This window comes from Olivibacter ginsenosidimutans (assembly GCF_039542865.1).
Classification (GTDB): domain Bacteria; phylum Bacteroidota; class Bacteroidia; order Sphingobacteriales; family Sphingobacteriaceae; genus Olivibacter; species Olivibacter ginsenosidimutans.
In genome coordinates this window covers 1-57671 of sequence record NZ_BAABIQ010000032.1, presented here as the reverse complement: position 1 = coordinate 57671, position 57671 = coordinate 1, and the positions used below count along the sequence as shown (strand labels likewise).

The 57671-nt window shown below is 41.0% G+C and carries 45 protein-coding genes; 30 read left to right on the top strand and 15 right to left on the bottom strand.

The genetic code is table 11. The annotated features are described in order from the left end of the window. The first annotated feature begins 11 nt into the window (after positions 1-11). The 4 genes from ABD930_RS10605 (at position 12) to ABD930_RS10590 (ending at position 5000) form a co-directional block, all read left to right on the top strand. Complete coding sequence (locus ABD930_RS10605; RefSeq protein WP_345231691.1) at positions 12-2384, top strand: endonuclease MutS2; 2373 nt, start codon at positions 12-14, stop codon at positions 2382-2384. 763 nt (positions 2385-3147) lie between these two features. Continuing rightward, positions 3148-3843, top strand: a complete 696-nt coding sequence (locus ABD930_RS10600; protein WP_345231690.1) for a CoA transferase subunit A — start codon at positions 3148-3150, stop codon at positions 3841-3843. An 80-nt stretch (positions 3844-3923) separates the two neighbouring features. Further along, positions 3924-4298: a four helix bundle protein gene (locus ABD930_RS10595; RefSeq protein WP_345231689.1), complete on the top strand. Its 375-nt coding sequence runs from the start codon at positions 3924-3926 to the stop codon at positions 4296-4298. A gap of 42 nt (positions 4299-4340) precedes the next feature. Then, positions 4341-5000 (top strand): 3-oxoacid CoA-transferase subunit B, encoded by a 660-nt coding sequence (locus ABD930_RS10590; RefSeq protein ID WP_345231688.1) that lies wholly within the window; start codon positions 4341-4343, stop codon positions 4998-5000. 87 nt (positions 5001-5087) lie between these two features. On the opposite strand, the gene ABD930_RS10585 is transcribed toward ABD930_RS10590, so the two are convergent. The 3 genes from ABD930_RS10585 to ABD930_RS10575 all read right to left on the bottom strand — a co-directional run bounded on the left by ABD930_RS10585 (position 5088) and on the right by ABD930_RS10575 (position 7551). Then, positions 5088-5726 (bottom strand): uridine kinase family protein, encoded by a 639-nt coding sequence (locus ABD930_RS10585; protein ID WP_345231687.1) that lies wholly within the window; start codon positions 5724-5726, stop codon positions 5088-5090. Between the two features lie 125 nt (positions 5727-5851). Continuing rightward, positions 5852-6790 (bottom strand): DPBB and LysM peptidoglycan-binding domain-containing protein, encoded by a 939-nt coding sequence (locus ABD930_RS10580; protein ID WP_345231686.1) that lies wholly within the window; start codon positions 6788-6790, stop codon positions 5852-5854. Positions 6791-6801: 11 nt separating this feature from the next. Then, positions 6802-7551, bottom strand: a complete 750-nt coding sequence (locus ABD930_RS10575; protein ID WP_345231685.1) for a DUF4905 domain-containing protein — start codon at positions 7549-7551, stop codon at positions 6802-6804. Between the two features lie 319 nt (positions 7552-7870). On the opposite strand from ABD930_RS10575, the gene ABD930_RS10570 reads away from it, so the two are divergent. The 7 genes from ABD930_RS10570 (at position 7871) to ABD930_RS10540 (ending at position 16534) form a co-directional block, all read left to right on the top strand. Next, positions 7871-9184 carry an NfeD family protein gene (locus ABD930_RS10570; protein WP_345231684.1) on the top strand — a complete coding sequence of 438 codons (1314 nt, stop codon included), beginning with the start codon at positions 7871-7873 and terminating at the stop codon, positions 9182-9184. A 61-nt stretch (positions 9185-9245) separates the two neighbouring features. Then, positions 9246-9725, top strand: coding sequence for a Dps family protein (locus ABD930_RS10565; RefSeq protein WP_345231683.1), 480 nt, complete (start codon positions 9246-9248; stop codon positions 9723-9725). A gap of 386 nt (positions 9726-10111) precedes the next feature. Beyond that, positions 10112-11647 (top strand): M61 family metallopeptidase, encoded by a 1536-nt coding sequence (locus tag ABD930_RS10560; protein ID WP_345231682.1) that lies wholly within the window; start codon positions 10112-10114, stop codon positions 11645-11647. A gap of 241 nt (positions 11648-11888) precedes the next feature. Beyond that, the gene (locus ABD930_RS10555; protein ID WP_345231681.1) at positions 11889-13682 is read left to right on the top strand and encodes a M1 family metallopeptidase; all 1794 of its coding nucleotides are present in this window, start codon (positions 11889-11891) and stop codon (positions 13680-13682) included. Next, complete coding sequence (locus ABD930_RS10550) at positions 13682-14254, top strand: Crp/Fnr family transcriptional regulator (protein ID WP_345231680.1); 573 nt, start codon at positions 13682-13684, stop codon at positions 14252-14254. Before ABD930_RS10555 ends, ABD930_RS10550 begins: the two co-directional genes overlap by 1 nt. 67 nt (positions 14255-14321) lie before the next feature. Then, positions 14322-15530 carry an MFS transporter gene (locus ABD930_RS10545; protein WP_345231679.1) on the top strand — a complete coding sequence of 403 codons (1209 nt, stop codon included), beginning with the start codon at positions 14322-14324 and terminating at the stop codon, positions 15528-15530. Positions 15531-15532: 2 nt separating this feature from the next. Beyond that, positions 15533-16534 (top strand): aldo/keto reductase, encoded by a 1002-nt coding sequence (locus tag ABD930_RS10540; RefSeq protein ID WP_345231678.1) that lies wholly within the window; start codon positions 15533-15535, stop codon positions 16532-16534. Between the two features lie 99 nt (positions 16535-16633). On the opposite strand, the gene ABD930_RS10535 is transcribed toward ABD930_RS10540, so the two are convergent. Then, the gene (locus ABD930_RS10535) at positions 16634-18178 is read right to left on the bottom strand and encodes an OmpP1/FadL family transporter (protein WP_345231677.1); all 1545 of its coding nucleotides are present in this window, start codon (positions 18176-18178) and stop codon (positions 16634-16636) included. A gap of 140 nt (positions 18179-18318) precedes the next feature. Beyond that, complete coding sequence (locus tag ABD930_RS10530) at positions 18319-19512, bottom strand: hypothetical protein (protein ID WP_345231676.1); 1194 nt, start codon at positions 19510-19512, stop codon at positions 18319-18321. Positions 19513-19956: 444 nt separating this feature from the next. Between ABD930_RS10530 and proS the strand changes: the two genes are divergently transcribed. The 3 genes from proS to ABD930_RS10515 all read left to right on the top strand — a co-directional run bounded on the left by proS (position 19957) and on the right by ABD930_RS10515 (position 23630). Then, entirely contained in the window at positions 19957-21429 is a 1473-nt protein-coding gene (gene proS, locus ABD930_RS10525; RefSeq protein ID WP_345231675.1) for a proline--tRNA ligase, read from the top strand. Between the two features lie 109 nt (positions 21430-21538). Then, entirely contained in the window at positions 21539-22678 is a 1140-nt protein-coding gene (locus ABD930_RS10520) for a cystathionine gamma-synthase (RefSeq protein ID WP_345231674.1), read from the top strand. A gap of 88 nt (positions 22679-22766) precedes the next feature. Next, complete coding sequence (locus ABD930_RS10515) at positions 22767-23630, top strand: TIGR02757 family protein (protein ID WP_425571127.1); 864 nt, start codon at positions 22767-22769, stop codon at positions 23628-23630. Between the two features lie 51 nt (positions 23631-23681). Here ABD930_RS10515 and mnmC2 read toward each other — a convergent pair whose 3' ends face one another. Continuing rightward, positions 23682-24353, bottom strand: coding sequence for a tRNA (5-methylaminomethyl-2-thiouridine)(34)-methyltransferase MnmC2 (mnmC2, locus tag ABD930_RS10510; RefSeq protein WP_345231673.1), 672 nt, complete (start codon positions 24351-24353; stop codon positions 23682-23684). A 28-nt stretch (positions 24354-24381) separates the two neighbouring features. Continuing rightward, positions 24382-25719 carry an MBL fold metallo-hydrolase gene (locus ABD930_RS10505; protein WP_345231672.1) on the bottom strand — a complete coding sequence of 446 codons (1338 nt, stop codon included), beginning with the start codon at positions 25717-25719 and terminating at the stop codon, positions 24382-24384. 86 nt (positions 25720-25805) lie between these two features. Here ABD930_RS10505 and ABD930_RS10500 point away from each other — a divergent pair, with 86 nt between their 5' ends. The 4 genes from ABD930_RS10500 (at position 25806) to ABD930_RS10485 (ending at position 32763) form a co-directional block, all read left to right on the top strand. Beyond that, positions 25806-26687 (top strand): hypothetical protein, encoded by an 882-nt coding sequence (locus ABD930_RS10500; RefSeq protein ID WP_345231671.1) that lies wholly within the window; start codon positions 25806-25808, stop codon positions 26685-26687. A 292-nt stretch (positions 26688-26979) separates the two neighbouring features. Then, positions 26980-29835 (top strand): TonB-dependent receptor, encoded by a 2856-nt coding sequence (locus ABD930_RS10495; protein ID WP_345231670.1) that lies wholly within the window; start codon positions 26980-26982, stop codon positions 29833-29835. 58 nt (positions 29836-29893) lie between these two features. Beyond that, positions 29894-31540: a tetratricopeptide repeat protein gene (locus tag ABD930_RS10490; RefSeq protein ID WP_345231669.1), complete on the top strand. Its 1647-nt coding sequence runs from the start codon at positions 29894-29896 to the stop codon at positions 31538-31540. A gap of 158 nt (positions 31541-31698) precedes the next feature. Beyond that, on the top strand, positions 31699-32763 hold the full coding sequence (locus ABD930_RS10485) for a phytase (RefSeq protein ID WP_345231668.1): 1065 nt from the start codon (positions 31699-31701) through the stop codon (positions 32761-32763). 110 nt (positions 32764-32873) lie between these two features. Here ABD930_RS10485 and ABD930_RS10480 read toward each other — a convergent pair whose 3' ends face one another. Both ABD930_RS10480 and ABD930_RS10475 read right to left on the bottom strand, forming a co-directional pair. Then, entirely contained in the window at positions 32874-34925 is a 2052-nt protein-coding gene (locus tag ABD930_RS10480) for a M13 family metallopeptidase (RefSeq protein WP_345231667.1), read from the bottom strand. A 171-nt stretch (positions 34926-35096) separates the two neighbouring features. Further along, entirely contained in the window at positions 35097-35528 is a 432-nt protein-coding gene (locus ABD930_RS10475) for a hypothetical protein (protein ID WP_345231666.1), read from the bottom strand. Positions 35529-35829: 301 nt separating this feature from the next. On the opposite strand from ABD930_RS10475, the gene ABD930_RS10470 reads away from it, so the two are divergent. The 8 genes from ABD930_RS10470 to ABD930_RS10435 all read left to right on the top strand — a co-directional run bounded on the left by ABD930_RS10470 (position 35830) and on the right by ABD930_RS10435 (position 47863). After that, a complete protein-coding gene (locus ABD930_RS10470; RefSeq protein ID WP_345231665.1) occupies positions 35830-36483 on the top strand; it encodes a TetR/AcrR family transcriptional regulator in 654 nt (217 codons plus the stop codon). 28 nt (positions 36484-36511) lie between these two features. Continuing rightward, on the top strand, positions 36512-37885 hold the full coding sequence (locus tag ABD930_RS10465; RefSeq protein WP_345231664.1) for a TolC family protein: 1374 nt from the start codon (positions 36512-36514) through the stop codon (positions 37883-37885). Continuing rightward, positions 37882-38928, top strand: coding sequence for an efflux RND transporter periplasmic adaptor subunit (locus ABD930_RS10460; protein WP_345231663.1), 1047 nt, complete (start codon positions 37882-37884; stop codon positions 38926-38928). Before ABD930_RS10465 ends, ABD930_RS10460 begins: the two co-directional genes overlap by 4 nt. Before the next feature lie 94 nt (positions 38929-39022). Beyond that, the gene (locus ABD930_RS10455) at positions 39023-42088 is read left to right on the top strand and encodes an efflux RND transporter permease subunit (protein WP_345231662.1); all 3066 of its coding nucleotides are present in this window, start codon (positions 39023-39025) and stop codon (positions 42086-42088) included. Positions 42089-42146: 58 nt separating this feature from the next. Further along, positions 42147-42872: a GntP family permease gene (locus ABD930_RS10450; protein ID WP_345231661.1), complete on the top strand. Its 726-nt coding sequence runs from the start codon at positions 42147-42149 to the stop codon at positions 42870-42872. A gap of 35 nt (positions 42873-42907) precedes the next feature. Then, the gene (locus ABD930_RS10445) at positions 42908-43501 is read left to right on the top strand and encodes a GntT/GntP/DsdX family permease (protein ID WP_345231660.1); all 594 of its coding nucleotides are present in this window, start codon (positions 42908-42910) and stop codon (positions 43499-43501) included. Further along, positions 43498-44649 carry a glycerate kinase gene (locus tag ABD930_RS10440; RefSeq protein ID WP_345231659.1) on the top strand — a complete coding sequence of 384 codons (1152 nt, stop codon included), beginning with the start codon at positions 43498-43500 and terminating at the stop codon, positions 44647-44649. Before ABD930_RS10445 ends, ABD930_RS10440 begins: the two co-directional genes overlap by 4 nt. Before the next feature lie 463 nt (positions 44650-45112). Beyond that, positions 45113-47863, top strand: coding sequence for a tetratricopeptide repeat protein (locus ABD930_RS10435; RefSeq protein WP_345231658.1), 2751 nt, complete (start codon positions 45113-45115; stop codon positions 47861-47863). 286 nt (positions 47864-48149) lie between these two features. On the opposite strand, the gene ABD930_RS10430 is transcribed toward ABD930_RS10435, so the two are convergent. From ABD930_RS10430 to ABD930_RS10410, 5 genes are all read right to left on the bottom strand, one after another. Further along, positions 48150-48641 (bottom strand): GNAT family N-acetyltransferase, encoded by a 492-nt coding sequence (locus ABD930_RS10430; protein ID WP_345231657.1) that lies wholly within the window; start codon positions 48639-48641, stop codon positions 48150-48152. 237 nt (positions 48642-48878) lie between these two features. Next, on the bottom strand, positions 48879-49502 hold the full coding sequence (locus ABD930_RS10425; protein ID WP_345231656.1) for a hypothetical protein: 624 nt from the start codon (positions 49500-49502) through the stop codon (positions 48879-48881). Between the two features lie 99 nt (positions 49503-49601). After that, positions 49602-49901 carry a hypothetical protein gene (locus ABD930_RS10420; RefSeq protein WP_345231655.1) on the bottom strand — a complete coding sequence of 100 codons (300 nt, stop codon included), beginning with the start codon at positions 49899-49901 and terminating at the stop codon, positions 49602-49604. 7 nt (positions 49902-49908) lie between these two features. Next, the gene (locus ABD930_RS10415; protein WP_345231654.1) at positions 49909-51042 is read right to left on the bottom strand and encodes an LpxL/LpxP family acyltransferase; all 1134 of its coding nucleotides are present in this window, start codon (positions 51040-51042) and stop codon (positions 49909-49911) included. A gap of 54 nt (positions 51043-51096) precedes the next feature. After that, entirely contained in the window at positions 51097-51225 is a 129-nt protein-coding gene (locus ABD930_RS10410; RefSeq protein ID WP_345231653.1) for a hypothetical protein, read from the bottom strand. A 303-nt stretch (positions 51226-51528) separates the two neighbouring features. Here ABD930_RS10410 and dinB point away from each other — a divergent pair, with 303 nt between their 5' ends. From dinB to ABD930_RS10395, 3 genes are all read left to right on the top strand, one after another. Continuing rightward, complete coding sequence (gene dinB / locus ABD930_RS10405) at positions 51529-52689, top strand: DNA polymerase IV (protein WP_345231652.1); 1161 nt, start codon at positions 51529-51531, stop codon at positions 52687-52689. Positions 52690-52691: 2 nt separating this feature from the next. Continuing rightward, positions 52692-55634, top strand: coding sequence for a DNA polymerase III subunit alpha (locus ABD930_RS10400; RefSeq protein ID WP_345231651.1), 2943 nt, complete (start codon positions 52692-52694; stop codon positions 55632-55634). A gap of 86 nt (positions 55635-55720) precedes the next feature. Then, a complete protein-coding gene (locus ABD930_RS10395) occupies positions 55721-56524 on the top strand; it encodes an RpnC/YadD family protein (RefSeq protein ID WP_345231650.1) in 804 nt (267 codons plus the stop codon). Positions 56525-56684: 160 nt separating this feature from the next. Here the strand turns inward: ABD930_RS10395 and ABD930_RS10390 are convergent, their stop codons facing one another. Beyond that, positions 56685-57125: a hypothetical protein gene (locus tag ABD930_RS10390; RefSeq protein ID WP_345231649.1), complete on the bottom strand. Its 441-nt coding sequence runs from the start codon at positions 57123-57125 to the stop codon at positions 56685-56687. A gap of 69 nt (positions 57126-57194) precedes the next feature. Between ABD930_RS10390 and ABD930_RS21860 the strand changes: the two genes are divergently transcribed. Continuing rightward, the gene (locus ABD930_RS21860) at positions 57195-57401 is read left to right on the top strand and encodes a DUF6965 family protein (RefSeq protein ID WP_425571126.1); all 207 of its coding nucleotides are present in this window, start codon (positions 57195-57197) and stop codon (positions 57399-57401) included. Positions 57402-57671: the final 270 nt, after the last annotated feature.

Here is a 57671-nt window from a genome sequence, read left to right as displayed (position 1 = left end):
AGGCTATTAACATGATTTACCCGGAAAATGCCGTTGATAAATTGGGTTTTACCGAAATCAAGGCACTGATAAAAACATATTGTTTGAGTGAGATGGGGCGGCAGATGGTAGACAAGATCCAGCCGATGCACCAATTTGACCAGATTAATAAATTTATGCGACAAACGCATGAGTTTAAAGAAATATTAGTAAACGATGCCCCTTTACCAATAGAACATCTATATGCTATCCGTAACTTGGCCGAAAAGGCTAGGGTAGAAGGGGCCTTTCTAACGGAGGAAGAGTTTTTTCATGTGCTGCTTTCGTTAAAAACGGTATATGCCGTAATTCGTTATTTTAATGAGCGTGCAGGACAGTATCCTAATCTCGAAGCCTTATTTGAACATTTACCGATAGAGAAATCGGTAGTCGCCGCTATAGAACGTGTAATAGATATCAAAGGCAAAATTAAATCCAATGCTTCACCTGCATTGGCAGAGATTATTATAGGTATAGCAAAGGCAGAACAGGAGGCACGAAAACGTATTGACCAGGTCTTTAAAAGCGCCCAGGGTAGTGGTTGGACTGCAGATGGCAACCTTACGGTAAGGGACGGGCGACTTTGTATTCCACTTTTGTCCGAGAATAAACGTAAGGTGAAAGGTTTTATACACGATGAATCGGCTACAGGACAAACCGTATTTATTGAACCAGAGGAAGTATTCCATTTAAACAATAAAGTGCGTGATCTGGAGTTCGATAAAAGAAGAGAAGTTATTCGGATACTCATCGCACTTACCGATACGCTTCGTCCGAATATACCTTTATTATTGGCTTATCACAGTTTATTGAGTAAGTTGGACTTTGTACGTGCGAAAGCTTTATTTGCATTGGAATTGGAGGCCGAAATGCCCCAATTAACCAAAGAGGCTGCCTTAGAATTAAGGAATGCCCGGCATCCACTGCTATTGCTTAATTTTAAAAAAGAGAAGCAAACCGTTGTGCCGTTGAATGTGAAGATTGACGAACAGCAACGGGTTATAGTGGTTTCAGGACCTAATGCCGGCGGTAAATCGGTAGCGATGAAAACAATCGGACTGCTACAGCTCATGGCACAGTCGGGCTTGCTAATTCCCGCCGACGAATCGTCTACGATTGGTATTTTTAGACAATTCTTTGCCGATATAGGAGACGATCAATCCATCGAGAGCGATTTAAGTACTTATAGTGCGCATTTGTCTAAGATGAAGTATTTTGCGGAGCATGCAAACGGTAAAACCCTAGTATTCATTGATGAATTTGGTACCGGAACGGATCCGCAGTTTGGCGGCCCTATTGCCGAGGCAGTACTCGAAGTATTAAACCGAAAAAAAATAAGAGGTGTAATCACAACACATTATTCTAACCTTAAAAATTTTGCTAATGCCACAGAAGGCTTAGAAAATGCTTCTATGTTGTTTGACAATGCTGCCATGCGCCCCTTATATATTTTGGAAACGGGAAGACCGGGTAGTTCGTATGCTTTTGAAATTGCACAAAAAATAGGTCTACCTACTGATGTGCTACAAGCAGCCAAACAGAAAATAAGTGCACAACAAAAAAAGGTAGATGCCTTATTGGTTGATTTAGAGCGAGAGAAAAAGAACATCTACGATGCCAAAAGGATATTGGAGCAACGAGCGGGAAACCTGGATAAATTGCAGCAAGAAAACGAAAGTCTACAACATTATCTGGATGAAAATAAGAAGACAATTCTAAAACAGGCCAAATTAGAAGCACAGGAAATTATTAAAAATGCCAATAAACTGGTAGAGAACACAATTGCCGAAATTAAGCAGCATCAAGCAGATAAAGAAAAGACGAAAGAACTTCGGCAAAATCTGCACCATGTACTCAAAGAACATCATGTACCGGAAGCAAAAGTAAAAGCAGCAGCTAAAGTCGCTACCGATCAGGAAATCAAAATTGGCGATTGGGTAAAGATAACCGAATCTGGAAATATAGCGCAAGTATTGGAAGTTGCTAAAGATAACCTGATTTTGGCTATGGGTGATCTCCGCTCGGTTGTTAAACGTAAAAGGGTAGAGAAGCTTGCCGATAAACAAGTGCCTAAAGAAGTGAAACGTACCAATCGTTCCATAGGCTCGGAGGAATTATCTGGTTTTTATCCGGAACTAGACGTTCGTGGTATGCGGACAGAAGATGCTATTCAAGCGATCGAAAAACACTTTGATAAAGCCGTCATGATGGGTTTTCCTAGCCTAAAAATTATTCATGGAAAAGGAGATGGTATTCTTCGCAAGATGATTCGCGATTATTTGCGGAAGTATACACAGGTAAATCGGATGGAAGATGAACATCCTGATAGAGGAGGAGACGGAATAACCTATGTGTATTTAAATTAAAAAATTAAAGCAAAAAGCTTGCTTCCTGTAGGGATGGCCCGCCTCCCGTAGGGACGGTGAAAAAATCGAAGGGCTCATTGATACCTATACGGCTGCTAGGCTTTCGGGCATTTTTTACAACGCTTGCCTTTCTTGTATTTTTTGCAGCATTTTTTAAAATCACAGCAAGAAAGATAAGGGTTAAATCCTTTATTGTTTTCAGGATCTAAAGGGTTCTCCTGGAAAAAGGTTTCCATAACGCTCAATTCGTTCATCTTCATCTGTTTGCGCTACAAACTTAGATAAATTTGGGTTTATATGCAAACTAATTATGTTTACTATAAAACCGAATTTATTGGTTTTCCTAAACTGTTCCTCACCCCCAAATTATATTATCTTCAAATTTATACCCTCCTCGCTTCGAATTCCTACCTTCTTCATACGATCTTCACTACCAAGGTATGCCCATCTAAATGCTAAGCTATAGATATAACACTAATAAATAAAATATTTAACTAATATTAATCCATATAAAGCTTCAAAATTATGGACTCATATTGGACTTATATTGGACTCACTATGGACTCATTTGCTACTTACACATAATTTGGTATCCTCTTTGTCTATCCTTGTACGGAGAAAATACGAAACTGGTAAGAAGTCAATCTGAAATGTTCTTGCAGTTTAAGCAAATATCCCAATATACTCATTAATTTTTTATAGCTGTTATAAGTGTAAATTTTGTATATTGCTATTCATACAGCCAATTTTTAAACGATAGCGCATGATTAACAAAGTAGTCGATAATGCGGAAGAAGCAATACAGGATATCCAGCATGGGATGACCTTGATGTTAGGAGGCTTTGGACTTTGCGGAATACCTGAAAATTGTATTGCAGCATTGGTAAAAAAGGGTGTTAGGGAGCTTACCTGCATTTCCAATAATGCTGGAGTCGATGATTTTGGGATTGGATTGCTTTTGCAAAAGCATCAAGTGAAAAAAATGATTGCCTCCTACGTAGGGGAGAATGCTGAATTTGAACGGCAATTGCTTTCTGGTGAGTTGGAAGTTGAATTGATACCGCAGGGTACCTTAGCTACGCGTTGCTTGGCAGCAGGTTATGGGATGCCCGCGATATTTACCCCAGCGGGTGTGGGTACAGAAGTTGCTATAGGGAAAGAAGTGAGAAATTTTAATGGAAAAGATTATTTATTGGAAATGGCGTTTGAAGCCGATTTCGCTATTGTAAAGGCTTGGCGTGGCGATACCGCTGGAAATTTAATTTTTCGATCAACTGCTCGAAATTTTAATCCTATCATGGCCATGGCGGGTAAAGTCACCATCGCCGAAGTGGAGGAGCTCGTTCCCATAGGTACACTCGATCCTGATCAAATTCATGCGCCCGGAATTTATGTACATCGGATCTTTCAAGGAAAAAATTATGAGAAAAGGATTGAGAAGAGAACGGTGCGTGAATAGTAGTTGAGTAGTGATAGTAGTTTAGTAGTTAAGTAGTGATAGTTGATAGAAGAATAAGAATTACGTTAAAATAATAATTAATGAACACTTTTGAGAATTTAGAAGTATGGAAAAGCTGCAGAGCATTAAGGAAGCGTTTGAATCATATTACTCAAGAATTTTCTAGTGATGAAAAATATAGACTAGCCGATCAAGTAAAAAGGGCCAGTCGATCTGTTACGGCCAATATAGCTGAGGGGTATGGTCGATTTCATTACCAGGAAAACATTCAATTTTGCCGACAAGCGAGAGGTTCATTGTATGAGATTTTAGATCATTTAATTTGCACTTTAGATGAGCAATACATTGACAACAATATATTTGACACATATAAGGCTGATTTAGAAAAATGCGTAGCGCTCTTAAATGGGTACATCCTTTATTTGAAAAGAAGAAAAGAAGTAGATAAGCCGTAGTAGTAACAACTCAACAACTTAACGACTCAACAATTCAACGATATGTTAACCAAAGAAGGAATTGCCAAACGGATAGCGCAGGAAATAAAAGATGGATACTATGTTAACTTGGGTATAGGAATCCCAACCTTGGTTGCCAATTATATTCCAGCAGATATCCAAGTGGTATTGCAGTCGGAAAATGGCCTATTGGGCATGGGTCCTTTTCCTTTAGCAGGGGAAGAAGATCCCGATCTAATCAATGCAGGTAAACAAACGGTTACTACCTTGCCAGGATCGGCTATTTTTGATTCGGCAATGAGCTTTGGCATGATCCGTGCTCAAAAGGTAGACTTGACTATTTTAGGGGCTATGGAAGTTTCGGAGGTAGGAGACATTGCCAACTGGAAAATCCCTGGCAAGATGGTTAAAGGGATGGGGGGAGCGATGGACTTGGTGGCGGCCGCCAAAAATATCATTGTGGCCATGCAACAAGTGAATAAAGCTGGAGAAAGCAAATTATTGACACGATGTAACCTGCCACTTACAGGTATTAGGTGCGTACGTAAAATCGTTACCGAGATGGGGGTGTTTGAAGTCGATCATAAACATGGCGGATTTCGCCTCTTAGAACGAGCCCCTGGCTTAAGTATTGATGAAATTCGAAATGCAACCGCGGGAAAATTTGTCGCTGCTGATGATACCCCCGAAATGAAAATTTAATTGAGCTATTAGATGTGAGACCGCTGTCTTTAAAGATTGCACAAAACATTAACTACTACCCAACGACTCAACAACTATACCACTCAACTAATCGCAAAAGAGCTTTTGTCTAAGTTCCGTAGAAATTTCATCCGTAACCCGGATCATCATCTGGTTATCATCGGTATTATTTTCAATGACACGATTGCAGGTGGCTTGGTAGGGAAGAAGGTATTCCGCAAAACTGGGTAAAACGTGGTTGTACCATTTGTATTTTACATCTTCCTCAAAATAACCACGTTCTACCAAGTCACGTTTTAGTCGTCGCTGTAATGCTATCCCCTCATCTGCATGTAAGAATATACGTTCATTCAATAGTTCATTGATCTCATCAAAATGGAAGATAAACAAACCTTCAACGATTAGTAGGGGAGCAGGTTTTATTTCGAGTAGTTTTGGCTTTATTGCGGGGTTGTTAAAGGTATATTCCTCTTTATAAACCGTCTCTCCATGAATTAAAGCATTAATATCATGGAAAAAAAGTTCCCTGTTAATGGCTTTAGGAACATCAAAATTATACAATTTATTTTCTTCCTGCGTTTTGGTATTTGCAGGCAGGTAATAATCATCCTGAGAAATTAAAGTAACTTCCTGTGCTTTAAAATGATTGAGAAAACACTTCAAAAAAAACGTTTTCCCTGATCCGCTACTACCAGCAATACCAATAACATAGGGTTTTTTAGACATCGTAATGCTTAACGTTTAGTGGTTGAGTAGTAAAGTAGTGATAGTTGTTGAGTAGTAATAGTTGTTAAGTAGTAATAGTAGATAGTAACTCAACCACCTCACGATTCAACTACCCCACGACTCAACTAATAACTAATATTTACCCGAAATCTCCGATCAATAACACCAATCAGTGAAGCAACCGATTTGGAGATAACAATGATGGCGTCCTTGTTGTCTGAGGTTTCATTAAATTTTCCTACTACTTTTGCGTAGGTAGTACGGTTCGTCATCGGATTGGTAATTTTAATAACTGTTCCAATAGGTGCAGCATTGTGTAACGCTAGCATTTTTCCGGACTCGCCATTTAGATCGTCCATCCAAACGCCAATGCCGCTTGCTGTTACTTGTTTAATACCATAACGGTTAGCAGGTGTACTGTCTTCTTTTGGAGTTTCGGTAGTGTCTTCTTTGTTTGTCGTTAATTCGTCAACTTTGTTTGAAGCAGTATTCAACTCATCGTCACTGATCACCTTTTTTTCTACAGCTGGATCCGTAGCGGCCTTTTCTACTGACGTGTTTGGAATTTTGATTACCTGATCAGCTTTTAACGAATTGTCGGTTAAATTATTAGCCTTTTTTATGGCATCGACACTAACGCCGAAACGTTTTGAAATCGCAAAGAGTGTTTCTTTAGCACCAACTTTGTATTCAATAGATTCTGTTGATTGTGATGACAGTGCTGTTCCCCCGTCTTTAGCTGCTTGATCGGATTTGTTTTTTACTGCAGCAATCGGTTGTTCAGATTCAAATGGTTGGCCCGTGGGAATCTTAACAATATCTCCCGCCTTAAGTGATTTATTGGTGTTGAAATCGATAATGTCTTTCGGTGTTAAATGGTATTTCCTCGCTAAAGAATAATAAGATTCTTTGGATTCCAATTTATGTAAAATGACTTTTTTGCCATTTTGATTTTCAACACCGATTGAATCTCTACTGATTAAGTTATGGGCTAAGCCGGTATGGCCAATGAATATACAGATGGCGGAAACGCCTATTTTTTTTATGATTTTATTTCTCTTCATATGGAATGCAATTATACAAAATACGAAACAATTTCCTGTTTATTATTTCGGATAAAAAACAATTGTTGGTTAACTAGGAAAAAAGTTTCTGGTAATAATTGATGCAGCTGATCGACAATGCATTCATTGAAAATGATTTTGCCTGCATCGAAGACTGATAGTAGTAAGCGGAAACCTTTTTCTTGATGTACATGATATGCCCAAAATTCGCGCGTGCCACTAGTTGCCCTAAAATAGGGACCGGCAAGTGCTGTGTGGGCTAATAGAGGGATAGTAGGCGTATCGGTCGTTGGTTGGGCTACTTGTATCGACCGCTGTAACGGGCGTAATTTTTCCAGCTTTGTGCGCGATATTCGCGTATGGCCTGTATAACTATCTAAGACACTGATGTCGTTTGCACCCATAAAGCCTTGTTTAACAGCTATTCCCTCCATTAATAGTTCTTGAAACTGTAGATTAAATCGTTCCCATAATATTTTTCCGGTATCAATTGATAGGGCAGCCAAAGCACTTGTTTGCCCTTGGTTTGGCTGTGGATAATGGTGTAGCAGCACTTGATGGGCTGTCACAGCAGCTAACGTCCACCAACGGTCGCCATAGCTAATAGCGTCTGCTAGCAACTGTCCACTCGAATAATGGATGACACTGAATCTTGGAATACCTTCCGTTGTCCTCCATTCGAGTGCGAGTAGCTCAGCTGGCTCATAAATATCCATCTTCCAGATAAGACCATCAAAGCGGTGGGAAAAAGCTTCTGTCATGATTGAACAATTAGCCAATTAGCGAATTCGCTAATTGAAAAATGCTTATCTTTATAAAGGCGTTCTACAAACACTTTTGTAGAAACGGTTGTTTCTGTTGCAAACTTATGTAAAATTTTGCATTCTCGAACACAAAATAGCAATACATGCGATCGTGCGTAATCGCTTTACACATGTAGATGGATTGTCTAAGAGTATTGAAAGCGGGTTTTTATAATTGAAGGTAAAGGATAAAATTTTTAAGTAATCAAGTGATATGATTGAAGTAATCAACTTCCTTAAGTATTTGCGTAGCCTTAGTTTAATAATGCTTTGGTCTATGGTTACTTTAGTAGCCCAAGGACAGCAGCAAAATACGTTATACCAATTCCATTTAAATGGAGAGGTAGGTCCCGCCGCTTGGAGAAGAACAGATGAAGCGTTTAAAGATGCACAGCAAAAAAAAGCAACTATTGTGCTGATTGAAATTAATACCTATGGAGGTGCATTAAACTATGCAGACTCTATCCGTACAAAAATTTTAAATGCACCTATGAAAACCATTGCTTTCATTAATCACAACGCGGCATCTGCTGGAGCCTTAATCGCTTTGGCTTGTGATAAAATATATATGATAAAAGGGGCAAGTTTAGGAGCATCAAGTGTGGTCAATCCTGAAGGCGAACTTATGCCGGAGAAATACCAATCGTATATGCGTAGTTTAATGCGGGCAACCGCTGAAGCCAAAGGACGTAACCCCAAAATAGCTGAGGCATTTGTCGACCCAGATGTGGCTCTTCCCGACATAAAAGAGGCTGGTAAAGTGCTCACTTTAACGACAGCGGAGGCGGTAAAAACCGGACTGGCTGATGGGGAAGTAGATAGTTTTGCCGAAATTTTAACTAAAGAAAATTTAGGTGATCCCTTGGTGTTACGCTATAAAACAACCTGGGTAGACCAAGTCATCGACTTCCTCATTAATCCCGCTGTGAGCGGAATTTTAATTCTATTAATTATTGGCGGCATTTATTTCGAAATGCAAAGCCCAGGTATTGGCTTTGCTTTGGTCGTAGCAATTTTAGCGGCATCATTGTTTTTTGCCCCGCTGTATATTCAGGGATTAGCAGATAATTGGGAGGTAGCGCTCTTTATTGTAGGTTTAATTTTGCTACTTCTAGAAATTTTTGTCATTCCTGGTTTTGGTGTGGCCGGCATATTGGGTATCATAGCCGTGGTATGTGGTTTAGCATTCAGTATGGTTCCAAATGAGCACTTTGATTTTATGCCGGCGGAGCCGAATCAGCTCATGACATCCTTTATCATTGTGGTAGCCTCCACCATTGGTGCGATTATTCTTTGCGTGATTTTTGGAAAAAGTATGCTTAAAACCAGCGCTTTCAAACGCTTAGTGTTAGCCGATGAACAACAATCAGATATGGGTTATGTCTCTTCTGTTAAAGATCCAGGAATGATCCATAAGGAAGGAATCGCTAAAACAGCATTGCGCCCATCAGGAAAAATTGAAATCGATGGAAAGTGGTACGATGCCATAGCTTTAGATGGATTTATTGAGAAAGATACACCGATTTATGTAGAAAAACACGAGAATTATAATCTATTCGTCAGAAAGAAAAAAGACGAGCAGGTTTATTAAACAAAATGCTTTTTGTGCTGTTCTCTTAAAAGTTATAGTAAATAAAATATACATAAAACATATGAATCCCAAAGCAATAAGTTTAGAAGAGAAAAAATTGAGACCGGTAGTTGATCATTTGAATGATTTACTAGCAAACTACCATGTGCATTACCAGAAACTTCGTGGTTGTCATTGGAATGTGCGGGGATCCCATTTCTTCACCTTGCACGCCAAATTTGAAGAACTGTATAACAATGCCATTACTACTATAGACGAATTAGCAGAACGAATATTGACTTTAGGAAAGTCGCCCTTGAGCAGATATCAAGATTATTTGGAAACTGCAGAAATTAAGGAAATCGATACTATTGGTATGTCTGATATCGATTTGGTAAAGGCAGTGGTTGACGACTTGGAAGTATTAATTGCTTTGCAACGTGATCTTTTAGAAATAACGGATGAAGCGAACGATGAAGGGTCTAATGATATGGTCAACGCCTTTATGCAATTTAACGAAAAGCAAAACTGGATGTTGAGGGCTTTTTTAAATAAGCGGTAATTAAAGGATTTGATTTAGGATAATGAAGTTCCGATCAACTTTTCTGATCGGAACTTTTATTTTGCTATTAATTTTTTACTTCATTATAAATCTTTAACCCTTAGTCTACTTCTATCTGCTTGCAAAGCGATCTCCATCCAATTTTGCTTTCCTTTTAACCTTCATCATGCTTCTTTAACCCCAATTCAGCAATAGGCTGTATGCTTTAATCTATTGGCACGGTTTGCAAGTCGATAAATCGGTAGATGCTTATTGCTTAAAGCCTACAGCGTATGCGGGTTTAAAGACATCCCGCAATGCCTCATTATTATATTGTAGACGTCAAAAATGGAACAGCTTCAAGTAATTATTATCTTTGCCTATATTACTGATAAAAAGTACCATTCATGAAGAAGATATTATTAACGTTCCTTTCTATAATTACGATCATATGCGTTTATGCACAAGAATATCATTATGCATTAGATCTCAATCATTTACAAGGTGATACACTTTCCGTTACACTGCAAACTCCTCCACAAAAAGAAAAGAAGATCCTTTTTAATCTGCCGAAAATTATTCCGGGAACTTATGCGATTAGCAACTATGGGACTTTTGTAAGTGACGTAAAAGCATTTGACAAAAAAGGAAAACTATTGCCTGTTGCGCGCCTCGATACTAACCGTTGGGAAATCAAAAAAGCAAATAAGTTAGTTAAAATCACCTATACGGTTGAAGATATCTTCGATACGGAGCAAGAACACGCCGTTTACCCGATGGCAGCGACTAACTTTGAGGCTAAAAATGTGGTGTTGCACACACCTGGTATTTTTGGATACCTTGAAGGTCAAAATCAGTTACCTTTTTCGATAACTATTGATAAACCGAGCAGCTTTTATTCGTCTACGAGTGCTATGCCTACTAGTCATACCGAAACACAGGATGTTTTTAACATGAAAAGTTTGGATGAATTGTATGATACGCCCATTATGTATGGCATACCCGATACGGCTACTGTCAAGGTTGGTAATTGCGATGTATTGGTGTCCGTTTATTCTCCTCACCAACAGGTGCATGCTAAGCAAATTGCCGGATGGTTGTCTGATCTGCTACAGGGAGCTAGAACATATTTAGGCGGTAAATTACCGGCAAATCGGTATGCTTTTCTTTATTATTTTAAGTCACCGGAAGTTAAACAGTCCTTTAAGGGAGGTATTGGCGGGGCTTTGGAACACCCAACATCTTCTTTTTATTACTTGCCAGAAATGCCTGCGGAGCAAATGAAAAAGCTTCTTGTAGACGTGTCCTCTCATGAATTTTTTCATATCATTACGCCGCTAACCATCGCCTCGAAGGAAGTGAAAGAATTTAACTACCAAGAACCCGTATTATCCGAGCACTTATGGTTGTATGAAGGCAGCACGGAATATACGGCACATCATGTGCAAGTGAAGAGTGGTTTAAATACGACACAACAGTTCTTGGATAAATTGTCTGATAAAATCCGCACCTCCCGAGAACAATATAATGATACCTTGGCCTTTACTAAATTAAGTAAATATGCAGCAAGCACTTATGCCGATCAATATGGCAATGTCTATCAAAAAGGTGCCTTAATTGCTGCTTGCCTAGATCTGTATTTGCTCCATTTATCAGAGGGAGGTTATGGACTGAAAAACTTAACGCACGATCTGGGGGTTCGTTTTGGAAAAGATAAATATTTTTTAGACGATGAGCTGTTTGATGAAATTGAGCAACTAAGTTACCCTGAGATCAAGCAGTTTCTGCTAACATATGTACAAGGAAATACGCCCATACCTTATGGCGAATTCTTTGGATTTGCAGGTATTCGTTTTGATCCTTCCGCAGAACATATGCTTACCTTAGATGCTCAAGCAGACGCTGGTCAGTTGCTTGTGCGAGAAGCTTGGTTAGGACAGTGAGCGTTTGGTTATTAATTATAGTTGCGAGTTGTGCGTTATTAGTGATGGTTTATAGCTTATGGCTAAATAGTTTACAGCCCATTTACCGCTTTTTACTTAGCACGTAATAACGTAGAGCTTTTTTTACTTTTGAATTTTTAATTTTCATTACATGAATTTTCGTTTAGTCTTATCAGTTTGCTTCATTTATTGTTGGATACCATCGTCGGCGCAAGATCTTTATCTACCTAGAAATATTAAAATGGCTTACGAACGGGGAACGCGCGATGTGAGTGGAAAGCCGGGAAAAAACTACTGGCAAAATAAGGGCGTTTATCAAATGGATTTGCAGGTAGATGATGAAACAAAGGTAGTCACCGGAACAGAGACGATTACCTATAGCAACAATAGTCCGGATACCTTAAAGTCATTAGCCATTCGTTTTGTCAATAATATCCATAAACCTCAAGCGCCTCGTAGTGGTTATGTAAGTGCCGATTTTCTTTCCGAAGGTTTAACCATAAGCCATCTTAGCATAAATGGAAAAACATACCCAATAGATGCTAGCGATTGGGGAACGGTGGGCACGATCAAGTTAAACGAAGTGATCATGCCAAAAAGCAATGCTACAATAGAAATTGCCTGGACTTATCCTTTGTCTAAGCAAAGTGGCAGGGAAGGGCAGATTGATGCGAATACCTTTTACGTGGCTTATTCTTATCCCCGCGTATCGGTATACGATGACTATAATGGATGGGATATGATTCCGCATACTGACCGTGGCGAGTTTTACAACGACTTTAATGATTATACTTTTACGGTTAAGGCACCCAAAAACTATGTCGTATGGGCTACAGGTGACTTTTTAAACCCTGACGAGGTACTGCAGGCCCCAATTGCATCGAGATTAAAAGAATCGTATAAAAGCGATCAGGTTATTCATGTAGCAACAGCTGAGGAGATGAAAGCAGGAAAAGTAACAACACAACAGTCTTGGAATATTTGGAAGTTTAAGGCCGAGCATATTCCGGATGTGTGTTTTGCTTTGAGCAACCATTATGTTTGGGATGCCTCAAGTGTGGTGGTCGATCCCAAAACCAAGCGTAGGGCAAGCACCCAAGCCGCCTATAGCGAAAGCAGTATAGATTTCGTGAACTCTGTTAAGTACAGTAGCTATGCGCTGAGCTGGTTCTCTAATCACTGGCCTGGTGTTCCTTACCCTTATAGCAAAATGACGGCAGTACAAGGCTTTGCAGATATGGAATATCCAATGATGGTGAACGATTCGGAAACCGGCAATGATGCTTTCGGACGTTTTGTGCAAGATCATGAGATTGCGCATACCTACTTCCCTTTTTATATGGGTACCAACGAAACCCGTTATGCTTATATGGATGAGGGCTGGGCAACCACGTTGGAATATTTGATCGCTTTGAGCTATAATGATAAAAAAAGCGCAGATGAAAATTATAAAAATTTCAGAATAAAAAGTTATATCAATGATCCCTCAACAGAAGAAGATCAACCTATCATTTCGATGTCAAACCAAGTGTCTGGCGTTGGTTATGGACGCAATTCATACGGTAAAGCTTCCCTATCTTATTTGGCTTTAAAAGATTTGCTGGGTGATGCACTTTTTAAAACGGCTTTGCATACGTATATGGATAACTGGAACGGTAAGCATCCTATGCCGTGGGATTTCTTTAATTCTATGAATACAGGCTCGGGTCAAGACTTAAATTGGTTTTTCCAAAACTGGTTTTTTACGAACAATTATATCGATTTGAAAGTCGGCGAAGTAAAACAGTTGACTAACAAACTTGCAATAACAGCTGAAAATATTGGGGGCTTTGCCATTCCTTTTGATGTAGTGATTAGCTATGCTGATGGGTCAGAAGAACGCCAACATTTTACACCTTCCGTTTGGAAGGATCATCCCAAAACGATTCACTTGCAGGTGCAAACCAAGAAGGGTATTGTAAAATCCGTATATTTAGATGGAGGCATATTTATGGACGCAACGCCAAAAGATAATAACTGGAAAGAAAACGGGTAATGAAAAGCCATCCATTAAGAAAGCAGATTGAAGAAATTGTCCAATTAACGGATGAAGAATTTACATTCGTTTTGGAACATTTTCGAAGCAAAAGATTCAAAAAACATCAGATCGTGCTTCACGATGGGGATTATGCAAATTATGATTTTTTTGTGATCAAAGGGCTAATGAAAGTTTCTCGATTAGATTTGGATGGTAAGGACCATATACTACAATTTGGGATGGAAAACTGGTGGATAACCGATGCTGAAGCCTTTCATCATAAAAGCAAGTCAACCCTTATGGTCACCTGTTTGGAAGATACAGAAGTAATGGCATTAACACTTGGGAATAAAGAAAAGCTGAGTAGGGAATTGCCCAAAATGCAATACTTCTTTTTAAAAAAGACCACAAATGGGTATATCGCGCTACAAAAAAGAATTTTATGTTTTCTAAGTAGCAATGCCAATGAACGGTATCATAATCTATTAACCATTTATCCTGGGCTCATCCAGCGGGTTCCGAAAGCGATGATTGCTTCTTACCTAGGGGTTACACGCGAAACCTTAAGCCGTCTCTCCAAAATGACGTGATAAACCTCACATCAAATCTTTGACAAATATCCTATAGCATGTAGTATCGGCTTCGGAGTTTTGTCAAATGAAAAATACAATAGAAATAACCAAACATAGTAACCGTCTTCCTGTCGCCTTATGGGCTTTGACGGTGAGTATTTTTGCCATTGGAACAACGGAAGTAGTGATGATCGGACTGTTGACGACAATAGCCGATGATCTATTGATCGGCGTATCGACAGCAGGGTGGATTGTAACTTCTTATGCAATTGGTGTGGCGATTGGCGGTCCATTTGTAACAGCCTTCACTAGCGGTATACCTCGAAAGAAATTATTGCTAGCCATTATGCTTTTATTTATCGTAAGTAATGCAATGGCTACATTTTCCAGTAATTTTCTGACCTTGATAATGGGTAGGGTATTATCTGGAGTAGCACATGGTGTTTTTGTAGGCATCGGAGCCAATATTGCCAGCAGTTTAGTATCGAAAGACAAACGTGCTATTGCCATTGCCATTATGTTTACAGGCTTAACCGTCGCAATGGTTACAGGAGTGCCTATAGGGACTTATATAGGGCAACATTTTGGATGGCGATACACATTTGGAGGAATTTCGATTATTGGGGTGATTTGTTTCTTTGCCAACTATCTTTTGCTACCCAGAGAAATCCAGATGGGTACTCCGATTAACATTACTTATCAACTAAAAGTATTAAAAAGCAAATCGATACTGCTTGGATTTTCATTAACCTTATTTTCTTTCGCTGCTTTATTTGGCACATTTACGTATCTATCTCCTTTATTGGAAACGATATCAGGATTTTCAGTAGATCGTATCACCCTAATCCTGTTATTATATGGTTTTTTTGTCGCATTGGGCAATATGATTGGCGGTAAATGGTCTAATACCGATCCGGCGAAGGTGCTGTTTCGTTTATTTACGCTTTTGGCAGTCATTTTTACCCTAATGTATTTTTTACTTCCTTTTAAAGTAGCCACACTTTTATTAGTTGCAGCAATGGGATTTTTAGGCTTTGCAACAGTGCCGGGCATGCAACTTTACGTTATCAGGTTAGCCGAAAAACATTTAAAAGGAGCGGAAGATGTCTGCTCGGTTTTAAATATCTCTGCATTTAACATCGGTATAGCCATCGGTTCATATCTTGGAGGAGTTATCATATCCTCTTCACTAGGATTACAGTCTATTGCCTTAATGAGTACGGCATTTGCCCTCATTGCGGTAATTTTTGCAATCATCAGTATTAAAACAGAAAATAATCATTTTAAAAATTAATCATGATGGAATACAGAAATTTAGGTAATTCAGGTTTAAAGGTGCCTGTTTTAAGTCTTGGAACGGGTACATTTGGTGGCACCAATGCGTTTTTCAAACGCTGGGGGCAAACAGATGCAAAAGAAGCCTCGCGGCTTATCGATATTTGTTTAGAAAGAGGAATTCATTTTTTTGATACGGCAAATGTATATTCTATAGGTGATTCAGAAATCGTGCTCGGCCAAGCCTTAAAAGGAAAACGGGATAAAAGTATCATCGCTACGAAAGCTTCTTTTCAGATGGGAGAGCTTCCTAATGAAAAAGGTTCATCCCGTTACCATCTTATGAATGCGTTAAATGACAGTTTGAGAAGGCTGAATACCGATTATGTAGATGTATATTTCATGCACGGATTTGATCGGTTTACACCAATAGAAGAGACTTTACGAACACTTGATGATATGGTAAGGAGTGGAAAAATACGATACATCGGTTGTTCTAATTTTGCAGCTTGGCAATTAATGAAATCGCTCTCCATTTCGGAAAAGCATAACTTGGAAAAATACATCGTATATCAAGGGTATTATTCCTTAATTGGCAGGGATTATGAACAAGAACTAATGCCACTTTTGGAAGACCAGCAGATGGGACTGATGGTTTGGAGCCCTCTTGGATGGGGTAGACTGACTGGAAAAATAAAGAGAGGGCAAGAATTAAAGGAAGGCCGAATAAAATCTGGAGGTGCTGTTGGTGCACCACCTGTTAGCGATGATTTTCTGTTCGATGTATTAGATGTTTTAGAAAAAATTGGAAAGGAAATCGGTAAGTCAATCCCACAAGTTGCCTTAAATTGGTTATTGCACAATCCAACCGTATCTACTATTGTTATTGGAGCTCGAAACGAAGAACAGCTTCTGGCAAATATAGAATCCGTTGGTTGGAATTTATCTGAAAATCAGCTGAAAGAATTAGATCATGTTTCTGCTCAACATCCAATTTATCCTCATTGGGTTGGGGATAGATAGGAGAGACCTATTTCGGCTTGGGCTTACCAAGCCGAAATAGGTCTCGAAATAATAAAGTTTTGGATAAATAAGCTATTTACGTTTCAATCGTTGTAAGGATTAAAACTTTGTACCTATCGTTAAAAACACATAATTCCTTGTATTTTTAATGCTAGCAACAGGGGTTTCAAAGCCCATTTCAGGTGTAAAACTATACGGAGAATGATTATATTCCTGTCTCCAGTTTTGGTAAGTAGCATCAACATAATAATTGCCAAATCGGAAACCTAAACCACCGCTTATTGACTGTGCCTTATAATCATTTTCTTTATAGGGATTCCCTTGATGGTTATACCCTGCACGTAATAAAAATGCTGGTGTTACGATAAACTCACCACCAACCTTAAAATTGACGGCACCTTGGTAACTATTCTTGATTTGCTCATTATATAACTCGATATCCGGATTATCGGAAGAAGAGAAATGCATACTCGCATAATCCACAAATTCAACATCGGCACTTAATAAACCACGGGAGAATACAGCAGATACGCCACCATTCAAGCGATAGGGGGTACGTAGGTTATATTCTGCATAATTACCTTGGGTGGCATCTTCTGCTGGATCGCCAATCTGAGCTCCTCCATTTGGTTCATAGTTCACGATGCCATAATAATCATCCCAACCATCTGACATCCGATACCAAGTAGGTGTTGTAGCAGAGATACCAATACGAAAGATGTCGTCAGGTCGGTAAATCATTCCTAGTTTGAGGTTCACACCGGTACCTTTGGTATGACTCCAAACTTGGTCATCATATTCAAAATCAGAGTTTAAAAGTTCTTTGTAACCCTCGTCTGTTACGAAACGGGATTCTTGCCAGTTAGGTTGCGTCTTTAGATAGGTTAAATCTTCTATAAAGCCATCTTCATAGAAATGACGATTTGCCTTATAGTCAATAGTTGCCAGCCCTATCGAAGCCCCTAAATAGAATTTATTGCTATAGTTAGCACCAAAGGATAAGTTAGTTTCCGACTGAAATCCGCTATAACTGTTCATGATTCCCTGTTCATTGTTCAGACTGGTCATGCCATAATATGGATCGCCACTTTTCCCTTGGTCAAATAGTCCGAAGTCCCAGCCAATTTTGCCGATAACAGAATTTTGGTCGAGATAAGTTTGATCCATAAAATAATCAGCTATACTGGAGTTCGGGTTATTGCCAAAATAGGTCAATTTAGAATGAAAGCTATTGGTTTTTGTGTAACCAATACCAACATTAAAATTTATCCAACCCTGATCGAGATTACTTCCCCGAGCACGCATATTAGGCAAATTGAAAACAATGCCTAGTTGATTTAGACCAAAACGATCTTTGGTATCATTGTAGGGATTGCCAAAATAAGTTGCTTTGTTTTTATCGCCAAAATAGTCTAACGAAATAGCAAAGTCAGAGCTGTTAAAAAAGCCCAATCCAGCGGGGTTACCTGAAATATTACTAATATCGCCTCCAAGTGAGGTTTGTGCGTTACCCATGGCTTTAAATCGTGCGGTAGAACCTTGGTCATATTGGGAAAAAAGTAATGCTTCGTCACTGTTTTGCGCTTTTGAAGTAACGAAAAAACCCAATAAAGCACCTAATATAGTTAATTGTTTAGTATTCATCTTGTTTCAATATTAAAGAGCAAATTCATTTACGTACTACAGAGTCAAGGCATTATAGACCAAATAAAAAACCGACTAATGTTCATTAGTTTGAATAAATCCCATAGTCGGTTTTTCAATAAAATCATTTTTTGATCTATTTATCTACCTCTAGAGCCTCCTCGGCTGCCACCACCGCCGCCACCACCACGGCTTACGCTTCCACCACCACTAAAGCCACCTGAAGAACGACTAGGTGCCGGCGTATAAGATGGTCTAGAACTTTGTGGAGCAGGCCTCGATACCGATGAACTCGGTCTCGATGTAGGCCTAGACATGCTACTCGGACGCGATGTAGGTCTGGACATACTGCTTGGTCTACTCGTAGAAGGTCTATTGACAGCAGGTCTTTCAGATCCACTTGGGCGACCGTATGAGGATCGACTTGTTGAACCATTTGGCCGTACTGCGGAAGGTCTTGTTGAACTGCCTGGACGTATAGCTTCTCTACTTCTCGAACCTGTTGGACGATAAGTTTCGCTTGTGCGTGTTGTTCCACGAGAACGACTACCAACACCCCATGTGCTTCTGGCTGAAGGTGTTCTGTTTCTGCTGCTTCCAGAAACACGGGCTAACACACCTTCTCTGCTTCTAGTAATAGAACCTCCGGAAGTATTTCGATAGCTCATGGCATAAGGTCTAGGATTATAATTTACACGGCCGGCATAACCGCCACCCCAGCCCCAGCCAGGGTAACCACCCCAGTAACCACCGTAATAACCACCCCAGCCAGCACCATAATAAGAATATGGGCCCCACCAAGGAGAGTACCATCCACCCCAGCCGCCAGCATAGTAGGGGTTACCCCAGTAACCGCCCCAGCCTAAACCACCGCCCCAGCCCCAGCCGCTGCTCCAACCAAAGCTGATACCCCAGCCGTTAAAGCCATAACCATACCAAGGGTCAAAAAATGGATCGTAATAGGTCATACCAGGGGTAGCATAGTAAAAACGGTTAATGCGGTTAGCATATTCGTAGTCGCTGTATTCGTCTGCGTAAGCGTCACCATAGCTGTCCGCATACTCATCGTTGTAATAACTTTCATTCTGATCAGCATATTGGTCTTGATCGGCATAAGCATCGGTATCTGCGTCATCCGTATAGCCGGTATCCACAGGATCTGCGTATTCGTCGTAGTAATCTGGGCTTTGATAAGCTACTTCCTGAGCTTTACCTTTCCCCCCATATACGTCATCCTGAAAAGTATGTTGTGCGTACTGGTTTGTAGCACAGGCACCTAAAGATAATGCTCCTAAAGCGAAGGCACCTTTTATCAAAATGGACTTACTTTTCATTATATTTTCCTTTCTCGTCAATTGGTTTTAATTAGACTGCAGTAAACCAAAAAGGTTTAATTAGAATTTGTCTCTAATGTCGCTTAGCTACTCATTCAAAATTGTTCATTTATCATCAGCAAACTGTGTGTTTCCTCATTTTGTGCGCCTTGCCAGATACCCTATAGCCAAGACACGGAATGATGGATAAACTTTAATCAGGTAACGGTTGTTCATTTGCGTCTGCTACAAAAATAATTTAATAATCCTTACATTCGCAAAATGGACGTAACTTTACTGATATTTTAACATTTTTAATAAAATAACATTCGTATAAATGAGGCTATCTAAAAGCCATCATTTTTACCGGGTTCCGAAAATTCGGACTTCTCGATATAATGGTGGTTGACTTTTTAATGCCTTATACATTATTTTTATTTACAAATACTATTCCAAGAACACAAAATGAGCAAAGGTATAACCGGTAGAAACGAGGATTATTCACAATGGTATAATGAATTGGTAAGTAAGGCTGATCTAGCCGAACATTCCGCTGTACGGGGATGCATGGTTATAAAGCCCTATGGCTACGCTATTTGGGAAAAAATGCAAGCGGCACTTGACCAAATGTTTAAAGATACTGGGCATAGTAATGCTTATTTTCCACTTTTCATTCCAAAGTCATTTTTTTCAAAGGAGGCTTCACATGTAGAAGGTTTTGCGACGGAATGTGCCGTTGTGACACATTATCGCTTAAAGAATGATGGCAATGGCCAAATCATTGTCGATGAAGAGGCAAAGCTAGAGGAGGAATTGATTGTACGCCCCACATCGGAAACCATTATTTGGAATACTTATAAAGGATGGATTCAGTCTTATCGTGATCTTCCTATTTTAGTGAACCAATGGGCGAACGTGGTGCGGTGGGAAATGCGTACTCGATTATTTTTGCGTACGGCAGAGTTTCTATGGCAGGAAGGACATACAGCCCACGAAACAAAAGAAGAGGCTGTGGAAGAGACTGAGCGTATGCTGGAAGTATATGCTACTTTTGCTGAGCATTGGATGGCCCTACCGGTGATCAGAGGAAAAAAAACCGAGACCGAACGTTTTGCAGGAGCTTTGGATACCTATTGTATTGAAGCATTGATGCAAGATGGTAAAGCCTTACAAGCTGGGACATCGCACTTCCTTGGTCAAAACTTTGCTAAAGCGTTCGATGTAAAATTTACATCCAAAGAAGGAAAGCTGGATTATGTTTGGGCAACCTCTTGGGGAGTGTCTACCCGCTTAATGGGCGCCTTGATTATGGCCCATTCGGATGATGCTGGCTTGGTATTACCACCTAAACTGGCACCTATACAGGTTGTCATTGTACCAATTTATAAAACTACGGAGGAAAGTCAGCAAATTGGCGCCTTGGCAGATGAATGGATTGCAGATTTAAAGGCGAAAGGGATTTCAGTAAAGTATGATGATCGGGACACACAACGTCCAGGTTTTAAATTTGCTGAATGGGAACTTAAGGGAGTACCTGTGCGTGTTGCTGTAGGTGCGCGTGATCTTCAAAACTGTACCGTAGAACTGGCTAGAAGAGATACCCAAACCAAGGAAACGGTAAACCGCCAAGGTTTGTCAGAACGGATTGTGGCATTGTTAGACGATATTCAAGAAAATATTTACAAAAAGGCCTTATCTTATCGAAACGAACACATTACGGAGGTCAATTCTTATGAAGAATTTAAACGGGTATTAGAAGGCAAAGGAGGTTTTATAGCAGCGCATTGGGATGGTACCCCCGAAACCGAAAAGCGTGTGAAGGAAGAAACAAAAGCAACCATCCGTTGTATTCCCTTAGACAATAAACAAGAAGCTGGCACGTGTATATTTACGGGTAAACCATCTGCACAAAGGGTGTTGTTTGCTAAAGCGTATTAAAGTCTAGTATCAAGTATCAAGATGTAAGTATCAAGATGTAAGTATCAGGTATCAGGACACAATGACTGAAGTCTTGCTACTTATGTCTTATGTCTAAAAATCTTAAAAAATGAAATTTGCGACAAAAGCGATACATGCGGGGCAACACCCCGATCCTACCACAGGGGCAGTTATGACTCCTATTTACCAAACATCTACCTATTGGCAAAAGTCACCTGGAGAGCATCAGGGCTATGAGTACTCGAGAGGAACTAATCCTACTCGTAAAGCATTGGAAGATTGTTTGGCTTCTTTGGAGAATGCCCAATTTGGTCTAGCTTTTTCAAGTGGGATGGCCGCTACAGATACGGTTTTACGGTTATTACGTCCAGGCGATGAGGTGATTACCGGTAATGATCTTTATGGTGGCTCTTATCGTATTTTTACGAAGGTGTTTGAGCATTATGGCATTACGTTCCACTTTGTGGATGTAACTAAGCCAGAGCATGTGGCGTCTCTTATCTCCAAAAAGACCAAGTTAATCTGGGTAGAAACACCAACGAACCCAACTATGCAGATCGTTGATATCGCAGCGATAGCTGCGGTAGCAAAAGCAGCCGATGTACTTTATGTGGTTGATAATACCTTTGCCTCTCCTTATTTGCAAAATCCTATCGACTTGGGTGCGGATATTGTCATGCATTCGGTGACCAAATATATTGCCGGTCATAGCGATGTTGTAATGGGCGCTTTGGTAACGAATAGCGAGGAGTTGTATAAACAACTTTTTTTCTATTATAATGCTTGTGGTGGAACCCCTGGCCCTCAGGATAGTTTCTTGGCGCTACGAGGGATTAAAACCTTGCATTTACGCATGAAAGCACATTGTGAAAATGGCCGGCAGGTAGCGACTTTTCTTCGTCAGCATCCTAAAATAGAAAAAGTATACTGGCCGGGCTTTGAGGATCATCCTAATCATGACGTTGCCAAGAAGCAGATGCGCGATTTTGGTGGCATGATTTCCATTGTTTTGAAAAACACTTCCTTGCAGGATACCTTTAAGATAGCTTCTTCATTTAAGATTTTTTCGCTTGCAGAGTCGTTGGGAGGAGTGGAGTCATTAATTAACCACCCCGCTACCATGACCCACGGTTCGATACCCAAAGAAGTACGCGAGAAGGTGGGTGTAGTAGATAATCTCATCCGCATCAGTGTAGGTGTGGAAGACATCGACGATTTGTTGGCAGATTTGAAGCAAGCGCTTGTTTAAGTTGTGAGTTACCAGTTGCCAGTTGCGCGTTTCGTATGGCGTCACAGATATTCTCAAGGCACACTCACAACACATAACTGATATTGACGTGTTAAACATAAAAGAATTCCTCGATCGTAAGGTTGAACAATATAATCAGCCGGGTTTCATTGAACATGATCCTGTTTGTATTCCACATCTCTTTACTATAAAGCAGGATGTCGAAATTATAGGTTTTTTTGCAGCGATACTGGCCTGGGGACAGCGGAAAACGATTATCAATAAATGTAAAGAGCTAATTGAGCGGATGGATGGAAGTCCGTATGATTTTGTTAAAAACCATCAAGAGCAGGACCTTAAAAATCTACTTGGCTTTAAACACCGGACATTTAACGATACCGATTTGCTGTATTTTATCAGCTTTTTTAAAGCACATTATGAAAGGTTCAGCTCGTTAGAACAGGCCTTTGTTCCGAACATGAAAACTGCTGCATTTAGAGAGGAATACCTGTCTTTTGAATCTGCGTTCGCGCTAGAGGTTAAATTAAGCAGTGAAACTTGCTATATAGGCGAATTGGTGCAAGATCCAATTTCGGTAGAATCTGCACTTAATCGCTTTCGCACGTACTTTTTTAGCTTACCCGATTACCCTATACGGACACGCAAACACATTAGTTCTCCTGCCCAAAAATCAACTTGTAAACGGTTGAACATGTTTTTGCGTTGGATGGTGCGTAAAGATAATCAGGGAGTCGACTTTGGCATTTGGGAGAACATGACTATGCAACAATTGATTTGTCCATGTGATGTGCATGTCGATCGGGTAGCGCGGCATTTAGGATTAATTAGCCGTAAACAGACCGATTGGCAAACAGCAATTGAGCTTACGGAAAGTTTACGCTTATTAGATCCCGAAGATCCGGTTAAATATGATTTTGCGTTATTTGGACTAGGAGTGGAGGGGGAGTTGTGAGTTGTGGAAAAAATGTTAAGGTGCGCGCAACTCGTAACGCATAACGCACAACTAATTTTTGACGGCGCGTAACATCTCTCTTTTTCCTGGCGCTCCTGGAGCCTTTTCAATAGAAAAGCCTAAACTTTTCATCGTGCGTTTGAGATTACCTGTAATGGCATAGGTAACGAATACGCCGCCTGGAATCAAAAAATTACATACATGACTGAGCGTTTCGGTGCTCCACATTTCCGGTTGATGTACGGCTGCAAAGGCATCGAAATAAAGGATGTCATATTTTTGCATCGTATTAAATTTCAGTACCAGCTGATGGGCGATTTCCCATGTGATATGTTGCAGTAGAAATCTTTTTTTTGAAAGTGCTCCTTCATATTGCTTAAGGAACGTTTCCCATAATGTCGCGTTTACTACCTGTTGGTATCCTGTTTCTTTAATCGTGTCTAATGACAGCGGATAGGCTTCTATGCCGGTGTAATGAAGATCTATTCCTTGCTGAAAACAATAATCGGCGGTTAGTAGAAAGTTTAATCCTGTTCCAAAACCAACCTCTAAGATGGATACGAGACGCTGCGGATGCTTTTGATTCTCCAAAAAATAATGAAGTCCTGATGTCAAGAAAACATGCTTGCTCTCTTGTACAGCACCATGTTTAGAATGATAATGCTCACCAACTTGTGCGTTAAAAATCGTTTTAGAGCCGTCTCCTGTTGTTACAAAATCCATTTTTAGTTAAGTGGTGTTTTGTTAGTATCTAATACCGCATATCAAACTCCTCCACCGCGGTGCCCAAATCGTATACTGGTACATGTATGTGGGAGGCAAGGATACTGGAACCAATGGCCGAACGATACCCGCCAGCACAGTGGACAACAATAGGTTTTTCTTCGGGTATCAGGTGGACGGATTCCCGTAACCGATGTAGCGGTATAGAAAGCGCTTCTTTAAATAGTTTTCCTTCCTTTAGTTCGCTGCCATTACGTAAATCGATGATTGTAAAGTTATCCTGATGCTGGTTAAAAAATGGAAGGTCCAGTAGCGGATTTTTCTGACCATTAGCTGGAGCTTCGATATATCCCTTGCAGTTTGTTTCATAACCAATTTTGGCAATTTTATGCAATAAATGAGGTGCATCTTCGACCTTTCCAACGATTAGATAAAAAGATTCGCCGGGAGCTATAATACTACCCAACCATGTCTCAAACTTTTGGCCATCTGGAATATTGATGGCATGTTCTTGATGACCTGCCTTAAATGCTTCAGCAGGACGAGCATCAATCAGCAGAACATGTTCATCAGCTAAGACGGCTTCATCCAGCTGAATGATGTGTGCTAAATTATCGGCCAGGGGCGCGGCTCCTAAGCGATTTAGGGCAACATCATGGACAAAGTATTTTGGAATAAAAGGTTGATCGGCGGTTAATAGTTGGATAAAGGTTTTTTCATCCTTGATTTGTAGGGCAGGGTTTTCTTGTCGTTCTTTACCAATGGTACTTTGCAGTTCGTTTCGCATACTCCGACCGCATAGCGATCCAGGACCATGGGCGGGATAAACCACGACATCATCAGCAAGTGGAACAATTTTATCACGCAATGAATGATACATCGCACGAGCTAGTTCGTCAGCCTTGGCTTGCATGTTGCCTACGTGCTCGCGTAAATCCGGTCGGCCAACATCGCCAACGAAGAGCGTATCACCTGTAAATAGGGCTAAATCTTTTCCATTTCCGTCGGCCAGTAGCACGCAAATGCTGTCTGGTGAATGTCCCGGCGTATTGATTGCCCCTAAGGTTTGGTGGCCAACCTTAAAGCTATCGCCATCATCAAAATTATGGTGTGGATAATCTGCTCCAACAAGCTTGCTTGTATAAATCGGAGCACCGGTACGCTGATGTAGCTCCAGGTGACTACTAACAAAATCAGCATGTGGATGCGTTTCAATGATACCAATAAGTTTGGCATGATTTTCTCTCAAAAAGGCGAGGTACGGTTCGGGATCTCTAGCTGGATCTATTAGTACAGCTTCATGGTTGCTTACCAGAGCATATGAAGCGTGTGCTAAACTAGTATCATAAAATTGTTTGATATGCATCTTTCGTGTGAATATGTACAAAGGTACTAATTTGCGGTTGGGCACAAGGTGAAAGTTTTGTCAAACTTATATAATAGAAGCTATTCATGAGATTAATCATCCTGCTGCTTTGTTTTTCTTTCTTTTTATCTATCCTCACACAAATAGACTTGGAAACTAGTCCTTTTGGCTCAGCTACTGATAAAGGGCACTTACGTTATTCAGCGATCGATGAGGCTTCTGGACTCGAGTCTGCGCTTAATAATCCGCATTGTTTTTGGACCCATAACGATAGCGGTGATAAAGCCCGTATATTTTTACTGGACAGCACAGCAAACTGTCGCGCAACTTATTATTTAGCAGGTATACACGCTTATGATTGGGAAGATATAGCCAGTATGCAGGAAGATCATAAGAACTATCTGTTAGTGGGCGATGTTGGCGATAATTTAGGAAATCGGCCGGTTGTTTATATTCATCGTTTTGAGGAGCCTACAGTGACTGAGAGCAAGACGCCACAAACAGATACTATACCGCGGAAAGCCGTAAAAACCTATACGCTTCGTTATGTGGATGGCCCGAGGGATGCGGAAGCTTTTTTCTTTGATCCTATTGCTAAAAAACTAGTAGTGATCAACAAGCGCGAACTGCAGGTTGGGGTTTACATGGCCTCTTTACCGAAAAATCCGACTGATACCATAGTATTAAAACGGGAAATGAGTATACCTTATACTTTTATTACCAGTGCAACTATTTCTGCTGATGGTACGGAAGTGCTCATCAAAAATCTATTAAATGTATACTATTGGAAGCGTAAACCAGGCGAATCGCTACTAACCATGTTTCATCGCCAGGGAATCAGTTTGCCTTATGTTGTTGAGCCACAAGGTGAAGCGATAACTTTCGCTAGAGATGGATCCGGTTACTTTACGATCAGTGAAAGGCCCTTTGGTCTACCATCGAGTCTTTATTTTTATCCCAGACAATAATGTTAATTGTTTGTTTTTGTTCCTCATAGCCAAGTTCATGATCTCTGTCTGTTTGCCGTAATTTAATACTGTGTAAACATAAAATTAATGGTACTTCTTTTATTTGTAAATAATTGTTTTTCAGGTTTTTGAAGTCGTTTTAGTCGTTTTGTTGCTCCTGTGTTCACACTTGAAGTTGATGGGTTTCTTTTTTGTAACGAATATAAGGAGTTTTTAGGTGTACTTATTTTCACTTTTGTTGTGTCGAATTTAAAAGTGTTTCGATAATCATCTTGAACAAAAAACTATGTTAATGAAGAGATTTTTTACATCAATCCTGCTATTATTGGTACTCACGACAGTGGCATATGCCCAAAGCGGTGGTGTCATTTCAGGGAAAATAAAAGAAAAACTGAACAATACCTCATTGCCCGGGGCAACTGTTCGGTTAAACGTTGGAAATCGATATACAATTTCTGATCAGAACGGCAATTATGAGTTTCTAAATGTCCCTGCCGGTACCTATGAAATAGAGGTACGCTATATGGGCTATCAACCGCAAAAGCAATTGGCAACCCTTGTTGTAGGACAGAATGTATCCAAAAACTTTTCGCTGGAAGATCGTTCTACGGCAATGGATGAAGTGGTGGTGATGGGCGACCATTTACGTGGGCAGGCTCGTGCACTGAATCAACAAAAGAACAAAGCCAATATTAGCAACATCATTTCTGCTGATCAGGTTGGGCGCTTTCCGGATGCCAATATCGGAGATGCCTTAAAAAGGGTGCCGGGTATTACCATGCAGAATGATCAGGGGGAAGCCCGAAACATTATTGTGCGAGGGTTATCTCCTGAATTGAATTCTGTGACATTGAATGGCGACCGGATTCCTTCAGCTGAAGGGGATAATCGAAACGTGCAGATGGATCTGATTCCTTCCGATATGATTTCAAGTATCGAGGTAAACAAAACCTTGACCCCAGATATGGATGCTGATGCAATTGGCGGTTCGGTCAATTTGATTACCCGTGCTTCTCCCAATGGGCAACGGATTTCCGCTACTTTAGCGGGTGGTTATAACCCTATTCACACCACGCCGATTTATACTGGCGCTTTTGTATACGGTAACCGTTTTGCCGATAATAAATTTGGTATGGTCATTAGTGGTTCCTATAATAACAATCACATGGGATCAGAAAGTGTAGAAGGAAAATGGGAACAGGATGATTTCGGAAATGCATATTTGTCTAAGCAGGATGTACGTCGTTATGATGTGCAGCGAGCGAGAAGGAGTATTGCTGGTGCCTTCGATTATAAAATTGATAATAACCATAGTTTATTTGCTAATATCATGTACAACTGGCGGGATGATTGGGAAAACCGTTACAGCAGAACTACTGAAGTGGAATTGGCTGACGATGACCGCGGAGTTGATGGAGGCTTTATCCTGAGCAGCATTTCCAGAGAAGATAAGGCAGGAGCCAATGAAGCACGTGGCGATGGTAGACGTATTGAAACCCAACGGGTGCAAAACTATTCCTTGGGCGGTACGCATATCTTGGGTTCTTCGTTAGATATGGACTGGACCGTGAGCTATTCAAAAGCAAGTGAAAAGAAACCACATGAACGTTATATCAACTATATGAATTATGAATGGGATGACGAAAGCGGGGATGCACCTATTCCGGTACAACTCGTGCAAACGGGCAGCAAATGGCCAGTTGATTATCGGTTCATCGCTCCTGATCCAAATTCCAGTGTCTTAGATGAATTGACCGAAAATCAGGATTACACCGATGAAGGAGAGTTTGGTGCGAAGTTAAACCTACGTGTTCCCTTATCGGTTATTGAGGGACAAAAAGGACGTTTACGTTTTGGGGGTAGATTACGGTTAAAGGATAAAAAACGGGCTAATGCTTTTCAGGAATTTAGTCCACTGACCGATGCCTATAAAACATTGGGCAGTATTCAAACAGTTAATTGGACAGGTGATTTCGTCCCTGGAAATGAGTATGCACCAGGTTTATTTGCTTCTAGACAATTCATTGGCGGTTTAAATTTACAGGATCCTAGCCAATTTGAACGAGAAGATAAACCGGATGAATACCTGACTGCAAACTACAAAGCGAAAGAACGGATTTTGGCTGGTTACTTGCGTTGGGATCAGGATTTAAGTACCAAACTATCCATGATTGCAGGTGTACGTATGGAGAATACTCACATCAATTACACCGGTAATGTTGTTGAAAATGAAGAGGAGCTGTCTGGTGTTCGGACGGTAGAAAATAGCTATACCAACTTCCTCCCTAATTTGTCGTTTCGCTACGCCCCGCAGGAGGATTTTATTCTAAGGGCTGCTATCACCACAGCGCTTGCACGACCTAATTATTATGCTCTCGCTCCGTATGTTTCTTCCGTAGCGGATGGTGATGATAGTCAGATAAGTGCTGGTAACCCAGATTTGAAAGCAACTTATTCCTGGAACTTCGACTTGATGGCAGAAAAATATTTTAAATCGGTTGGTATTATTTCCGGTGGGTTGTATTATAAAAAGCTGTCGAATTTTATCTATAAATATAGCGACCGTAACTATACGACGGAAGATTTTGCCAACGATTTTCCCGGTACATCGAATATAATTCCAGCAGGAGAAAACTGGTTGTTCGTCCAAGATAGAAACGGGGACAAAGTGGACGTATATGGTTTCGAAATTGCGATTCAACGTCAGCTCGACTTTCTTCCCGGTAAATTCCTGAAAGGTTTCGGTGTTTACGCGAACTATACGTATACAAAATCAAAAGCAAAAGGAATATCGGATGAAGATGGTAATGAACGTCAGGATGTTACGTTGCCTAAAACAGCACCGCATATGTTGAATGGCTCTTTGTCATGGGAAAATACGACGTTTTCGGCGCGTGTTTCTGCAAACTATACTGCGGCGTACATCGATGAATTTGGGCCGGATAGTTTCTCCGATGCTTATTATGATAGTCAATTTTTCTTGGATGCGAACGCTTCCTACCGGTTCACGAAATACATGCGTGTTTTTATTGAAGCCAATAACTTAACCAACCAGGCACTGCGTTATTATCAAGGTTATAGCAATCAACCTATGCAACGGGAGTTCTATAAACCCCGTTATAATTTAGGGATAAAATTTGATATGTAGGGACCTGGGCGCTTTTAAGTTAACATTAACTTAACCTTCATGACCTATCTTTGTGATCATGAAGCCTTGGCAATTCCTCTACTGGTCTAGCTTGTTTATATGTATAGGTATTTCGAATTCCTCTTGGGCCCAATTGCCAAGGGCAGAAGAGCGTATCCGGGAGCGACTGGATCATGCCATTCAGCCTTCTGATACGGCTTTTTTGAAACAAAATGCCTTATATGAACAAGCAATTAAAGTAGGTAAACCGGCAGATCAAGCAATTGCTTTGCAGAAAATGGGCCAAATATGTTTTCAACTCGGCTTATTTGCCCAAGCATTAAATTATCACCTCCAAGCAGAAAATTTGATTCAACATGATCCGAAGCAGGATAGTCTAAGAGCGGCAAATTTAAATGATCTTGGTTTACTGCTATTCTTGAATAACCAAACTCAAGATGCCCAAGCTGCGTACCATCAGGCGTTAAATATCTATCAGCGGCGGAAGGATCAAAAGGGCATAGCCAATACTTATGGGAATATGGGACACCTGCAAGAGAAATTGGCCAACTATGATAGTGCCTTCTTTTATCAGGACAAAGCAATGTCTGTATTTGAATCCATTAACGATTTAGATGGAATAGCCGTTATTGACGAGAATTTAGGGAGTATATACGAAGATAAAGAACAGTTTGATGCCGCTTTCGCCCATTTCTCCAAGGCATTGGCTCGTTTTGAAGTCAATGGAAACGGACCAATGTATATTGATGCACTTAATAATGTGGGGGATGTTTATCGTAAGAGCAGAAAATATGAACAGGCTTTGCTATATACTCGGAAAGCGGAAAAAAAAGCAAAAGAAATCAAAGCATATAAACAGCTGAGTAGTACGTATCGGGATATCGGAAAAACCTATTATTATCTAAAAAATCCAGATAGTACGTTTCATTATCTCGAATTGGCCCGTAACCTTTATTTAACTATTTATTCCGAAGATGCTAAGAATCAAGCGGCTTTACTGAAAGTTTTGTATGATTTGGAACAGAAAGATGCTCGTATCGCTGAAATGGGAAGGGAAAAGAAAATGGCTTCTATCGTATATGGTAGTTCGATAATCGTTGCTTTTTTGCTTATTGTATTGGCCATTGTTATTATTCGGAACCAGCGTCATCATTTAAAGAGTGAGCGGAAATTGCGTGATAAGGAGAGCGCTTTATTAAAAGCCAAGCAATCTTTAATGGAAGCCGAGTTGCAGAATAAAAAATTGGAAGAAGCACAACTTAGCAAGACACTAGAGACCAAGGCTAGGGAGATTACCACCCATACTCTTCAGGCAATCGAAAAAAATCAATTGCTGGAGGAGATGAAAAACTCCCTCACAGCGATTATCAAAAGTGACAGTCGGAGTTATAAGAAAGAACTCAAACAGTTACTCAACAAGATCAATCAAAATTTCAATAAAGATGTGCGTTGGGAGGATTTTAGAAAAGTGTTTGAAGAGATACATCAGGATTTCTTTGACAAGTTACACCATATAAATCCCGCTTTATCTTCATCGGATTTACGCTTGATTTCCTTAATCAAAATGAATTTAGATGCGTCAGAGATTGCAACGCTATTGGGAATTTCTGCCGACAGCTTAAGGGTTTCGCGTTATCGTCTCCGGAAAAAATTGGGAATGGAGCAGGGTAAAAGCCTGACTGCATTTATACAGTCTATTGGATAGCTTAAATAAGATGCATAATGTTGATTTTTAATATTTGAGGTGATTCATGTTACGTATTGCTGCTTGGATTGATGAGTTTGTTCACTAATTGTAACGCCAAAAATTTGTATTCTTTTCTTTGTAAAGACCACTTTTGTAATATAAACAATAAGAATAGTATGAAGCGATTGCAATATGTAGGTCTTGTTCTTTCCTGGCTAATGGGGGCTTGTGTAGGCAGGGATAAAACACCAAAAGAAGTACTTCAAGAAAAAGTTGACACACTGCAGGCGGATGTGATTACAGAATCCGTTAAGCACGATGCAGACGATCCGGCGATTTGGATCAATCCACAGGACGCTTCCAAAAGCCTGATAATAGGAACGGATAAGGATGAGGATGGTGGCTTGTATATGTTTGATCTGAACGGGAAGATTGTAGGCAGTTTTACAGGTATTAGCCGTCCGAATAATGTGGATGTGGCGTATGGATTAAAGTTGAAGGGTAGACCAACAGACATCGCTGTAACTACCGAACGGTTGACCAACCGACTTCGAATCTTTTCTTTACCGGATTTAAAACCGGTTGATCAAGGTGGCTTCGAAGTTTTTACGGGAGAGGCCGAACGAGCTCCGATGGGTATAGCAATTTATACACGTCCTGCTGATCATGCGATATTTGCGATCGTGAGCCGAAAATCAGGACCGAACGAAGGTTACCTTTGGCAATACCGGCTACGAGATAATGGTAACGGTGAAGTAGGAGGAGAACTGGTCCGAAAGTTTGGTAAATACAGCGGGAAAAAAGAAATCGAATCCATTGCCGTGGATAACGAATGGGGCTTTGTTTATTATTCTGATGAGCAGACAGGCGTCAGAAAATATCTCGCCGATCCAGATGTACATAATGATAAAGAATTAGCGCTTTTTGGCGATAAAGGATTTTCTGAGGATAATGAGGGTATTGCTATTTATAAAACAGGAGAGAAGTCGGGGTACATCCTAGTATCTAATCAGGGATCACATACGTTGATGGTCTACCCAAGAAAAGGAGGGGTTGGCGATGGACATGAACATCCCTTGCTGGCTGAGATCCCGGTAAGTGCGCAAGAAACCGATGGTATTGATGCTACCGCTGTACGCTTAGGATCAAAATTTCCGGAAGGCATGGTGGTCTCGATGAGTACGGATAAGACATTTCATCTATTTGATTGGAGAAAGATAAAAGAGCGGATTAGAAAGTAAAAATTCAAAAGTAAAAAAGGGTTGCTTATTTTATATAAGCAACCCTTTTCTTCAAAAACAACGGATAATTAAATAGGACCTTCTATGAACATCACGTGGGCAGATCTAATTTACCACACCCTTATCCGTTCATTTTCGGGTTTATATAACTTATCGCCTGGTTTTACATCAAAAGCTTTATACCATGCATCCATGTTAACCAATGGGCCAATAGTTCGTGCATCAGCAGGAGAATGAGGGTCAACGGTAATGAGTTGAGCAGCTGTTTCCGGTGTGATGTTCATTCGCCATACCTGTGCCCATGATAAGAAGAAACGTTGATCAGGAGTAAAGCCGTCGATTTTCTCGTCGGACTGTCCTTGAGGGGTTTTCTTAAATGCGGCATATGCCATAGCTAACCCCCCTAAATCAGCTAAATTTTCACCTAAGGTAAGTTTACCCTGTACATGCAAGGTGTCTAATACGGTATACCCATTATATTGTTCTACAACTTTGTTGGCCAACGCTTTAAAGTTGTCTGCATCCTCTTTAGTCCACCAGTCTTTTAGATTACCATCAGCGGCATACTGTCTACCCTGATCGTCAAACCCATGTGTCATCTCGTGCCCAATAACCGCGCCAATACCGCCATAGTTTACTGCATCATCTGCGGAAAAGTCAAAGAAAGGAAATTGAAGAATACCAGCAGGAAAGGCAATTTCATTATTTACTGGGTTGTAATAGGCATTTACCGTAGGTGGAGTCATTCCCCAGCGACTATGATCTACAGGCTTACCTAATTGATTAATCATATCATTATAATCCCAAATATTTGCCCGGCGGATATTGCCAAAATAATCTTCCCGATCAATTTCCAAGCCATCATAGCTTTTCCATTGATCTGGATAGCCGATTTTTGAGGTGAAAGCGTGCAGTTTTTCTATCGCTTTTTTCTTAGTGGTATCGCTCATCCAATCTAAGGTCTTGATGCGTTCTTCATAGGTATTGGATAGATTTTTAACCAGTTCTAACATCCGTTTTTTAGCTTCCGGCTTAAAGTATTTGGAAACATATAATTGACCTAGTAAATCGCCAACGGATTGATCAATGATCCTAAAGCTTCTTTGCCAACGTGGAGTCATGGCTTTCTGGCCAGTAAGAGCTTGCGTAAACGCAAAGCTGGCGTTAACAAAAGGTGTGCTTAAATTCGGAGCTGCATTTTTTAGGACATTCCATTGCAGATAAGTTTTCCATTCATCAATTGTTTGATCCTTTAGCAGTTTGGCAGCAGCGGTGAAGAAACCGGGATTATTGACGATAACGCTGTCGGCTTGCGGAACCTTCAACCATTTAAAGGTCTCTATCCATTGAAGTTGTGGGGCGCTTTTTTGTAAAGAGGTTGACGTAAGCTTATTATAGGTGCGATAGGGATCACGCATATCGATCCGACTCCATTGTGCCTCGGCTAATGCTTTTTCAATCGTCCAAATTTGTTTAAACTTATCCACGGTTTCCGTGTCATCTGTTCCTGCTAATGTGAATAATTTCTGCACATAAGTTTCATAGGCCTGTTTAATATCTCGATTCCGGGCATTATCAATGAGGTAATAATCCCGATCCGGAAGCGTTAATCCGCCTTGGCCAAATTGCGCAATGTTAGCGGAAGTATTCTTTTCATCTTGATCAACACCAAACCGGTATAGGGGAGATGCCACTCCATTAACGTGTTGAAAAGCAATTTCTTTCACCAGTCCGTTGATATCTTTAATAGCCTTAATCCGGGCGAGATCTTCTTTAATTGGTGCATTACCTATGGAGTCTATTTTAACACTGTCCATCGCACTGACAAAAAAATCACCTACCCGCTTTTCTGCACTTCCGGGTTTGTTTTCGGTATTAGTGGCAGCTCCCTCTAAAATATCTTTTACCGCCTTCGCATTAAATTCAATTAGTTCATTAAAACTTCCCCAACGGGTTTCTTTGGCAGGTACCGGATTGTTTTTTAGCCAAACACCATTTGCATAATGGAAAAAATCATCGCCAGGTTTATAGGTGGTGTCCATATTGGCTGGATCGATCAGTTTCTTCGGTAAATTAGAAACCGTTTCTTGTTTTTGTTGTGTACAGTTTTGAAAAGCAAAAAATGCGAGTCCGCAACACCATAAAGGAAATGAATGCTTCATGCGTTAATTAGTATATGTGAACAATATGATGATAACACATCTTACAGGAGTAATCAGCAAGGACGTGTTATTGGTTGCGAAGGTAGCGAATTTTGATATGCTATTACGTAAAGAAGCTGTAATAATATTGTTAGTACAGCTTTCTTTACTCATTAATTTAATATTCAGCGATTATTTTCTGAATATTAGCGAAACTTGCTCGCCTGCCGAAGTGATATTTAATTGTAAGGTTTCATTATTATCATTAAGGGAGAAATCCGCAGGACTCTTTTCGTTATTATTTATCCAATAATATGTTCCATTCTCATTAAGCCATTCTACCGATAGGTTTTGCGTCTGACAAGCTTCCGTAGTTGAATTAGGTGCAGAAAGTGTCAGATTCATCATTTTTTCGTCCACTTTTAAGTAGGAATCTTTAAAACATGCCTTATCTGTTACGTCCGTAGCCGACCCTCCACTATATATGGCACGTAGTTTCCAGGTGCCAATAACGGGGTCGGTAGGTATCGGTTCATCCTCATTTTTCTTAGAACAAGAAATTGTCATTGCCGAAATCAATAAGATTGTGAGCATTGTTTTAAAAACCAATTTTGCTGTTTTCATATTATTGTGTTATTAGGATTATGCCTTTCATAATTTAGTATATACTCGATGTATATCGGATATCATCACTTGCTGCTAAAATACAGAGAATGGCTATAGGAGAAAATCCATGAAAACCACGATTTCTATCTGGGGAAAAAGGGGAGTTGTTTTTGGAATTTATTTATATTTATTTGGAAATATTAACAGTGTTAATTATTTTTGCGGTGTAAATTAATTAACTGTATACATACGATGGTTTTTGCTTTTAAAAATACAGGCGTTGGCTTAGTCACAGTTAGCTTAAAATGGTCAATGAATTATGGGTATTAAAGAACGTAAAGAGCGGCACCGGGAAGATTTACGCTTACGTATTTTGGATGCAGCAAAAGTGCTGTTTCTGAAAGATGGTTACGAGGCTACTTCTATACGAAAAATAGCCGCTGCCATCGAATTTAGTCCGACGACCATTTATCTTTATTACAAGGACAAGACTGATATTGTATATGCCTTGCAAAAAGAGGGTTTTAAGCTGCTTCGCACTAAATTTTCTGCTTTGGCTAATGTAGATAATCCTTTTGAACGTTTAAAAGGGATGGGGCGTACCTATTTGCGGTTTGCAACGGAGAATAATGAGTTTTACGAGCTCATGTTTGTGATGAAAGAGCCGTTAACCTATCTTGAAAATACGTGTGGGGGAGAAGGAGAAGAGGGATGGGATGATGGTATCGAGGCGTTTAATGCATTGGTGAACACGATTGCTGGCTGTCAGGAGGAAGGATATTTTACAGGGCAGGATACAAAGGTTTTTTCCTTGTTGGTATGGTCTACTTTGCATGGCCTGTGTACATTAAGCCTGCATGGACATCTGGATCATGTGGTAGAAAAGAATTTGCTGGAAATGCCTGATGAAGGCCATTTTTTGACAGTGGTATTCGATAGTTTTGTAAAATTCCTGGAGCAGTTTAAGGCTTAATTTTTTTGATAAAATAACACTGTTAATAATGAAAACGCCGTTTATTTTTTTAGTGCTATTGTTGGGTCAGCTTCCGTTGTGGGTTTGCGGACAGACGGAGGTTTTGTCTCAGTATATAACAGAAGGAATACAGCAGAATCTTGTACTTAAACAAAAGAATGTATCCTTGGATCAAGCATTATTAGCATTGCAAACGGCTAAGAGTATGTATCAACCAAATGTCGCCCTACAGGCCAGCTATAGTACAGCTACCGGGGGGCGCAGCATTTCACTCCCTTTAGGTGATTTAATGAATCCAGTATATGCTACCTTAAATCAGTTGACTAATTCGCAGCAATTTCCCATGCTGGAAAATCAATCCATTAATTTTTTGCCAAAAAATTACTATGATGCCAAGGTCAGAACGACGATTCCGTTAGTGAATACCGACATTGCGTACAACAAGAAGATCAACGAACAGCAAGTCACGTTGCAGGAAATAGAGGTGCAAACGTATGAACGGGAGCTAATCAAGCAGATTAAGACGGCTTATTTTAACTACCTGAATGCAAATCAAGCGGTAAAGATTTACCAATCGGCATTGGATTTAGCAGAAGAGTCTAAACGGGTTAACCAACAACTGTTAGACCATGGTAAAGGGCTTCCCGCTTACGTTTTGCGTGCAGCAAGCGAAATTGAACAAACCAAAGCCCAATTAACGCAGGCTGAACAGCAAAAAGTTAATGCGAGGCTCTATTTTAATGCCCTATTAAACCGGGATGGTAACCAACCAGTTGATACGGTCTTTAATGCTGATGTTGCCTTAAAACAGGTCGCAACTTTATTACAGCAAGAACCTGAGATATCCAATAGAGAAGAGTTGAAAACATTGCAACAATTAATTGCGATTAACGAAAATCAAGTACGTATGGATAAGAAATTTACGATACCCAAAATTAATGGTTTCGTTGATTTAGGAGCACAGGCTGAACAGATGCGTTTTAACAGTCAATCGCAATACGTTATGGTGGGTGTACAGCTCGATTTGCCCTTGTACAGTGGCAATCGAAATCGCTTAAAAATTAAACAGTCACAATTAGCCTTGGAAGATGCAGCCCTCAATAAGGAACAGGTTAAAAAACAATTGGAAGTTAGTTCGAATGTTGCAAAAAATAATTTATTGAGCGCTTGGCGGACTTATCAGGCATCATTAAAACAGCTAGCAGCAGCTTCTAGTTATCAGCGGTTAATTGACCGTGGTTATAAGGCTGGAACGAATACCTATATTGAAACTATTGATGCGCGCAATCAATTAACCACTGCCAATCTTTCATCCTTAATGAGTAAATATAATGTTCTTTCCGCTGCTGCGGAATTGGAACGGGAAACGGCTACTTACCCTTTAAATCATGAACGTCCATGAATAAATTACGTCTATTATATCTGCTCCTGCCTTTATGGGCAAGTTCTTGTGGGCATTCGGAAAACCAGGCTACCGATCGCTTTAGTGAGGATACCATACCTGTACAATTGCTGACGTTAAATCAGCATTATTCAAGTCAGGAAATAAAAACCTCGGGTGTTTTTACAACGGATGATGAAATGCTATTATCGTTTAAAAATGGTGGAGTGATTAATAAGATATATGTTAAAGAAGGGGATCCTGTTAAAGGCGGACAATTATTGGCTTCATTAAATCCTACGGAAACGGATGCTGGTTTTGCACAAGCTAAATTAAATGCAGAGAAAGCACAACGCGATTTCGAACGTGCTAAGGCATTATATCAAGACAGTGTAGCCACCTTAGAACAGTTTCAAAATGCGGAAACAGCGCTGCGTATAGCCAAGGAGCAGCTGCGAACGGCAAATTATAACCTGAATCAAACAGAGATCAGGGCTGTTGGTTCTGGGTTCGTATTGAAGAAGTTGGCTAGTGATGGTCAGGTTGTTGGGCCCGGAACACCGGTGTTACAACTAAATCCTACCAATGGTAAGAACTGGCAACTGAAAGTAGGGATTAGCGATAAACAATGGGCCGTTGTGCAGGTTGGCGATTCTGCTACCGTGCGTGCTGACGCATTGGGAGAACTTCCGGCAGTAGTGTATAAGAAATCGGAAGGAATAGACCCTTCCTCCGGTACCTTCTCTTTGTTGTTAAAAATAATTCCAGGAAAAACGGATCCGCGTATTGGAACCGGGATGTTCGCACAGGCTTTGATTAAATCTAGGCAGCAGACGGAGGCATGGAGCATTCCATACGATGCTATTTTAGATGGTGATGCCGGAAAAGCGTTTGTTTTCATTACCAATGATCAGAAAACAGCTAAACGTGTACCGGTTGAGGTTAGTGCCATTCAGCAAGATCAAGTAACTGTTACTGGCGGTTTGGAAAATGCACGAGCACTTATTATTTCTGGGAGCGCTTATCTTACTGATGGTTCGCCGATCAAGGTGGTTAAGTTTTGAGTAGTGATAGTAGTTGAGTGAAAAGGGGGGATTAGTGATTTTGTTGTACGGCTTTTTTACTTTTTAATTTTTACTTTTTAATTGAAGCGGAAAAATGAACATTCCATCATACGCCATAAAAAATAACCAGTTTACCTTGATCATGGTTATCATGGTTATTGTGATAGGCGTTAGTACGATGTTAAACATGCCGAGGTCTGAAGACCCCGAAATGCGTACCCCAATGTTTCCGGTAGTTGTGGTTTATCCAGGAACTAGTCCGAAAGATATGGAAGAGTTGGTGGTTAAACCTATGGAAACTAAAATCTATGGTTTAGATGATATTAAGCGCATTAAAACAACCATTTTAGACGGTTTGGCTGTACTGACGGTAGAATATAAATTTGAAAGTGATTACGACAGTAAATATCAGGAGTTAGTACGCGAAATCGGTGCTTTACGAACACAGTTGCCACAAGATATTTATGATATCGATATCCAAAAAGTAGAACCGAGTGGTGTTAATGTAGTACAGCTTGCATTAATTTCGCAAAATGCATCACGTAAAGCATTAAAAAAAGAAGCAGAAGATTTAAAAGAAGAGTTAGAGAAGGTTCCGTCTTTAAAAGACGTCAAAATCAGCGGTTTGCCTGAGCAACTGGTACGTGTAGATGTGCATCCGGATAGACTGGCCCAAATGCATATTCCATTGAATACGGTTATGGAAGCTATCCAAAGTGAAGCAGCCAATATCCCGGGAGGTAGTGTTGTAGGTGGGGGGAAGTCCTTTAGCGTGAAAACCAGTGGTAATTACCAACATATTGATGAGATTAAAAACACCATTGTTTTTAGCAATGGAGGAAAGAATGTGTTATTACGTGATATCGCTGAAATTTATCCTGATTTTGCACCAGATGATCATATTACCCGCTTAAACGGCTATCGCTGTTTATTGATCAATGCTGCACAGAAATCGGGCGAAAACATTAGTAAAACACAAGAAGCATACTTGCCGGTTATCGAGAAATTTAAGCAGGCGCTTCCGAAAAATATGGATCTTGTCCTGCATTTTGATCAAGCAGAAAACGTCAACCATCGCCTTAGCGGTTTAGGAATTGATTTTCTGATTGCTGTTACCTTAGTATTGCTAACATTGCTTCCGCTAGGTAATCGGGCTTCGTTAGTGGTGATGATTGCGATACCCCTTTCACTGTCTATAGGCTTGGTGTTATTGAATATTTTTGGTTTTAGCCTCAATCAATTGAGTATCGTTGGTTTTGTCGTTGCTTTGGGACTATTAGTTGATGATAGCATTGTGGTAGTGGAGAATATTGAACGTTGGCTACGCGAAGGTCATACGAAATTAGACGCGGCAATAAAGGGTACCGGGCAAATTGCGATGGCCGTATTGGGATGTACAGCTACCTTGGTTATTGCATTTATGCCGCTCATGTTTATGCCCGAGGCTTCTGGCGATTTTATTCGAAGTTTGCCAACGGCGGTAATCAGTACAGTTATTGCTTCGATGATTATCGCACTGACAGTCGTTCCTTTTTTATCTAGTCGACTGCTCAAGGCACATGAAAATCCAGAAGGCAATGCGGTATTGAGAGCTTTCCAAAAAGTTATCCATGGTACCTATGCGGTGTTGTTAGATAAGGCGCTGAAGAAACCTTGGCTAACCATTGTAATCGCTGCCTTGATTTTTGTCGGGTCATTGAGTTTAATTCCGGTTGTTGGTTTCAGTTTATTTCCGGCCTCGGAAAAACCGCAATTTTTGATTGACATTGCTGCTCCGCAACAAGCAAATATCTACTATACGGATAGCATTACCCAGCAGATAGAGAAAGAATTGGCGCAGCTTCCAGAAGTAAATTATTATACGGCGAATGTTGGCAAAGGAAATCCGCGTATTTATTATAATGTAGCCCAACAAAATCAGCGTACCGATTTTGCGGAACTATTTGTCCAACTAAAGGAAGATGTTAAATCAGATCGAAAAGTCGAATTAATTGAACGCTTGCGGAAAAAGTGGACGCCTTATCCCGGAGCAAAGGTTGAAGTGAAGGATTTTGAACAAGGAGTACCGATCATTTCGCCAGTAGAGGTTCGCTTATTTGGTGAAAATTTAGATACCTTACGTACGCTAGCAGCTGATGTAGAACAACTGTTGAAAGAGACAGAAGGTACGCTCTATGTAAATAATCCGGTGAAAAATTACAAAACAGATATTCGGCTCAATATTCAGAAAGAGAAGGCGTTGAGTTTAGGTGTTCCCAGCGTAGCTATTGATAGAACCGTAAGAATGGCTATTGCTGGCATAGATTTAGCCACTTATAGCAATCCGGCGTCAGATGATGACGATTATCGTATCCGGCTTAGTGTTCCGCATAAAGCCTATCCGGATCTGTCAGTGCTGAATACCCTCTATGTGAATAATGTAGAAGGAACTGCTATTCCGTTGAGGCAATTGGCTGATGTTAGTTTTGAATCGTCTCCCGTAAGTATTAATCACATTAATAAGATAAGGACTATCTCCGTAAATGCTTTTGTGAAAAAAGGATATCTTAATGATCGGGTGATTCAGGCCGTTATTGACCAAATGAATGCTAAAAAGCTTCCAGCAGGTTATCATTATGAGATGGGTGGAGAAGTAGAAAGTAGACAGGAATCTTTTGGTGGTTTTGGAACGGTGATTATGGTGACGGTATTTCTATTTATTGCCGTGCTGGTATTAGAGTTCAAAACATTTAAAAGTACGTTGATTGTACTCTCTGTTATACCACTGGGTATTGTGGGAGCGGTATTGGCCTTATTAGTAACCGGTAATACCCTTTCTTTTGTAGCTACCATCGGAATTGTTGCGTTGGCCGGAATAGAAGTCAAAAACACTATTTTATTGGTTGATTTCACCAATCAATTGCGACGCGAGGGGATGGCATTGGATGATGCGATAGAAAAGGCTGGCGAAATCCGTTTTTTACCGATTATCCTTACCACCTTAACGGCGATCGGCGGCTTATTGCCCATTGCGTGGTCGAGCAATCCGTTAATTTCTCCATTGGCTATTGTCATGATAGGCGGTTTAATCAGTTCAACCCTCTTATCCCGTGTGGTAACGCCGGTAGTCTATAAATTAATGCCACCACGTATTGAAGAGCAAGATGTAGTGAAAGGATAGCGATTTTTTTGGTAGCGCAGCTGGTTATTGTGTATCTTGCATAACCAGCTGCCTACATATGACAGATCAACTAACATTTTTACAAAGCGCTATAGGCTTAATTGCCGGCATACTATTTATTATTCTGCTGACCGTCCATTACCGTATTCATGCTTTTTTTGCCTTATTTGCAGCCTGTTTGCTGGTTGGCCTTGTGCTGCAAATCCCATTAACGGATAATATACGGATAGCAAAAGAAGGATTTGGTCAGGTGGTGGGCTCGCTGGCGCTGTTAATTGTCTTAGGTACAACATTGGGTATGCTTTTGGCACATACACATAGCACTATGGTCATTGCAAACTTTATTTTATCTATTGTAGGTGCAAGGCGGTCTGCCTTAGCGATGAATATTAGTGGATTTTTAGTGGGTATGCCCATATTTTGTGATTCAGGTTTTCTCGTGCTCAATGGATTGAATAAAGCCCTGGCAATGAAATCGGGGACATCAATGCTGGTTATGGCTTCCTCACTGGCAACGGGTTTATATGCGGTTCATTGCCTAATGCCCCCACACCCAGGAATAGCTGCGACAACGGAAACCATTCAGGCCGATTTTGGCAGTGTTCTGTTTTATGGACTGCTAATGGCTATCCCAGCAGCTTTCTGTGGTTATTTATGGTCGCGTTATGCGGGAATGAAAATTGTCAGACAAGCAATTGTAACGGAAGATGAAGGGGATTTAGTAAAACAGCATCCCACCTTGCTTTTTGCACTATTACCTATTGTAGTTCCCATTGGTTTGTAGTTCCCATTGGTCTTATTGCTTTACGTTCATTTTTAGTGAGCAATGTGCAGACAACCATTTTGTGGAAACAAATGCTTTTTACTTTAGGTATGCCTGAAGTTGCCTTGATGATTGGCATTGTGCTGGTATTTGTTGGTAATAAAGGGTGGAGCAGGGAAACGATCACGAAGTTATTTCATGATGGTACGGAAAAGGCCGCCAGCATTTTATTGATTATCGGTGGAGGGGGTGCCTTTGGTGCCATTTTAGCACAGGCTAATATTGGTGAACATTTTGCAACTTATGTGTCTATATCGAGTTTAGGGCTGTTTTTTCCATTTTTGGTAGCCGCTGTATTGAAAACAGCTCAGGGCTCATCTACCGTTGCCGTTATTACTGCTGCTTCTATTGTTGCACCTTTGTTAGTTACATTGGGACTAGAAAGTGAGACTGGTCGTATATTGTGTGTACTTGCCCTTGGTGCTGGTTCAATGATGGTTTCCCACGCAAATGATGCCTATTTTTGGGTTATAGCCAAGTTTTCCGGCTTACCAATGCGGGAAATGTTGAAGGTTTATAGCGTTTCTACATTGATTATGGGAATAGTATCCATTGGTTTTATTTATTTACTATCACTAATTATCTTGTGAAAAAAAGAAAGTGTTCCATATTAATAGCACCCAATGCTTTTAAACATAGTCTGAGTGCAACACAAGTTGCAAAGGCTATTGGAAAAGGCATACAGATGAGTAAGCTGGAAGCTAGTCTGCATTATTTTCCCATTGGAGATGGCGGTGATGGCACAATCGATTTAATAATCGATCATTTAGGAGCCAAACGAAAATCAAAGGAGGTAACCGGTCCGCTTGGAAAACCTATACAAGCGGAGTATGGAATAGCCGCCGACGGTAAAACGGCATTTATCGAATTGGCTAATGCATCCGGCATAAAGTTGATAGAACCGGAAGATCGCGATCCGCTAAGAGCGAATACTTATGGTACGGGAGAGCTGATGCTGAATGCTTTGGATGAAGGTGTTGAACAGTTGATTATTGGGATGGGTGGTTCTGCTACCGTTGATGGAGGTTGTGGTATTTTAGCCGCTTTGGGCGCCCGTTTTTATGACCAAAGTGGAAATGTATTATCTGCCTATCCGGAGCAGCTGATGCATGTTGCCAAGGTAGATTTTGATGGATTGGACGCGCGTTTGCATCGGATTACCATTGTTATCCTCTGCGATGTGGTCAATCAGCTTTTGGGAGACTCCGGTGCGGCAGCCATATTCGGCCCACAAAAAGGGGCCAGCTCCGAGGATGTGCAACAATTAGATCGTTTTCTAAACCAATTCAGTAAAGCGCTTAAACGCGTAACCGGTAAGGATATGTCGCACGTCATTTCTGGTGGAGCAGCTGGTGGGGCAGCTGGCGGACTTTACGCAGCATTAAATGCACGGTTGGAACATGGCATTGATTATTTTATGAAGCTGACAGGGTTTGAACAAGCTTTAATGGATACAGATGTATTGATAACTGGTGAAGGAAGTTTGGACAGCCAAACCTTGGAGGGAAAAGGCCCATATGGCGTTGCGCGGAAAGCGAAGGAAAAAGAAATACCAGTAATTGGTATTGCGGGAAAAGTACCACTTGTTAGCAATGCGGCAATCGACGAAGTATTTGACGTTTTATTGGCTATTGGAAATGAACCGATGTCTTTAGTACAAGCGCTTGAAGTTAGCCGGGAAAATTTGATAAGAATTGGTAAGGCAATAGGAAATCTGCTTCACCGAAAGCCGAGCTAGAGTCAGCTCCCGCTTTCGCAAGAGCTTCCTTTTTGTTAGTCGTGATGGCAAGATTGCCCAGTTAGGAGCACAACAAGCCATTTCTTAGGAAATTTTGAGGTGGTTTTTTTTCATTTCTTTGAGCCGATTCTGTTGGCGAGGCGGTCATAGGCAAATCGCTACCATGACTAGTTTTACATAGTTTTTCATCATTGTGTTTTGTTTTCAAAGGTGATGAAGCTTGTATGAGCTGTTTTATGTCCATTTTCCTTGGCAGCTCATGCAGGTTTTGTTGAGCTTCACGCAGAACCGTTACAAATATGTTACGGAAATTTTGCGTGCTAATTGAAAAAAATTATAGCAACAGTTAGCGCCAAGGTGTTTGAACACCACAAGAAAGCTAATGGCATCTACAATGTTAAAATTTGTGTTTACTACAAAAATTTAAGGAGGTAAAGTAAATGCCCAGCTTAGAAAAATCGAGATGAAAGTAATGAAGTTAAAAGCATCTAAAAAAGAAACAGCGAAGATCGCTTCTTCATTCGATTACCCGAATTGCATTTGGTTAGTTCCATGTGCAATTCGTTGGAAAGATTTTAAATACGTAAATTTGATTGATTATAAAAAATGTAATTTGGTTTTTTATCACCTCGACGAAGGAACATTTGGAAGAACTCAGAAATACGGACGAACAATGATATTGAAAGAAAGGATCGGCTATAACTACCTGAAACACCTGCTTACCGTCGCCTTTTCAGCCATGCTGGTTATGGGGTATGCACAGGAAGAGGGAGAACAAAAACAGCAGGAAGAGAAGCGACAGGCCAGTGAGAAACGGGACGAAGGGCAATCTACGCCTATGGAGTCCATTGATGTCGTACGTGATTACCGGCCGATGCTGGCCGATGCCGTAAAGATCCGTCGGAGTCCGGATATGGATATCGACCGCGAAGCGCTTGCGGCCGAGCTACGCCGTATCGCTGCCGCCACCTATTTTGCAAACAACAAATTCAAACAAGTTTACTACAGTAAACTAATAGAACGGCATCCGGACGCTTCACGCAACAATATCGATAATTTCCGGATCGGCTCCATCGCCTATCTGGCAGGCGAACACGAAAGAGCGACCGCTATTCTGCAGAAGGTGACGGATCCGGATGCCTTTTATCAGGGCGCGTTAATTGCTTTGGGGCAAATTGCTGTAGAAACCGGCGATAAGCAACGTGCACGGGATGCGTTTGCCAAAGCGTCCAAGCTGGATTTCGATCAGGCATCGAAATTAGATGGGCTGTTTAACTATGCTAAAACCTTATATGAATTAGACTCTGTACAGGCTGCTCAGAAAGTTCTCCAGCAATATATCGCTCAGAAAAATGCAGGTAGTGAACCTGATGCCGAAAAAAAAGAGAGTGCGGAAACACTATTAGCTGAGGTCTTATCGGGCACAAGCAATTTCCACGCAGGGGTAGCTATGCTGGAATTTTTCAAAAACAGGGGTCGGGAAGCCGATAGTACCTATCAGAAGGTGACGTATTACCGGGGATTGGAGTTTTATAATGAACGTGCTTTCGAAAATAGCATATCCCTGTTTATGCGATCGGAGAAATTCCCGATTGATACGAAAATGGCAGCGTTGGCCACCTATTGGAAAGCAGAGGCGATGTATGAAGTGCGCAAGTACGGCGAGGCGGTGGATAACTTTTCCCGTTTCCTTCACTTGCCCGCCGCGCGAAACACCAATGTATACAATTATGCAAAATATGGCCTGGCTTATGCGGCGTTCCGCAACAGCAGCTTTCGCACAGCTGCCGATTATTTTGAACGCTTTTTGGCTAGCGAGGGAAGTTCGCTGGAGGAAAATGTACGTCATGACGTGACCGCACGTTTGGGCGATTCGTATTTATCCCTACGCGATTACGGCAGAGCCAACGAATACTATGACCAGCTGATCAACAGCCAAGCGCCCAATCAGGACTATGCCTTGTTCCAGCGCGGTATTCTCCAGGGATTGCAGGGCGATAATGAAGCCAAGCTCAGCACGCTACGTTCAGTTGTTGAGCAATTTCCAAGTTCAAACTATGCGGATGACGTAGCTTTTGAGATTCCATACACCTATTTCACTACCGGAGATTATGATGCCGCCATCGAAGGGCTGCAGCAGATGATCGAACAATACCCCCGCAGCAGCTATGTCCCCAGGGCTTTGATGACCATTGGGCTTGTCCAGTACAATAAAGATGACACCGACGCGGCAAAGGCCACCTTCCAGCGGGTGATAGAGAAATATCCAACAACCGAAGAGGCAGGGCAGGCGCTGCGTTCCATTGAAAACATTTACCTGGATCAGGGTGATGCTTCAAGTTATATTGATTACGCAACCAGCACTAATATTGGTGATCTGAGTGCCGCGGAGCGGGATAACCTGGCGTTCCAAGCAGCTAATTCTTTGTTTACCAGGAAGGCGTATGAACCGGCTGTAGAGGCGATCAATGCGTATTTTGATAAATTTCCGAAACCCATACAGGAAAAACATGCCCGTTATATCCGTGGGGTGAGTTTGTACCATACCGGGCATCCGCAGGAAGCGCTGCACGACCTGAACATTATCCTCAACGACTGGACGAGCCCGTATACGCAGAACACCTTGCTAACGGTGGCCGCATTATACCTGCGTTTGAAGGAATACAACGAGGCCATCGTGCATCTTAAAAAACTGGAGCTCACTTCAGCATATAAAGAAAACTATGGCTACGCGATAACCAACCTAATGATTTGTTATTTCGAAATTGGCGACTTGGAGCAGGTAGCTAAATATATAAAGTTGATAAAGGATTATGATCGGGCATCTGAAGAGGATATTGCCATGACACACCTATACAGTGCGCGGACCATGCTGCAAGAAGGGAATGTCGAGCCCGCCATGAAGGAACTGAGTCTGGCGGCGAAGAGCCAAACGGCAGTCGGCGCAGAGGCACGGTACCGCATGGGGCAACTGCAGTATGAAAACAAAGAATACGACAAAGCCCAGAAAACGGCCTTTGATGTGATCAACAACATGGGGTCACAGGACTATTGGGTGGCCAAGAGCTTCATCCTGCTTGCGGATGCCTATGCGGGCAAAGGCGATAAACTCCAAGCGAAGAAGACGCTGGAAAGTGTGATTGAAAATTATGAAGAAGACGATGACGTCATTCCTTTAGCAAAAGAACGTTTACAGAAATTGAACAATAAGTAACAGCCATGTTTTCAGGCATGCACGCGGTCGCGTTTTGCCCAGGAAGAGGAAGGGAGGGACGAAAGGCTTACTATTATTGATTCCATCGCTCATTAAAGTTTTCAATATGATTGCTGATTGTTATTAAATAAAGCTAATTGATTACATCTATTTCCGACACAATGAATGAGAAAAAGAAAGGGCACGGGTACCTTGATATGCCTTGTATTATCTATGAGCCAATCGTGAACCAATTGAGCCAATTATGAGCCATTAGAAATTTTGGCGTTTTAATGGAGACTGTGGTTTAACATTTGTCAAGTTTATAAATTAACTCTTCAATTTCTGTTTGTCGTGCGTTTGCAAAACCTTTGTCAGAGCCGATTTTTACAAAACCACATTTTTCTAAAATTTTTTGCGAACCGAAATTGTCAAACGCAACTCGTCCGAAAATGGGTCTTGTCGTTTCAATGTCAAGGAAGTTTTTTAATGCTGTTGTCGCAATGCCTTGTCCCCAAAACTTTCTACCTAACCAATACGTAATTTCAGCTTGGTCTCCTATTTCAAACTTTGCAATACTTCCTACAATTATATTGTCCACCAAAATTGTCTGATTGTTTACGGTCGGGTTGCTCAATAGTTTTGTGTATTTGGTCAGATATGCTGTTTTGTCTGTATGGTCTTTGGGCATAAATGCAGCTAAATATCCACCTTCTCTGTCAAGTTGAAACTTAAACAAAGTGTCCAAATCTGCTATTTCTGTCGGTCTAAGTTTTATGTTAAGTTTGGTTTCTGTCATTTTCAGTTTGTTTAACGTTGCGGGTCTACAATGACACCCACTTATTTATAACCCTCATAAAATGTCTCCAATACAACTACAATAGGACGGCTTTGCGCAACTTATGTGAGAGATTATACAGTCAGCACTAAGAGTGGCAATCTGATCTCTATAAGACAGCTATTGAGGTATTAATCCAACAATTTCCAGACAAAAAAAGTCATTCTGCACGTAAATACACTTACAAACGTTTAAGGCTCATTCGTTGATCAATTTGATCTGTCTATATTCTGATAGTTCCACGGAATAAGGTCTATGTGTATTTCTCCATATAATGGTTCTATTTCGCTTATTCCCTTCTCTGTATTTACCCTTACCTTGCTCCTCAAGAAAGGAAAACAGAAAAAGTTTGTGGTTAGGAAAAATAAGCTCTTCACCTTTAATAATCGGATCTTCTTTAAAAAGCTTACTCATTTGCGTCAGCAATTGTATAGGATCAGTAGAAAAAATCGGTATTCCCCGAAAATGTAGTTGCTGTGCTCTGTTATCTGCGAGGATTTCCGTCAATTGATCCGCTTTATATTCAAGTGAGATTCCGGAATCTCTGGACTCCGTACAAACATCGTCCAGTTCCTCCCCCACAATTTGCAGTGCATCCATCGCATTTTTTAAATCCTCTGCAGTGAAAAACTCGCTGAATTGGTTAAAAGTGTCCTCCAGATTTTTTTTCTTCTGCTCCAGGCTTTCCTTATTTTCATACGTTATTAAACCAATCTCTTTATAATCCTGTACCTCCGATTTCCTCATCAAAAATCGTATCGGCCCCAATCCTTCAAGAGGAAGTAATTCCCAAAAGGGTGATAGTAAATCTTTACTCCGCATTCAACAAATATAAATAATCTCAGTGATTGATGTAAGAATAAGGGGAGACTCGTTTGTCACAAGCTAATGTTACAGAACGTCTTTAATTCACTAACGCTTTTAATTAGTATGGTCAAATTTTTCGGCGATAATCCCTAAACATTGATCAAAGGCATATTCAGTATCATCTGTCCAAATTTCATGATTTGCTCCATCCAAGTCAATATATACGAACTGGGCATAGATTACCCAGCAGAGAAAATTGAACAAGAACGGGTGTTTACGAAAAAAAGCAGCCATATCTTCCGGTTTTTTCGGTTCGTCATACCACAATATAAAGATATTGGGCCACTTTCCATAAAAAAGCGAACAAAGAAAACCGTTTTCCCGTCCCTCAAGGGTTCCTATTATTGATTGCATCTTGTTTTTATTGGATTTCTAAGACTACACTGTTCGCTACCAGATCACCCATGTGATTACGTTGCAATTTGGGTACGGTATAAGTGTATTCCTGCCTGTAAATGTCAAAAAGTCTCAGGTATAGCCAGTGCTCTATCTCGAAGCATTGGTAATCGCTTTTTCGGAAAAGAAAATACCTTCCTTTAATGTTGAAAAAGCTGTAATCTGCCTCGTTGAACCTTATCGGTCTTTTCTTTTTCGTTTCCATAGGGATCGGCAACGGTTCCTGTTCCGGTACCGGGTGTACAATTTCGGCATGTTCATGCAGGTAAAGCCATGCTTCCCATTGCCACGGCTTTTGTTTTACCGCTTTTTCGAGGTAATTATAAATGTGTGAAACCGCTTTTTTTACAAACACCTGTCTATCCATTTCCTTATCCGGCAGAATCGGCGGAAAAAAATCCAGACAGGGCACAAGCGTCCATTGCCTTGTGGAGATTACGGGATATATCGGAACGGAAGCAAGATAAGAAATGAATGCTGCTCCGGCCCTTGCCCTGATCCGTTGGTTGAGAAAAGGCACGGATAGCAGGTTATGCGAGGCCGTCTCATCCCCTGCTCCGGTATTTCCATCCATATAGATCAGTATACTTTTTCCGTTCCGCAGCTCCCTGCTTATCTTCAGCACACTGTTCCGGTCATTGGCATCTATCAGATCAAAGCCGAGCATCTGCCGTTGCCGTTCATCATATTTCCGGTTAACCAACTCATTTTCCTGCTGTAGACCATTTTTTGAAACGAGCAGTACGAAGGGTATGCCGTTCTTTGCCAGATAATGCCCGATCATCCTGAAAGACCCACTGTGAAAGGTACAGATAATCCCTGGTCTCTCTTTGATGTCCCTTAAAGTATAGCCGTGGAACCGGACTTTAAGGTTATCCGGTAAACCGGAAAGCGATTGCTCGGCATATGCCTGTTTCTGGTTATTCAGCAGTCTATAAAAAGTTGGTTCATGTGCTTTGTATTCTAGGGATAGAAAATTGCGGAAACTTGCACTGACTACCTGAAATTTATACCAAAGTGAACTAAGCGGTGCATAAGGATGCTTCTTATTTCCGGAAATAAAATATCCGGCAGATATTTTTATCCTATCTTTTATCATAGCCTGAAAAATTGGCCCGACGGTAAACCTACCGCCGAGCGGTGAAACTATTTGTTAAAGCCCTTCATAGGGAATACATTTATCCTGTTTTTCTGATACCTCCATAAGAATGGCCAGCGCCGTTAAGGTAATCGGTGCGCCGAAAAGTTTGCCCACCCTGAATTTTGCTCTTTTACGTTTCATCTTTCTTTGAAATTATTTTAAACCAATGCCTACTCTCATCAAGGGTTTTCGGTTACGCCCTACTTATGGCCATAAGGTTTTTTAGGATATCCGCTAACGAATTTCGGTGGGTGCATAAGGTGTTTCAATCTATTTGGTATGAATGGCAGGATTCTATAGGTGAAAGTTCTTTTTCTGTATGTGAAGGTTATAACCATCTCTGCTGCTATCATTTTTCATAAACCGTCAACATTATTAGCAAAATATTTGTTTATACTAAAAATATTAGCATAACTTTGTGTACTTAATCTAACTTAGTGCAGTATGGTAATAGGTGATAGAAACATCATCCACATGGATCAGGATGCATTTTTTGTAGCGGTAGAGATACGTAAAAATCCAAAACTGAAAGGCGCTCCCGTCATTATCGGTGGTACTTCCGACCGTGGTGTTGTGGCCAGTTGCAGTTTTGAGGCACGTAAGTACGGCGTACACTCGGCCATGCCTTCCCGTATGGCCAGGCAGCTCTGCCCGCATGCCATTTTCGTCAGGGGTAATATGGACGAATACAGCAAGGCCAGCCATGAGATCACGGATATCCTTATTGAGCGGGTACCCCTTTTGGAGAAAGCATCCATTGATGAGCATTATATTGACATGACCGGAATGGAGCGTTTTTTTGGCTGCATGAAATTTGCCCGTGAACTGCGTGAAAAGATTATTAAAGAAACCCATTTACCTATCTCGTTCGGACTGTCCGTAAACAAATCGGTCAGTAAGATGGCGACCAACGAATGTAAACCCAATGGTGAGAAGCAGGTAGAGAAAGAGGCTGTCAGGCCATTCCTAAATCCCCTTTCGATAAAGAAGATACCGGGGCTTGGTGATTCGACTTTTATCAAGCTATCCGAAATGGGTATACGTTATATCGGCAAGTTGACAGAAATCCCGCAGGAAATGATGTTCAAAATGCTTGGCAAAAACGGCATCTCCCTATGGCAGAAAGCCCACGGAATAGATAATGCACCCATAGTGCCTTACCGTGAGCAGAAATCCATTGGCACCCAATCCACCTTCGATGCCGACACAATGGACATCGCATCAATAAAAGATTTACTCTTGGCGATGGTGAACCACCTTGCTTTTGAACTCCGTCAGAAAAAGAAACTTACTGCCTGTATTACCGTTACGATCAGGTATTCGAATTTTGAAACCGTAAGCAAACAGGCAAAAATTCCTTACACTTCACTGGATGATGTGCTGGTAAACAAAGCACATGAGCTTTTTGACATACTCTATGACCGTAGGATGCTCCTGCGTCTGGTAGGTGTTAAATTCTCCCACCTCGTTGGCGGCTTTGAACAGATTGAACTGTACAGCAATCGGGAAAAACTCTATAACCTGTACCAACAGATGGATAAAATACGTAACCGCTATGGCGTGGATGCCATTAAAGTTGCCCAGATCATGGACACAGACTATTAGCCATGTTCCTCAACGTCCATTCACATTTCAGTTTGCGTTATGGCACGATGTCCATTGAACGTATTGTGGAAACAGCAGTAAAATTGGGTATTACTGAAATGGTGCTGACCGATATCAATAACTCATCCGGATGCATGGCTTTTATCCGGCTCTGTAGGCAAGCAGGGATACGCCCCATTATTGGTATGGAGTACCGGAAAAATAACAGGTTGCTTTATCTGGGCATTGCCAGGAACAAAGAGGGGATGCGGGAACTGAACGAGTTTCTTAGCGAACATAACCTGAATGGCACCGAGCTGCCCGAACGGGCACCTGTATTCCGGAACGCTTATGTACTATATACCCTAACGAATGCTCCCCAACAGCTCGCCGATCATGAGCGTATCGGCATCCGTCATACCGAACTGCGAAAACTGATCCGTAAAGACCTTTCATCCATCAGGGAACGTCTGGTAATCTTTCATCCTGTCACTGTTGCCGGCAAGATTGAATACCGCTTGCACGAATATCTGAGGGCAATTGACCTGAACACACTTTTAAGCAAAGTCGGGCAGGAAGACACATGCGCACCGGATGAAAACTTCCTTTCTCCGTTGGTTCTGGAACAGCTATTCGATAGTCACGCCTATATCGTTGAAAATACCAGGGCATTGCTGAAAAACTGCCACACGGACGACTATGTTTTTGGCAGGTTGAACCGTAAGACCTTTACGGGCTGTAAACAGGATGATATGGCCCTGCTGCGCAAACTCTCGGCAGATGGCATGGTATACCGTTATGGGCCGGATGATAAAAAGATCGCAAAAAAGATACTGGATGAACTGAAGGTTATTGATGATCTGGATTTCTCGGCATATTTTTTAATTGTGTATGATATTATCCGCTATTCCATGAGCAGGGGATATTACCATGTTGGCCGTGGAAGCGGGGCAAACAGTGTGGTTGCCTATTGCCTGCGCATTACCGATGTAGACCCGATCAAGCTCGATCTTTACTTTGAGCGCTTTCTCAACCCGAAACGTTCCGCACCGCCTGATTTTGACATCGACTATTCGTGGGATGAAAGGGAAGATATACAGGACTATATTTTTAAGCGCTATGGTAAAAAATATACGGCGCTGCTCGGAACAATGAGCACCTTCAAAGACCGTTCGGTTATCCGTGAAATAGGAAAAGTGCTCGGCCTTGCCAAGTCGGAGATAGACAGTTTTACCGATCCTACACAGGATGCACGAAACAGGGATAATGCTACCTTTAACAGGATCATGGCAATATACACCTATATGAAGGATATGCCCAACCAGCGGAGTATCCATGCAGGGGGTATCCTGATCTCCGAGGAACCGATTACCTATTATACCGCATTGGATTTACCACCCAAAGGTATGCCTACCGTTCAGTGGGACATGTATGAAGCGGAAGCTATTGGACTGGACAAGCTCGACATACTTTCACAGCGGGGCATTGGTCATATCAAAGAAGCGGCCAATCTTATCCTGGAAAATAAAAAGAGAAAAGTGGATGTTCACGATGTCAGGTCCTTTCTGGTAGATGAAAAGGTAAACTTCCAATTGAAGTCGGGAGATACCATTGGCTGTTTTTATATCGAAAGTCCGGCCATGAGGCAACTGCTAAAAAAACTGAGATGCGAAGATTACCTGACCTTGGTTGCAGCCAGTTCCATTATCCGCCCTGGCGTGGCCTCTTCGGGGATGATGAAAAATTACATTCATTATTTCCATCATCCCGATGAGGTACAGTACCTGCATCCGGTGATGGAAGAACAGCTACAGGAAACCTATGGGGTAATGGTGTACCAAGAGGATGTTATCAAGGTATGCCATCATTACGCAGGACTTGATATGGCCGATGCCGATGTGTTAAGGCGCGCCATGAGCGGCAAGTACCGATCAAGGGAGGAGTTTGATAAGCTGGTGGAAAAATTCTTCGCCAAGGCAGCCGAAATAGGACGGGATGGGGAAACCACAAAAGAGGTCTGGCGGCAGGTGAGCAGTTTTGCCGGATATAGTTTCAGTAAGGCCCATTCAGCGAGTTATGCCGTGGAGAGCTACCAGAGCCTTTACCTCAAAACCTATTTTCCGATGGAATTTATGGTTGCGGTGCTGAACAACTACGGTGGTTTTTACCAGCGCTGGCTGTATGTACATGAACTGAAGAAAACAGGTGCCAATGTCCATCTGCCATGCGTGAACCATAGCGAAGCTAAAGTCTGTATTAACGGTGCGGACGTTTATCTCGGCCTGATCGGTGTGCAGGGACTGGAAAACCATTATGTGGAGAAGATACCGCAGGAACGCAGGGAACGTGGAATTTACCAAAACTTTGAAGATTTTATCCGGCGCACCTGTATTACATTGGAACAGTGTATCCTATTGATCCGTTTAGGGGCATTGCGCTTTACCGGAAGGACTAAAAAGGCATTGCTGTGGGATGTATACAACTACCTCGGTCAGACTACCAGACCCAATAACCATTCGGAACTTTTTGCGGTGCCCGTAAAAAACTATAAAATGCCCGATCTGCCCGATGAACTGTTGGAAAGTGCCTATCAGGAACTGGAACTTTTGGGCTACCCGTTATCCCTGTCCATGTTCGATCTGTTGAAAACGGATTATAGAGGGGACGTTAAAGCTGATAACCTTATCCGTTATGAGGGTAAAACGGTAAAGATGCTAGGCAACTATGTCTGTGAAAAAACCGTCCATACCAAAAACAACAAAAAAATGTGGTTCGGTACTTTTTTGGATATTGACGGAAATTTCTTTGATACCACGCATTTTCCGAACAGTACACCGATATATCCCTTCAGGGGAAAGGGATGTTATCTTATCGAAGGGAAAGTGGTAACGGATTTTGGTTTTCCGAGCATAGAGGTCACGAGGTTCGCCAAGCTACCGATAAAGGATAATCCCGTAATAGGATAAAAATTCATAAAATAAAAAGCCCCAACACCGCTTTGGGATCTGGCACAAAGATAGGTTATTTTTATAAGGGAATGTTATCTTTGTATATGCCTGATAAGAAAGAAAACCAAAGCCGTAGGCAGGCCAACCAATATGACAAGATACTTCGGGAGAATCTCGAAGTTACCCTGCCTGTCATTATTAGAGAAATTCTGGGATTGGATATCATTGAAAGCGAAGAGTTACCGGATGATGTGCAGCATACAAAGGAAAGAAAACCGGACGCATTGAAAAAAGTTACCGATACGACGGGCAATACGTTTGTATTGCATGTGGAATTTCAGGTAAAGGACGAAAGCGATATGATTTTTCGCATGCTGGAATATTACGCCATGCTGATGCGCAGGTATCGTCTTCCGATAAGGCAGTATGTTGTTTTTTTGGGTGATGCTGATCCGCATATGCACACAGGAATGGACACGGACAACCTGAAGTTCAATTACAACCTTGTTTCTGTCCATAACACAAACTATTCCCTGTTTTTAAAATCTGACAATCCCGAAGTAAAAATGTTGGGAATTTTAGGTAACTTTGAGGGAAATGACAGTTACCTTGTTATCAGGGAGATTATTGAAGGCGTGAAATCGCATACAACAGGTGACTTCGCGGAGAGCAGATATTTCAAGCAATTACGTATCTTTGTACAATTGCGTAGCAGTCTGGAAGCACAATTTGAAAAAGCTATGGAAACAATAAGCAAATTTTTTAAGGAAGAGAAAGATTTTCTTTATCGCAAGGGTGAACATAAGAAAGCCGTTGATATTGCCCGTGAAATGAAAAAGGACGGGCTGCCTATCGCCCAGATTTCCAAATTTACAAAACTCCCTATCAAAGAAATCGAGAAACTATAATACTTTTTCATAATAATAAATAATGACAAAAGCCATCCCATATGAGATGGCTTTGTTTTTTGGCAATACAGTATATTATTTTTCCTAATTTTGTATTAGCTTTATCCGAAGCCCTCTATTACTTCCCAAACGTATCCTCGGAGGGGTTCTTATTTTTAGGTTATTCCATTGAAATTCCCCAAAAATAATTTCCTTCATATATCAATATAGGCTGCTGGAGCAAAAGAAGGTATTTCCCAAAATCGTTGTTAACGAGCCACCATTCACTGATCTGTTTCCGCTCATACTCGAATGAATGCTGTTCCTGTATTTCAACTTCCAGACAGAACTCTCGGTACAGGAGATCGATATTATCCGGTTCACCATTTAACAATAGGTTTACTTTAGCCAGATCAGTTTCGAGTTGCCGCAACCGTAGGTTTGCGAATTCCGGAGTGTACCGTTTGCCCTGTGCATCCTGATAGAAATAAAGATTATGAATGTCCGCCATTGTAAAAGGGGGTTCGTCCATTTCAAAATCGTGATAGAGAATGGCATTGATCAAGTCTGTCATCGGTGCAAGTAAATGGATGGATTCGTGGTTCTTTGTTGAAATTTTCATTGTATAAAATTTGGTTAAAAAAATAGATTAGTTAACCCACAATAAAACCAATATATTTAACTTCGCGACATGACACCGGAAGAGTTGCAGGAATATTTTGAGCAAAATCCACCTCCTAAAGAAGTACAATGGAAGGAATGGGCTAAGATAACCGATACAAAAAAATTTATAGCTAATTCATTAATATGCATAAGACAGAGCAATAACTATAACAAGTGCCCAGACTATTGGCATCTAGTTGAATTTTACCAGGATATACAGAATGGTAAGATATAGCAATTGCACAATCCAACTTGCCATATTAAAGCATAGAGAATATTAAATTGACGTTATTCATCCAAAGAATATTCGTAACGTCTGGAAATTTTTCTTCCCTGAATGGCTTCAATCTTCAGCAAATAGGATAGCCTTACCGATACTTGTTTTTCGAGTTTGTGGATATGCACTTCACCCGCCATTTTGCCAATGCGATGTTAGCTGTAGCCTTTCAATACACTTTCAGAATTTGTCCGCTGATATTCTGCTCAATTGTTTTTTCATACGCTT

Bases quoted from the DNA above. Each gene is read 5' to 3' on its own strand.
- ABD930_RS10605 (WP_345231691.1), top strand. From the start codon at position 12: ATGATTTACCCGGAAAATGCCGTTGATAAATTGGGTTTTACCGAAATC.
- ABD930_RS10600 (WP_345231690.1), top strand. From the start codon at position 3,148: ATGATTAACAAAGTAGTCGATAATGCGGAAGAAGCAATACAGGATATC.
- ABD930_RS10595 (WP_345231689.1), top strand. From the start codon at position 3,924: ATGAACACTTTTGAGAATTTAGAAGTATGGAAAAGCTGCAGAGCATTA.
- ABD930_RS10590 (WP_345231688.1), top strand. From the start codon at position 4,341: ATGTTAACCAAAGAAGGAATTGCCAAACGGATAGCGCAGGAAATAAAA.
- ABD930_RS10585 (WP_345231687.1), bottom strand. From the start codon at position 5,726: ATGTCTAAAAAACCCTATGTTATTGGTATTGCTGGTAGTAGCGGATCA.
- ABD930_RS10580 (WP_345231686.1), bottom strand. From the start codon at position 6,790: ATGAAGAGAAATAAAATCATAAAAAAAATAGGCGTTTCCGCCATCTGT.
- ABD930_RS10575 (WP_345231685.1), bottom strand. From the start codon at position 7,551: ATGACAGAAGCTTTTTCCCACCGCTTTGATGGTCTTATCTGGAAGATG.
- ABD930_RS10570 (WP_345231684.1), top strand. From the start codon at position 7,871: ATGGTTACTTTAGTAGCCCAAGGACAGCAGCAAAATACGTTATACCAA.
- ABD930_RS10565 (WP_345231683.1), top strand. From the start codon at position 9,246: ATGAATCCCAAAGCAATAAGTTTAGAAGAGAAAAAATTGAGACCGGTA.
- ABD930_RS10560 (WP_345231682.1), top strand. From the start codon at position 10,112: ATGAAGAAGATATTATTAACGTTCCTTTCTATAATTACGATCATATGC.
- ABD930_RS10555 (WP_345231681.1), top strand. From the start codon at position 11,889: ATGGCTTACGAACGGGGAACGCGCGATGTGAGTGGAAAGCCGGGAAAA.
- ABD930_RS10550 (WP_345231680.1), top strand. From the start codon at position 13,682: ATGAAAAGCCATCCATTAAGAAAGCAGATTGAAGAAATTGTCCAATTA.
- ABD930_RS10545 (WP_345231679.1), top strand. From the start codon at position 14,322: ATGAAAAATACAATAGAAATAACCAAACATAGTAACCGTCTTCCTGTC.
- ABD930_RS10540 (WP_345231678.1), top strand. From the start codon at position 15,533: ATGATGGAATACAGAAATTTAGGTAATTCAGGTTTAAAGGTGCCTGTT.
- ABD930_RS10535 (WP_345231677.1), bottom strand. From the start codon at position 18,178: ATGAATACTAAACAATTAACTATATTAGGTGCTTTATTGGGTTTTTTC.
- ABD930_RS10530 (WP_345231676.1), bottom strand. From the start codon at position 19,512: ATGAAAAGTAAGTCCATTTTGATAAAAGGTGCCTTCGCTTTAGGAGCA.
- proS (WP_345231675.1), top strand. From the start codon at position 19,957: ATGAGCAAAGGTATAACCGGTAGAAACGAGGATTATTCACAATGGTAT.
- ABD930_RS10520 (WP_345231674.1), top strand. From the start codon at position 21,539: ATGAAATTTGCGACAAAAGCGATACATGCGGGGCAACACCCCGATCCT.
- mnmC2 (WP_345231673.1), bottom strand. From the start codon at position 24,353: ATGGATTTTGTAACAACAGGAGACGGCTCTAAAACGATTTTTAACGCA.
- ABD930_RS10505 (WP_345231672.1), bottom strand. From the start codon at position 25,719: ATGCATATCAAACAATTTTATGATACTAGTTTAGCACACGCTTCATAT.
- ABD930_RS10500 (WP_345231671.1), top strand. From the start codon at position 25,806: ATGAGATTAATCATCCTGCTGCTTTGTTTTTCTTTCTTTTTATCTATC.
- ABD930_RS10495 (WP_345231670.1), top strand. From the start codon at position 26,980: ATGAAGAGATTTTTTACATCAATCCTGCTATTATTGGTACTCACGACA.
- ABD930_RS10490 (WP_345231669.1), top strand. From the start codon at position 29,894: ATGAAGCCTTGGCAATTCCTCTACTGGTCTAGCTTGTTTATATGTATA.
- ABD930_RS10485 (WP_345231668.1), top strand. From the start codon at position 31,699: ATGAAGCGATTGCAATATGTAGGTCTTGTTCTTTCCTGGCTAATGGGG.
- ABD930_RS10480 (WP_345231667.1), bottom strand. From the start codon at position 34,925: ATGAAGCATTCATTTCCTTTATGGTGTTGCGGACTCGCATTTTTTGCT.
- ABD930_RS10475 (WP_345231666.1), bottom strand. From the start codon at position 35,528: ATGAAAACAGCAAAATTGGTTTTTAAAACAATGCTCACAATCTTATTG.
- ABD930_RS10470 (WP_345231665.1), top strand. From the start codon at position 35,830: ATGGGTATTAAAGAACGTAAAGAGCGGCACCGGGAAGATTTACGCTTA.
- ABD930_RS10465 (WP_345231664.1), top strand. From the start codon at position 36,512: ATGAAAACGCCGTTTATTTTTTTAGTGCTATTGTTGGGTCAGCTTCCG.
- ABD930_RS10460 (WP_345231663.1), top strand. From the start codon at position 37,882: ATGAATAAATTACGTCTATTATATCTGCTCCTGCCTTTATGGGCAAGT.
- ABD930_RS10455 (WP_345231662.1), top strand. From the start codon at position 39,023: ATGAACATTCCATCATACGCCATAAAAAATAACCAGTTTACCTTGATC.
- ABD930_RS10450 (WP_345231661.1), top strand. From the start codon at position 42,147: ATGACAGATCAACTAACATTTTTACAAAGCGCTATAGGCTTAATTGCC.
- ABD930_RS10435 (WP_345231658.1), top strand. From the start codon at position 45,113: ATGAAAGTAATGAAGTTAAAAGCATCTAAAAAAGAAACAGCGAAGATC.
- ABD930_RS10430 (WP_345231657.1), bottom strand. From the start codon at position 48,641: ATGACAGAAACCAAACTTAACATAAAACTTAGACCGACAGAAATAGCA.
- ABD930_RS10425 (WP_345231656.1), bottom strand. From the start codon at position 49,502: ATGCGGAGTAAAGATTTACTATCACCCTTTTGGGAATTACTTCCTCTT.
- ABD930_RS10420 (WP_345231655.1), bottom strand. From the start codon at position 49,901: ATGCAATCAATAATAGGAACCCTTGAGGGACGGGAAAACGGTTTTCTT.
- ABD930_RS10415 (WP_345231654.1), bottom strand. From the start codon at position 51,042: ATGATAAAAGATAGGATAAAAATATCTGCCGGATATTTTATTTCCGGA.
- ABD930_RS10410 (WP_345231653.1), bottom strand. From the start codon at position 51,225: ATGAAACGTAAAAGAGCAAAATTCAGGGTGGGCAAACTTTTCGGCGCA.
- dinB (WP_345231652.1), top strand. From the start codon at position 51,529: ATGGTAATAGGTGATAGAAACATCATCCACATGGATCAGGATGCATTT.
- ABD930_RS10400 (WP_345231651.1), top strand. From the start codon at position 52,692: ATGTTCCTCAACGTCCATTCACATTTCAGTTTGCGTTATGGCACGATG.
- ABD930_RS10395 (WP_345231650.1), top strand. From the start codon at position 55,721: ATGCCTGATAAGAAAGAAAACCAAAGCCGTAGGCAGGCCAACCAATAT.
- ABD930_RS10390 (WP_345231649.1), bottom strand. From the start codon at position 57,125: ATGAAAATTTCAACAAAGAACCACGAATCCATCCATTTACTTGCACCG.
- ABD930_RS21860 (WP_425571126.1), top strand. From the start codon at position 57,195: ATGACACCGGAAGAGTTGCAGGAATATTTTGAGCAAAATCCACCTCCT.